The sequence below is a fragment of the Lentzea sp. NPDC051838 genome, from assembly GCF_040681245.1.
GTDB lineage: Bacteria > Actinomycetota > Actinomycetes > Mycobacteriales > Pseudonocardiaceae > Lentzea.
This window is the reverse complement of record NZ_JBFAYI010000020.1, coordinates 1-55,727: the sequence shown is the minus strand read 5'-3', so window position 1 is coordinate 55,727 and position 55,727 is coordinate 1. Positions and strand designations below refer to the sequence as shown.

General features: G+C 67.9%; 56 protein-coding genes and 1 riboswitch (1 of these 57 running past the window's edge). Of the genes, 24 read left to right on the top strand and 32 right to left on the bottom strand.

The features are described 5' to 3' along the window. The 3 genes in view from AB0M24_RS32565 to AB0M24_RS32555 are tightly spaced (at most 3 nt apart) and all read left to right on the top strand, a layout consistent with a single transcriptional unit that may run on beyond the window. A protein-coding gene (locus AB0M24_RS32565) for a GuaB1 family IMP dehydrogenase-related protein (protein WP_363776675.1) crosses the window boundary here: on the top strand, positions 1-274 show its end. The gene continues 1,166 nt to the left of window position 1, outside the view; only the last 274 of its 1,440 coding nucleotides appear in the window; its start codon lies beyond the left edge, outside the window; the stop codon is at positions 272-274. Between the two features lie 3 nt (positions 275-277). Continuing rightward, a complete protein-coding gene (locus AB0M24_RS32560; protein ID WP_363776672.1) occupies positions 278-1,231 on the top strand; it encodes an ABC transporter ATP-binding protein in 954 nt (317 codons plus the stop codon). Next, positions 1,228-1,998 carry an ABC transporter permease gene (locus AB0M24_RS32555; protein WP_363776669.1) on the top strand — a complete coding sequence of 257 codons (771 nt, stop codon included), beginning with the start codon at positions 1,228-1,230 and terminating at the stop codon, positions 1,996-1,998. Before AB0M24_RS32560 ends, AB0M24_RS32555 begins: the two co-directional genes overlap by 4 nt. 51 nt (positions 1,999-2,049) lie before the next feature. On the opposite strand, the gene AB0M24_RS32550 is transcribed toward AB0M24_RS32555, so the two are convergent. Further along, complete coding sequence (locus AB0M24_RS32550) at positions 2,050-3,342, bottom strand: PhoH family protein (RefSeq protein ID WP_363776983.1); 1,293 nt, start codon at positions 3,340-3,342, stop codon at positions 2,050-2,052. 387 nt (positions 3,343-3,729) lie between these two features. Next, positions 3,730-4,980, bottom strand: coding sequence for a DUF885 domain-containing protein (locus AB0M24_RS32545; protein ID WP_363776666.1), 1,251 nt, complete (start codon positions 4,978-4,980; stop codon positions 3,730-3,732). Positions 4,981-5,193: 213 nt separating this feature from the next. On the opposite strand from AB0M24_RS32545, the gene AB0M24_RS32540 reads away from it, so the two are divergent. Together AB0M24_RS32540 and AB0M24_RS32535 are read left to right on the top strand one after the other, a co-directional pair. Beyond that, entirely contained in the window at positions 5,194-5,466 is a 273-nt protein-coding gene (locus AB0M24_RS32540; RefSeq protein ID WP_363776663.1) for a hypothetical protein, read from the top strand. 88 nt (positions 5,467-5,554) lie between these two features. After that, a complete protein-coding gene (locus AB0M24_RS32535; RefSeq protein ID WP_363776659.1) occupies positions 5,555-5,821 on the top strand; it encodes a hypothetical protein in 267 nt (88 codons plus the stop codon). 57 nt (positions 5,822-5,878) lie between these two features. Here AB0M24_RS32535 and AB0M24_RS32530 read toward each other — a convergent pair whose 3' ends face one another. Then, on the bottom strand, positions 5,879-6,658 hold the full coding sequence (locus AB0M24_RS32530) for an isoprenyl transferase (protein WP_363776656.1): 780 nt from the start codon (positions 6,656-6,658) through the stop codon (positions 5,879-5,881). 77 nt (positions 6,659-6,735) lie between these two features. Between AB0M24_RS32530 and AB0M24_RS32525 the strand changes: the two genes are divergently transcribed. After that, positions 6,736-7,407, top strand: coding sequence for a hemolysin III family protein (locus AB0M24_RS32525; protein ID WP_363776653.1), 672 nt, complete (start codon positions 6,736-6,738; stop codon positions 7,405-7,407). Positions 7,408-7,668: 261 nt separating this feature from the next. Here the strand turns inward: AB0M24_RS32525 and AB0M24_RS32520 are convergent, their stop codons facing one another. From AB0M24_RS32520 to AB0M24_RS32505, 4 genes are all read right to left on the bottom strand, one after another. After that, positions 7,669-8,892 (bottom strand): hypothetical protein, encoded by a 1,224-nt coding sequence (locus tag AB0M24_RS32520; RefSeq protein WP_363776650.1) that lies wholly within the window; start codon positions 8,890-8,892, stop codon positions 7,669-7,671. 388 nt (positions 8,893-9,280) lie between these two features. Then, positions 9,281-9,589 (bottom strand): hypothetical protein, encoded by a 309-nt coding sequence (locus tag AB0M24_RS32515; RefSeq protein ID WP_363776647.1) that lies wholly within the window; start codon positions 9,587-9,589, stop codon positions 9,281-9,283. Positions 9,590-9,599: 10 nt separating this feature from the next. Continuing rightward, the gene (locus AB0M24_RS32510) at positions 9,600-10,163 is read right to left on the bottom strand and encodes a suppressor of fused domain protein (RefSeq protein WP_363776644.1); all 564 of its coding nucleotides are present in this window, start codon (positions 10,161-10,163) and stop codon (positions 9,600-9,602) included. A 50-nt stretch (positions 10,164-10,213) separates the two neighbouring features. Further along, on the bottom strand, positions 10,214-11,608 hold the full coding sequence (locus AB0M24_RS32505) for a class II fumarate hydratase (protein ID WP_363776641.1): 1,395 nt from the start codon (positions 11,606-11,608) through the stop codon (positions 10,214-10,216). 62 nt (positions 11,609-11,670) lie between these two features. On the opposite strand from AB0M24_RS32505, the gene AB0M24_RS32500 reads away from it, so the two are divergent. Together AB0M24_RS32500 and AB0M24_RS32495 are read left to right on the top strand one after the other, a co-directional pair. Next, positions 11,671-12,639: an NAD(P)/FAD-dependent oxidoreductase gene (locus tag AB0M24_RS32500; RefSeq protein WP_363776638.1), complete on the top strand. Its 969-nt coding sequence runs from the start codon at positions 11,671-11,673 to the stop codon at positions 12,637-12,639. A gap of 24 nt (positions 12,640-12,663) precedes the next feature. Continuing rightward, positions 12,664-13,113 carry a hypothetical protein gene (locus AB0M24_RS32495; protein ID WP_363776635.1) on the top strand — a complete coding sequence of 150 codons (450 nt, stop codon included), beginning with the start codon at positions 12,664-12,666 and terminating at the stop codon, positions 13,111-13,113. Here the strand turns inward: AB0M24_RS32495 and AB0M24_RS32490 are convergent. Then, entirely contained in the window at positions 13,103-13,564 is a 462-nt protein-coding gene (locus AB0M24_RS32490; RefSeq protein WP_363776632.1) for an Lrp/AsnC family transcriptional regulator, read from the bottom strand. The two genes, AB0M24_RS32495 and AB0M24_RS32490, sit on opposite strands and share 11 nt — an antisense overlap. 112 nt (positions 13,565-13,676) lie before the next feature. On the opposite strand from AB0M24_RS32490, the gene AB0M24_RS32485 reads away from it, so the two are divergent. Together AB0M24_RS32485 and AB0M24_RS32480 are read left to right on the top strand one after the other, a co-directional pair. Further along, the gene (locus AB0M24_RS32485) at positions 13,677-14,618 is read left to right on the top strand and encodes a Glu/Leu/Phe/Val dehydrogenase dimerization domain-containing protein (RefSeq protein WP_363776629.1); all 942 of its coding nucleotides are present in this window, start codon (positions 13,677-13,679) and stop codon (positions 14,616-14,618) included. 22 nt (positions 14,619-14,640) lie between these two features. Next, entirely contained in the window at positions 14,641-15,378 is a 738-nt protein-coding gene (locus AB0M24_RS32480; RefSeq protein WP_363776626.1) for a hypothetical protein, read from the top strand. Here the strand turns inward: AB0M24_RS32480 and AB0M24_RS32475 are convergent. From AB0M24_RS32475 to AB0M24_RS32435, 9 genes are all read right to left on the bottom strand, one after another. Continuing rightward, a complete protein-coding gene (locus AB0M24_RS32475) occupies positions 15,375-15,785 on the bottom strand; it encodes a L,D-transpeptidase (protein ID WP_363776623.1) in 411 nt (136 codons plus the stop codon). The two genes, AB0M24_RS32480 and AB0M24_RS32475, sit on opposite strands and share 4 nt — an antisense overlap. Positions 15,786-15,816: 31 nt before the next feature. Next, the gene (locus AB0M24_RS32470; RefSeq protein WP_363776620.1) at positions 15,817-16,134 is read right to left on the bottom strand and encodes a L,D-transpeptidase; all 318 of its coding nucleotides are present in this window, start codon (positions 16,132-16,134) and stop codon (positions 15,817-15,819) included. A gap of 99 nt (positions 16,135-16,233) precedes the next feature. Further along, complete coding sequence (locus tag AB0M24_RS32465; RefSeq protein ID WP_363776617.1) at positions 16,234-16,794, bottom strand: L,D-transpeptidase; 561 nt, start codon at positions 16,792-16,794, stop codon at positions 16,234-16,236. 136 nt (positions 16,795-16,930) lie between these two features. Beyond that, entirely contained in the window at positions 16,931-17,701 is a 771-nt protein-coding gene (locus AB0M24_RS32460) for a serine protease (RefSeq protein ID WP_363776614.1), read from the bottom strand. Positions 17,702-17,832: 131 nt separating this feature from the next. Further along, positions 17,833-18,873 (bottom strand): class II fructose-bisphosphatase, encoded by a 1,041-nt coding sequence (gene glpX, locus AB0M24_RS32455; protein WP_363776611.1) that lies wholly within the window; start codon positions 18,871-18,873, stop codon positions 17,833-17,835. A 68-nt stretch (positions 18,874-18,941) separates the two neighbouring features. Next, positions 18,942-19,157, bottom strand: a complete 216-nt coding sequence (locus AB0M24_RS32450) for an exodeoxyribonuclease VII small subunit (protein ID WP_045309943.1) — start codon at positions 19,155-19,157, stop codon at positions 18,942-18,944. Then, the gene (locus AB0M24_RS32445) at positions 19,154-19,498 is read right to left on the bottom strand and encodes a sugar ABC transporter substrate-binding protein (protein ID WP_363776608.1); all 345 of its coding nucleotides are present in this window, start codon (positions 19,496-19,498) and stop codon (positions 19,154-19,156) included. Before AB0M24_RS32445 ends, AB0M24_RS32450 begins: the two co-directional genes overlap by 4 nt. Further along, positions 19,488-20,726, bottom strand: a complete 1,239-nt coding sequence (gene xseA, locus AB0M24_RS32440; RefSeq protein WP_363776605.1) for an exodeoxyribonuclease VII large subunit — start codon at positions 20,724-20,726, stop codon at positions 19,488-19,490. Before xseA ends, AB0M24_RS32445 begins: the two co-directional genes overlap by 11 nt. Continuing rightward, complete coding sequence (locus AB0M24_RS32435) at positions 20,723-21,214, bottom strand: lipid droplet-associated protein (protein ID WP_363776601.1); 492 nt, start codon at positions 21,212-21,214, stop codon at positions 20,723-20,725. Before AB0M24_RS32435 ends, xseA begins: the two co-directional genes overlap by 4 nt. Positions 21,215-21,276: 62 nt before the next feature. On the opposite strand from AB0M24_RS32435, the gene AB0M24_RS32430 reads away from it, so the two are divergent. Then, complete coding sequence (locus tag AB0M24_RS32430; protein WP_363776598.1) at positions 21,277-22,221, top strand: 4-hydroxy-3-methylbut-2-enyl diphosphate reductase; 945 nt, start codon at positions 21,277-21,279, stop codon at positions 22,219-22,221. Here the strand turns inward: AB0M24_RS32430 and AB0M24_RS32425 are convergent. From AB0M24_RS32425 to AB0M24_RS32410, 4 genes are all read right to left on the bottom strand, one after another. Beyond that, positions 22,218-22,574 (bottom strand): hypothetical protein, encoded by a 357-nt coding sequence (locus tag AB0M24_RS32425; protein ID WP_363776595.1) that lies wholly within the window; start codon positions 22,572-22,574, stop codon positions 22,218-22,220. The two genes, AB0M24_RS32430 and AB0M24_RS32425, sit on opposite strands and share 4 nt — an antisense overlap. Positions 22,575-22,656: 82 nt before the next feature. Further along, on the bottom strand, positions 22,657-26,004 hold the full coding sequence (locus AB0M24_RS32420) for a hypothetical protein (RefSeq protein WP_363776592.1): 3,348 nt from the start codon (positions 26,002-26,004) through the stop codon (positions 22,657-22,659). Between the two features lie 90 nt (positions 26,005-26,094). Further along, positions 26,095-26,814, bottom strand: coding sequence for a DUF6542 domain-containing protein (locus AB0M24_RS32415; protein ID WP_363776589.1), 720 nt, complete (start codon positions 26,812-26,814; stop codon positions 26,095-26,097). Positions 26,815-26,903: 89 nt separating this feature from the next. After that, positions 26,904-27,815, bottom strand: a complete 912-nt coding sequence (locus tag AB0M24_RS32410) for a DNA recombination protein RmuC (protein WP_363776585.1) — start codon at positions 27,813-27,815, stop codon at positions 26,904-26,906. A 99-nt stretch (positions 27,816-27,914) separates the two neighbouring features. On the opposite strand from AB0M24_RS32410, the gene AB0M24_RS32405 reads away from it, so the two are divergent. After that, positions 27,915-29,054: an exonuclease SbcCD subunit D gene (locus AB0M24_RS32405; RefSeq protein ID WP_363776582.1), complete on the top strand. Its 1,140-nt coding sequence runs from the start codon at positions 27,915-27,917 to the stop codon at positions 29,052-29,054. Continuing rightward, positions 29,051-31,927: an SMC family ATPase gene (locus AB0M24_RS32400; RefSeq protein WP_363776579.1), complete on the top strand. Its 2,877-nt coding sequence runs from the start codon at positions 29,051-29,053 to the stop codon at positions 31,925-31,927. The genes AB0M24_RS32405 and AB0M24_RS32400 overlap by 4 nt, the downstream gene beginning before the upstream one ends. A 550-nt stretch (positions 31,928-32,477) precedes the next feature. Here the strand turns inward: AB0M24_RS32400 and AB0M24_RS32395 are convergent. Continuing rightward, the gene (locus AB0M24_RS32395) at positions 32,478-33,683 is read right to left on the bottom strand and encodes a DUF222 domain-containing protein (RefSeq protein WP_363776576.1); all 1,206 of its coding nucleotides are present in this window, start codon (positions 33,681-33,683) and stop codon (positions 32,478-32,480) included. Between the two features lie 505 nt (positions 33,684-34,188). On the opposite strand from AB0M24_RS32395, the gene AB0M24_RS32390 reads away from it, so the two are divergent. Then, on the top strand, positions 34,189-34,725 hold the full coding sequence (locus tag AB0M24_RS32390) for a hypothetical protein (RefSeq protein WP_363776573.1): 537 nt from the start codon (positions 34,189-34,191) through the stop codon (positions 34,723-34,725). Here AB0M24_RS32390 and AB0M24_RS32385 read toward each other — a convergent pair. Continuing rightward, a complete protein-coding gene (locus AB0M24_RS32385; protein WP_363776570.1) occupies positions 34,722-35,219 on the bottom strand; it encodes a methylated-DNA--[protein]-cysteine S-methyltransferase in 498 nt (165 codons plus the stop codon). The two genes, AB0M24_RS32390 and AB0M24_RS32385, sit on opposite strands and share 4 nt — an antisense overlap. Continuing rightward, positions 35,216-36,502: an AlkA N-terminal domain-containing protein gene (locus tag AB0M24_RS32380; RefSeq protein WP_363776567.1), complete on the bottom strand. Its 1,287-nt coding sequence runs from the start codon at positions 36,500-36,502 to the stop codon at positions 35,216-35,218. The genes AB0M24_RS32385 and AB0M24_RS32380 overlap by 4 nt, the downstream gene beginning before the upstream one ends. 80 nt (positions 36,503-36,582) lie before the next feature. Here AB0M24_RS32380 and ychF point away from each other — a divergent pair, with 80 nt between their 5' ends. After that, the gene (gene ychF / locus AB0M24_RS32375) at positions 36,583-37,662 is read left to right on the top strand and encodes a redox-regulated ATPase YchF (RefSeq protein WP_363776564.1); all 1,080 of its coding nucleotides are present in this window, start codon (positions 36,583-36,585) and stop codon (positions 37,660-37,662) included. Between the two features lie 59 nt (positions 37,663-37,721). Here the strand turns inward: ychF and AB0M24_RS32370 are convergent, their stop codons facing one another. Beyond that, positions 37,722-38,300 (bottom strand): Uma2 family endonuclease, encoded by a 579-nt coding sequence (locus tag AB0M24_RS32370; protein WP_363776561.1) that lies wholly within the window; start codon positions 38,298-38,300, stop codon positions 37,722-37,724. Between the two features lie 15 nt (positions 38,301-38,315). Between AB0M24_RS32370 and AB0M24_RS32365 the strand changes: the two genes are divergently transcribed. Beyond that, the gene (locus AB0M24_RS32365) at positions 38,316-38,546 is read left to right on the top strand and encodes a DUF933 domain-containing protein (protein WP_363776980.1); all 231 of its coding nucleotides are present in this window, start codon (positions 38,316-38,318) and stop codon (positions 38,544-38,546) included. Here the strand turns inward: AB0M24_RS32365 and AB0M24_RS32360 are convergent. After that, positions 38,498-39,733 carry a Shedu anti-phage system protein SduA domain-containing protein gene (locus tag AB0M24_RS32360; protein ID WP_363776558.1) on the bottom strand — a complete coding sequence of 412 codons (1,236 nt, stop codon included), beginning with the start codon at positions 39,731-39,733 and terminating at the stop codon, positions 38,498-38,500. The two genes, AB0M24_RS32365 and AB0M24_RS32360, sit on opposite strands and share 49 nt — an antisense overlap. Before the next feature lie 48 nt (positions 39,734-39,781). After that, positions 39,782-40,579: an SAM-dependent methyltransferase gene (locus tag AB0M24_RS32355; RefSeq protein WP_363776555.1), complete on the bottom strand. Its 798-nt coding sequence runs from the start codon at positions 40,577-40,579 to the stop codon at positions 39,782-39,784. A gap of 75 nt (positions 40,580-40,654) precedes the next feature. On the opposite strand from AB0M24_RS32355, the gene AB0M24_RS32350 reads away from it, so the two are divergent. From AB0M24_RS32350 to AB0M24_RS32335, 4 genes are all read left to right on the top strand, one after another. Continuing rightward, positions 40,655-41,869, top strand: coding sequence for a BTAD domain-containing putative transcriptional regulator (locus AB0M24_RS32350; protein WP_363776552.1), 1,215 nt, complete (start codon positions 40,655-40,657; stop codon positions 41,867-41,869). Next, positions 41,859-44,966: a BTAD domain-containing putative transcriptional regulator gene (locus AB0M24_RS32345; protein ID WP_363776549.1), complete on the top strand. Its 3,108-nt coding sequence runs from the start codon at positions 41,859-41,861 to the stop codon at positions 44,964-44,966. The genes AB0M24_RS32350 and AB0M24_RS32345 overlap by 11 nt, the downstream gene beginning before the upstream one ends. A 57-nt stretch (positions 44,967-45,023) precedes the next feature. Beyond that, complete coding sequence (locus AB0M24_RS32340; RefSeq protein WP_089949693.1) at positions 45,024-45,179, top strand: DUF6131 family protein; 156 nt, start codon at positions 45,024-45,026, stop codon at positions 45,177-45,179. Between the two features lie 254 nt (positions 45,180-45,433). Next, entirely contained in the window at positions 45,434-46,648 is a 1,215-nt protein-coding gene (locus AB0M24_RS32335; RefSeq protein ID WP_363776546.1) for a mannosyltransferase, read from the top strand. Here the strand turns inward: AB0M24_RS32335 and AB0M24_RS32330 are convergent. Then, positions 46,565-47,554: a glycoside hydrolase family 88 protein gene (locus tag AB0M24_RS32330; protein WP_363776543.1), complete on the bottom strand. Its 990-nt coding sequence runs from the start codon at positions 47,552-47,554 to the stop codon at positions 46,565-46,567. The genes AB0M24_RS32335 and AB0M24_RS32330 overlap by 84 nt on opposite strands. Before the next feature lie 53 nt (positions 47,555-47,607). Then, positions 47,608-47,901 (bottom strand): 4a-hydroxytetrahydrobiopterin dehydratase, encoded by a 294-nt coding sequence (locus tag AB0M24_RS32325; protein WP_363776540.1) that lies wholly within the window; start codon positions 47,899-47,901, stop codon positions 47,608-47,610. A gap of 32 nt (positions 47,902-47,933) precedes the next feature. Continuing rightward, positions 47,934-48,048, top strand: a riboswitch (TPP riboswitch). Between AB0M24_RS32325 and AB0M24_RS32320 the strand changes: the two genes are divergently transcribed. The 4 genes from AB0M24_RS32320 (at position 48,036) to AB0M24_RS32305 (ending at position 52,397) form a co-directional block, all read left to right on the top strand. Next, positions 48,036-49,034 carry a thiamine ABC transporter substrate-binding protein gene (locus tag AB0M24_RS32320; protein ID WP_363776537.1) on the top strand — a complete coding sequence of 333 codons (999 nt, stop codon included), beginning with the start codon at positions 48,036-48,038 and terminating at the stop codon, positions 49,032-49,034. (Overlaps the previous riboswitch by 13 nt.) A gap of 86 nt (positions 49,035-49,120) precedes the next feature. Continuing rightward, positions 49,121-50,674, top strand: a complete 1,554-nt coding sequence (locus AB0M24_RS32315; protein ID WP_363776977.1) for an iron ABC transporter permease — start codon at positions 49,121-49,123, stop codon at positions 50,672-50,674. Next, positions 50,674-51,624, top strand: a complete 951-nt coding sequence (locus AB0M24_RS32310) for an ABC transporter ATP-binding protein (protein WP_363776534.1) — start codon at positions 50,674-50,676, stop codon at positions 51,622-51,624. Before AB0M24_RS32315 ends, AB0M24_RS32310 begins: the two co-directional genes overlap by 1 nt. 11 nt (positions 51,625-51,635) lie before the next feature. Then, the gene (locus tag AB0M24_RS32305; RefSeq protein WP_363776531.1) at positions 51,636-52,397 is read left to right on the top strand and encodes an SDR family oxidoreductase; all 762 of its coding nucleotides are present in this window, start codon (positions 51,636-51,638) and stop codon (positions 52,395-52,397) included. Here the strand turns inward: AB0M24_RS32305 and AB0M24_RS32300 are convergent. From AB0M24_RS32300 to AB0M24_RS32290, 3 genes are read right to left on the bottom strand one after another with little or no spacing between them, the layout of a single operon-like run. Next, positions 52,394-53,197, bottom strand: coding sequence for an ABC transporter permease subunit (locus AB0M24_RS32300; RefSeq protein WP_363776528.1), 804 nt, complete (start codon positions 53,195-53,197; stop codon positions 52,394-52,396). The genes AB0M24_RS32305 and AB0M24_RS32300 overlap by 4 nt on opposite strands. Then, entirely contained in the window at positions 53,194-54,198 is a 1,005-nt protein-coding gene (locus AB0M24_RS32295) for an ABC transporter ATP-binding protein (protein WP_363776525.1), read from the bottom strand. The genes AB0M24_RS32300 and AB0M24_RS32295 overlap by 4 nt, the downstream gene beginning before the upstream one ends. Continuing rightward, positions 54,195-55,268, bottom strand: a complete 1,074-nt coding sequence (locus AB0M24_RS32290; protein WP_363776522.1) for a hypothetical protein — start codon at positions 55,266-55,268, stop codon at positions 54,195-54,197. The genes AB0M24_RS32295 and AB0M24_RS32290 overlap by 4 nt, the downstream gene beginning before the upstream one ends. Positions 55,269-55,727: the final 459 nt, after the last annotated feature.

Genomic DNA, 55,727 nt, shown 5'->3' with positions numbered 1-55,727 from the left:
GAAGCGCGCTGTGACGGCGAGGACGCGCAGCGACAACGCGTTCGACCGGGCCAAGAAGGGGCTGTTCGAAGAAGGCATCTCGACTTCGAAAATGCGCTTGGACCCGACCCGTCCCAGCGTGGAGGATCTGCTGGATGCGATTACCTCCGGCGTGCGCTCGGCCTGCACGTATGCCGGTGCGAACTCGCTGGAGGAATTCCACGACAAGGCGGTTCTCGGCATCCAGTCGGCGGCTGGGTTCGCGGAGGGACGGCCACTGCCAGGGGGATGGTGAGAAATGGACGAAGCGGTAGAAGTAAGAGATCTCCGCAAAGTCTATAAAACCGGACAAAAACCGGCGGTGGACGGACTGAGCTTCACCGTCCGCCGCGGCGAGGTGTTCGGGCTGCTCGGCCCGAACGGCGCGGGAAAGACCACCACGGTCGGCGTCCTGACCACGCGCGTTCGTCCCACGGAGGGGCGGGCGTTCGTGGAGGGCGTCGACGTGGTCGCCGACTCGAAGCGGGCGCGGCAGCTGCTGGCCGTCGTGCCGCAGCGCAACAACCTCGACCGCTCGCTCAACGCGAAGCAGAACCTGTTGTTCCACGCGGCGTACCACGGCATCGGGGCGAAGGAACGCGAGAAGCTCGCCGACGACATCCTCGAGCGGATGGGTCTGAAGGACCACGAGAAGGCGCTCGTCGACACGTTGTCCGGCGGTCAGGCACAACGGCTGATGATCGCCCGCGCGCTGATGCACCGCCCGAAGGTCTTGTTCCTCGACGAACCGAGCACTGGCTTGGACCCGCAGGCCAGGCTCTTCGTCCACGAACGCGTCGCGGCACTGCACGCGGACGGGGTCACGGTCGTGCTGACCACGCACGACATGGACGAGGCGACGAAGCTCTGCGACCGCGTCGGCATCGTCGACCACGGCAAGCTGCTCACGCTCGACACGCCGGACGAGCTGACGAAGAACCTGCCCGGCAGCAACACCGTCAGCGTCACGGTCGGCCTGAACGGCCACGAGCCCGCGAAGATCACCCAAGCACTGTCCGAAGTGGACGGGGCGCAGCGGGTCGAGGACGTGAACAACATGTTCCGCGTCTACACCGACGTCGACACCGCGGTCACGTTGCCCGCCGTGCTGAACGTGCTGCGGGACCTCGACGTGGTCGTCAGCGACGTCGCGATCGGCAAACCCAGCCTGGAGGACGTCTTCATCCACCTGACCGGCAGGGAGCTGCGGTGAGCCAACTCAGGACGTTCCAGGCGATCCTGTGGCGCGACGTCTTCGTCACGGGTCGCGAGCTGCCGAGCTTCCTCGCGCAGGTGATCATCCAGCCGTTCTTCATCCTCTTCATCTTCGCGAAGGTGCTGGGGGACATCGGCTACGTCCAGAACGACTTCGCCCAGGTGCTGCTGCCCGGCATCATCGCGATGAACGGGTTCCTGGGCGCGCTGCAGAACACGACGCTGCCGTTGGTGCTGGACTTCAGCTGGACGCGCGAGATCGAGGACAGGCTGCTGGCGCCGATCTCCATCCCGCTCGTCGCGGTGGAGAAGATCGTGTTCGGCGCGATCCGCGGTTTCTTCGCGGCGGTGCTGATGGTGCCGGTCGGGTTCGTGATGCTCGACGTTTCCTGGGCCTGGGAGGGGATTCCCGGTGCACTGGTCGTGATCATCCTCGGCTGTCTCGCGGGTGGCAGCGTCGGCATGGTCATCGGCACATCGGTGCCCGCGCGCCGGGTCAACGTGATGTTCGCTGTGATCCTCACGCCGTTGCTGTTCACGGGCTCGTCGCAGTTCCCGTGGCGGTCGCTGAGCGATGATCTGCTGTGGTTCAAGGTGATCTGCGCGCTCAACCCGCTGACGTACGTGAGCGAGGGCATGCGCGCGGAGCTGGTGCCGAGCGTGCCGCACATCCCGTTGCCGATCGTGCTGCTGGTGCTCGTGATCGCCATCGCGGGCTTCGGCGGGCTCGGCCTGCGCGGCTTCATGAAACGGGCCCTGGACTAGCAAAACGGCCCCGCGCAACGAAAGCTGCGCGGGGCCGTTCCACTCAGGACACTACGAGGCGTAGTCCTCCAGCATCTCGGTGACGAGAGCCGCGATCGGTGAACGCTCCGAGCGGGTCAGGGTGACGTGCGCGAAGAGCGGGTGGCCCTTCAGCTTCTCGATCACCGCCGCCACACCGTCGTGCCGGCCTACCCGAAGGTTGTCGCGCTGCGCCACGTCGTGCGTCAGCACCACCCGCGAGTTGCTGCCCAGACGCGACAGCACGGTCAGCAACACGTTGCGCTCCAACGACTGCGCCTCGTCCACGATCACGAAGGAGTCGTGCAGCGAGCGGCCGCGGATGTGGGTGAGCGGCAGGACCTCGAGCATCCCGCGGTCCAGCACCTCCTCCAGCACCGCCTGGCTCACCAGCGCGCCCAGCGTGTCGAACACCGCCTGCGCCCACGGCCCCATCTTCTCGTTCTCGCTACCCGGCAGGTAGCCGAGCTCCTGGCCACCGACCGCGTACAACGGCCGGAACACCACGACCTTGCGGTGCTGCCTGCGTTCCATCACGGCTTCGAGGCCGGCGCACAACGCCAGCGCCGACTTGCCGGTGCCCGCACGTCCGCCCAGCGAGACGATGCCGACGTCGGAATCGAGCAGCAGGTCCAGCGCGATCCGCTGTTCGGCGGACCTTCCGTGCAGTCCGAACGCCTCCCGATCTCCGCGGACCAGCCTGATCTGCTTGTCCGCGGTCACCCGGCCCAGAGCGCTCGACGTGCCCGCCAGCAACCGGAGTCCGGTGTGGCACGGCATTTCCGCGATGTGCTCCAGGTCCTCGTACTGGGTGGGGTCGACGACGTTCTCCTTGAACAGGCTGTCCACCAGGGACTGTGGAACGTCCAGATCGGACATTCCCGTCCAGCCTGACAGGGTGACGTCGTGCGCCCGATATTCCTCCGCCTGGAGTCCGACCGATCCGGCCTTGACTCGAAGCGGCATGTCCTTGGTCACCAGGGTGACGTTGCGGCCCTCAGCAGCGAGGTTGAGGGAGCACGCGAGGATTCGGGCGTCGTTGGAGTCCGTTCGGAAACCTGATGGCAACACCTCCGGGTCGGAGTGGTTGAGCTCGACGTGCAAGGTGCCTCCCACATCCCCGATGGGGATGGGCGAATCGAGGCGACCATGCCGCAAGCGCAGGTCGTCGAGCAGACGCAGTGCTTCCCTCGCGAACCAGCCCAGTTCGGGGTGATGGCGCTTGCCCTCCAGCTCGCTGATCACCACGAGCGGCAGCACGACCTCGTGCTCCGCGAACCGGGTGGGGGCGAGAGGATCGGACAGCAGTACCGACGTGTCCAGCACATATGTCGTGATGGCTGGGGCGGCGGACTTGCGCCTGGGGGAGGAACTGCGCGATGAGCCTGAGGTACGGCTCGCGGGACGTCGTGCGTTCACGGCAACTCCCTCACGAACGCGGCACCCGCGTCCGCTCCTCGCTGGGCCAGGCACAACCCTGATTGATCGTCTCGCCTTCTCAGGCGGGTCGACCACGAGGGCCGGGTGCCGGCCCCCTCGCGACGTTGTCAGCCACGATCAGGACCTCCCTGCGCGGTCCGCAGTGGTCGCGTCCCGCCACTTTTGAAGTTACCTGCGAGGACGCCCCATCTGCACGAAGCCACACAGGTGAATCCCGATTTGTCACCTGCCGGAAAACAAAACGAAACGTGACCGCAGCCGTGTTTTTGCTGGTCAGATGCTGTTTTCCTGGGTGTTGCGTGCCAGCCACGACAGACCGTCCCTGACCTGGGATTCGAGTGATTTCGGGGTCAGCGGCTCGTCGAGAAGTCTCAGATAGCGGGAGTCGAGCGACTCGCCGGGCGCGCGGACGTCCAGCCACGCCCTCACGAGACGCACTCCTTCGACGTACGTGGTCGTGTACGCGCGCCACAGCGGGTCCGCCAGAAAACGAACCATCTGCCGTGCGCGACGGTCGGGGACTAGCAGCCACCTGCGCAGATGCGCAACCACGTCATCCTGATCCGCACCACGATCGTGTAGCAGCAGAGCCGCGTCCTGCCGCACCGTGAGCAGGCCTGCCGCCGCTGACTCGACCTTTTCGGACAGTTCGCCGTCCATTCGCAACCCGAGGTCGCGGAAGATCCGCTCGGTCCACACGCCCCAGCCCGGTCCGACCGCCGCGTGCAGGCCGAGGTCCGCCATGCCCTCGGCCATCAGGCACTGGGGCGTGTTGATCAGGAAGATCGACTGCTCGGCGTGGCCGCGTTTGGCGATGAGGCCCGCGTCCTTGCGGCAGTGCTCGGTGTGGTGGCCGGGATAGGACTCGTGCGCGACCAGGTGCGGCAGGTTCGACATGCGGTGGCCGAGGTCGGCGTTGATCGCGACGCGGCTGCGGTAGCCGCCGAGGTAGTAGTTGAAGCCGCTCCACGGCTTGTTCGTGACGACCTGGTACTCGACGATCTCCTGCTCGGGCAGCGCGTACTTGGCCCGCACGCGGTCCCTCAGGGCACTGGAAATGGCCTGCACGGCGCCCTGGAGCCTGCGCGCGGGCACCTCGTCGGCCGTGCGGTAGGCCTGGAGGCGTTCGGTGAGCGTGCCGGCGCCGGGGAGCAGGGCGTCGAGGTTGCGGTGGGCCTGCGTGTACGCGTCCTCGTCACCAGGGCGGATGCGGACCTGGAAGTACTGCTGGACCTCGTCGACGAACGTGATGCGCTCGCCGGCGAGTTTGCGGGCGGTGCACTCCAGAGCCTTCAGGTGCGCTTCGAGGAACTGTTTGCGCTGGTCGGCGAGGTCTGTGGCGGGGAGTTCCTTGAGCAGCTGCCGCGCGTGGCCCGCCAGCGCCCTGGGGTCGAGGCGCGGCTCGTTGTCGACTGTGCGGCTCAGGGCGGGGTCGCCGGTGAACGAGTCGACGAACCCGGACACCAGGCGCCCGAGCCGCAGCCCGAGAACCAGATATCCGCGCACCAGCTCGTCAGCGTCCATGAGTCGAAGAGCGTACGGCCTCTACCACAGGGACTTACTCGCGACCGAATCGTGAATGGAAGGCCACCTGATCGGGGAATGTTGTTGATCTTGGTGTCACACAATGGGGTCATGAGGGCGGCCAATCGAGATCTTCACCGATAGCGTCTCCGCCCGGAGACCCCACCCTCCGGAGATCCCCGAAGACTCCGGAAATGACGGGGATAACCCGACATGAAGGAGATTGACGTGAAGAAGGCTTGTGCCGCGGTTGCCGCCGCAGCTGCGCTGTCCCTCGCGTTCGCCCCGGCCGCCATGGCCGGCGAAGGCCACGGTGGACACCACTGGAAGAACGGCCCGCTGCTGGTTGCCCTGAACGGCAACAACCTCAACGGCACCGTCGGTGCCTGCGGCAACAACGTCGGCGTCTTCGGCGGTGCCGTGCCGATCAACTCGCCGTCGATCACCGAGACCTGCGCCGCCGGCGGCATCGTCGACGAGGGCTGATCTCCCTTTAGCTCTGCCTCTGGGGGCGTCATTCATGGCGCCCCCAGATCCTTTTAGACCTGTTGTGCCCTTCATGAAGGAGAAAATCGTGCTGAAGAAGGTTGGCGCCGCCCTCGGTGTGGCCGCTGCGTTTGTTGCCGTCGGTTCCCCGGCAATGGCCGTTCAGGGCCACGAGTGGGAGAACGCGCCGCTGCTGATCGTCGGCAACGCGAACAACCTGAACGGTGTTCTGGGCGCGTGTGGCAACAACGTCGGTGTGTTCGGTGGAGCGGTTCCGGTGAACTCGCCCTCCATCACCGAGACCTGCGCGGCCGGCGGCATCGAGGACGGCGCCGAGTGGGGCCACGAGGGCTGAGCCTTCGTTCGCTGAAAAGGGGCGCCCACCTTCGCGGTGGGCGCCCCTTTTGCGTGTCTAGTTGCCGTAGCGGCGGTGGCGCTTGGCGTACTCGCGCATGGCCCGCAGGAAGTCGGTGCGCCGGAAGCCGGGCCAGTAGGCCTCGCAGAACCAGAACTCCGAGTGCGCCGACTGCCACAGCATGAAGCCGGAGAGCCGCTGCTCACCGGACGTGCGGATGATCAGATCCGGATCCGGCTGCCCGGACGTGTAGAGGTGCTCCGCGATGTGGTCGACGTCGAGCACCTCGGCGAGCTCCTCGATCGTCCCGCCGCGCTCGGCGTGGGACTGCAGGAGTTTCCTGACGGCGTCCGCGATCTCCTGACGGCCGCCGTACGCCACCGCCACGTTGACCTGGATGCCGGTTTTGTTCTTGGTCTTGTTCGACGCGTTGGTGAGCCGCTCGGCGTGCTGGGCGGGCAGCATGTCGATCGCGCCGACGTGCCGCACCCGCCAAGGGTTGCCGTCCTCGGCGAGCTCGTCGGTGATGTCGGCGATGATGTCGAGCAACGGCGCCAGCTCTTCGGTGGGCCGGTTGAGGTTGTCGGTGCTCAGCATCCAGAGCGTGACCACCTCGACCCCGGAGTCACCGCACCACTCGAGCAGCTCGAGAATCTTGCGCGCGCCCGCTCGATGCCCGTGCGCGACGTCCGTGAACCCGGCTTCCCGGGCCCACCGGCGGTTGCCGTCGAGGACCACACCGACGTGTTTGGGCACCTGTGTCCCGCTCAGCTCACGCCGGAGAATCCACTCGTAGAGGTGGATAGCGACGTCTTTCACGCGAGTGCGGAGTGCCACGTCCGAACAGCCTACGCCGTGCAAGCTTGGCCACAGAGCCGCGGTCCGAAACCTACGGTCGCGTAACCTGGTTTCCCGTGACCACTGCGACCACACCTCCACAACCCGGACTGCGGCCGCGACTTCGTGGGTGGCTGCACTTCTGGTCCTTCATCACCTCGGTGGCGACCGGCGCGACGCTGATCGCCCTGGCGGCGTCCACAGTGTCCGCGCGAGCCGCTCTGGCCACTTCGGTCTACGGCCTGACCGTCCTGGGCCTCTTCGGCGTCTCCGCGCTGTACCACCGCGTCACGTGGAAGTCAGACCGCGTGCGCACGTGGATGAAGCGCCTGGACCATTCGATGATCTTCGTGTTCATCGCGGGCACCTACACCCCGTTCGCGCTGCTGGCGATGGATCCCTCGACCGGTCGCGTCGTTTTGGCCGTCGTGTGGATCGGGGCGGTTCTGGGCGTGACGCTGAAACTCGCCTGGCCGCACGCGCCGCGGTGGCTCGGTGTGCCGATCTACATCGCCCTGGGCTGGGTGGCCGTGTTCGTGCTGCCCGAGCTGCTGCACCACGCCGGTGTGGCCGCTTTGGTGCTGCTGTTGGTGGGTGGGGCGCTTTACACCGTTGGCGCGGTGTTCTACGCGACTCGGTGGCCGAACCCCTGGCCTTCGGTGTTCGGGTATCACGAGTTCTTCCACGCGGCGACCGTGGTGGCGGCGATCTGCCACTACATCGCCATCTGGCTCGCGATGTACTCCTGACCTGGAGTTTTCGGGTTAGCTGATCTTGTCAGGCCGTCTCCAGGCCGTCAGCCCGCTTCTTCGGCTTGAAGAGCGCGTTGGCGGCCTTTCTGCTCTTGTCGCCGCTGGACGGAGACTGCTGCGGGACTAGGACCTCGGACCATGATCAAGTCCAGCCATCCGGTCGACAAACGTCGGTTGTGCTGAAACTTGCCTGACGTTGGGCTCTATGTAGCAGCGCTTGGTCGGCTAGTGCGCATGTTTCGTGAAGTTGATATTTGGTCAATATAGGTATAGATCCACTGAAACCTGGTCAGCTTCGGTGCCGGTATCTGAAACCTCCCTTCCTGTTATCCTGAGTCGATTGATGCTGATCGGTATAGTTGTACTCCATTTTGTTCGAAGCCCGCTGTCGGTCTTGTCTAATGCAAAACCGGACGGAAGCTGCTGGAGCTCGCTTGCTGCGACCATGTGTTTGAACCGGTCTGCGATGTCGCCTGAGATGTGCCAGCGGTCTTCGATTCGCTCGTAGCTGAACACTCGAAGGCTGATTGCTCCGTGGGGCTCCTTTTTCTGGCTTCTGGCTCTATATCCGCTTGAGATAGCGTTGTAGACTTCGGATGCGAATTCAATGAATGTAGCACCCTTATTGTGTCGCTCCAGTTGGTAGCGTAGAGGTGCGCCATGTGCCCAGCTGCCGCCATCGTCACTGGCCAGCGCGCCTGCTAGGTTTTTCGCTGCTTCTGTGATCGATTGCTGGTCGGAAGCGCGCCAGTCGCGGGAAGATTGAGCGATCCCGAACGTTCCTTTGAAGCCGAATCGTCCGGCTAGCTTCTCGGCTCGGCGGAACCAGTCGGGTCGCTGCTTGTCTTCAGTGATTAGGACTGCAAGCATTAAGTCTGGGTCTACTTGGTACCGTACGCATTCCTGCTCCATGTGTGCGATCAAATCGCGATCTATGTGCGCTCTGAAATCCGTTACCGCCGCTGACGCGTCAAACCGGTGTTGAGTGGCGCGTTGCATTTGGAAGACGACGGCTGCGGCTACGATGCCGGTGAGTGCAACTTCCATGTATTTGTCGGGCCCAGGTGTGTACGGGTACCACCATCTCGCTGAGAATCCGGCAAAAATGAGGGCGATGGTAGACATTGCGATGGTTGCAAGGTGGGCAATTGACGCCCTAGGGCTCATCTCTTTGGATTTAATGCCGCGAACCAACGCAGTTCCGTTTGTGGCGCTTAGGTGGATAACTCCGCAAACGGCTATCGCCCATGCGATCGAGAAAGTGAAACGGATTGCAAAACTTGCTACAAGCACGCCGATTGTGTATGGAGGGAGGAGGCGGAATAGTGCATAGCGAAGCGAGCTATGGCTAATCCCCTCGTCGACGAGCGAAGATATCGCATAATAGCTATCAGGCCACTTGGATTGAAGGACGGCGTAGAACCAGTTCAGTAATACGCCGCCCGCTATCCCGGCTATTATGGTCCTAAGGAAGTCCTGCATGTGTGACCCCTTCCGCAGTATGTAGCAGTATCGCGCTGATGGGGCGTGATGTTGCAGAGCTCTGCTACATGAAGCGAAGAAGCGCGGGTGAGTGGCTGGGCGGGAGCGAGGGCAAGGTGCCGCAGCCTGCCATGGCCCAGCCGTCACATCGTCGCCAGTGCTTGTCGGCAGTGTCGGCCATTGCTCTTGCCCTCTTCTGGTGCCTGCTGGTTCTCCTTGATCAACTTCCAGGCCGTCCACAGGCCGTCGGACGTCCGAAAAGGACGAAGACCAGCGAGAAGTGTCGAAACACGTTCTCGCTGTTAGCGCCCTGTTTCAGTGATCTGGCCGCAGGTCACGAGAAACCGGGGTTCACGACATCGCCATCTGGCTCGCGATTTACTCCTGATCAGGGAGTTTCCAGCCAGTTGATTGGTGAGGGCGCGCGCGACTCGGCGTCGAACTTGGCGTCGGCGAACGTGCGGTGCGTTCTGGAGTCCGGCAGGAACGTCCCGCCTTCGCTGATGTTGCTGTACGAGACGTAGAAGGCATGGCCCTCGTCGTCGACGACGGGCAGCTGGCCGATGTCGAGGTCGTTGGCTGCCTTGGCGTACTCGTACCAGTAGTCGTGGTCGGAGAGGACGATGGCCACCCGCCTCTGGATGGTGTCTCCCGTGTACCGGTAGGTGCCGCTGGCCACGATCTTCAGTGCCTTCACCGCGGGCCTCCTAGCGTTCCGGGTCGGTGACCAGCAGCGGGCCGAGGCCGGCGAGGACGGCGGTGGTGCTGGAGGCCTTGGCCCGGTTCAGCTCGTCCACGGTGATGCCTACGACGGTCAGGAACTGCAGGGTGCCGTGCGGTGTGTCGATCGTGCCGAGGGCCGGGTCCTCGGTGAAGGCCAGCGCTGTGAGGTTGGTGCCCGGTGCGCCGGTGATCGGGCCGCCGGGATCCATGCGGTGGCCCTCTGCGAAGACTCGGCCGCTGGAGTGGACGTAGTCGCCGAGCTTCTTCAGCAGGTTCGGTGCCCAGGTCGGCGGAGTGTCGGTCAGGGGGATGCGCATGGTCAGTTCGATGCCGAAGCCGCTCACGGCCGGGTTGTCGCTGTCTTTTGTGAACAGCTCGCTCAGGCCGAACGTCACCAGGAACCAGTGGTCGTCGCCGCGGTAGGCGCTCAGGCCGTAGACGCCTTGGCCTGGGAGATTGTTCGTGCCCCAGTGCAGCGGCTCCTGGGCGGGCACGGTGGCCTCGACCGCGGACTGGATGGCGTCCCAACCGGGCGTCTGATCTTCCACAGGCGGGGAAGCTACCGTCCGGCGCCCGTGAAGGCGCCGGACGGTAGGTGTCAACGGCCTCCGCGGGCCATGTGCAGGACGTCGAGGGCCGCGTCCAGCTGTTCCTCGGTGAGTTTCGACGGGACGTGACCGCGTTCCAGGACGACCTCGCGGATGGTTTTGCGTTCCTTGAGCGACTGCTTGGCGATCGACGCCGCCTCCTCGTAGCCGAGGTAGCGGTTCAGCGGGGTGACGATCGAGGGGGACGACTCCGCGTACTCGCGCATCTGCGAGACCTCGGCGACGGCACCGGCCAGGACCTTGTCCGCGAGCAGGCGCGCTACGGCTGCCAGCAACCGCGAGGATTCCAGGACGTTGCGGGCGATCACCGGCAGCATCACGTTGAGCTGGAAGTTGCCTTGGGAGCCGGCGAACGCGACGGTGGCGTCGTTGCCGATCACCTGGGCCACGACCATCATCGTGGCTTCGGAGATCACCGGGTTGACCTTGCCGGGCATGATCGACGAACCCGGCTGGAGGTCGGGGAGGGCCAGTTCGCCCAGGCCCGTGCGGGGGCCGGAGCCCAGCCAGCGGAGGTCGTTGGCGATCTTGAACAGGGCCACGGCGGAGGCTCGCAGCTGGCCCGAGATCTCGACCACGCCGTCCTGGGTCGCCTGGGCCTCGAAGTGGTCGCGGGCTTCCACCAACGGGAGGCCGGTGGCGGAGGCCAGTTCCGAGGCGACCAGAGCGCCGAACGAAGCCGGCGCGTTCAGGCCCGAGCCGACCGCTGTGCCGCCGATGGGCAGTTCGGCCAGGCGTGGGATCGAGGCGGAAAGGCGCTCGACGGAGTAGCGGACCTGGGACGCCCAGGCGCCCGCTTCCTGGCCCAGCGTGATGGGCACGGCGTCCATGAGGTGCGTGCGGCCGGACTTGACCAGGTCGGACCACTCGAGAGCGCGCGACTCCAGGACCGAGGCGAGGTGCTCGAAGGCTGGGATGACGTCGCCCAGAACGGCTTCGGTGGCGGCCACGCGCAGGGTCGTGGGGAAGGTGTCGTTGGACGACTGCGAGGCGTTGACGTGGTCGTTCGGGTGGACGTCGCGGCCCAGCGCACGGGAGGCCAGGGTGGCGATGACCTCGTTGGCGTTCATGTTCGACGAGGTGCCGGAACCTGTCTGGAAGACGTCGACCGGGAACTCCGCGTCCCAGGAGCCGGCGGCGACCTCGTCGGCTGCGGAAGCGATGGCGGAGGCCACGTCGGAATCCAACACGCCGAGGCGGGCGTTGGCTCGGGCCGCCGCGCCCTTGAGCAGGCCCAGGGCCCTGATCTGGGCTCGTTCCAGGCCTCGACCGGAAATCGGGAAGTTCTCGACCGCGCGTTGTGTTTGGGCGCGCCACAATGCGTCGACCGGTACCCGGACCTCACCCATCGTGTCGTGCTCGACGCGGTACTCCTGTTCAGACATACCTCCGAGTCTCTATCGTCGATCACAGCACTGCCACCCACCACTGGCAGAAGGGCCCTCTCATGGAGCGTGACGTCGACCTCCTCATCGTGGGTGCTGGTCCCACGGGGTTGTTCGCCGCTTACTACGCAGGCTTCCGGGAAATGAACGTCGCCGTCGTCGACGCGCTGCCAGAACCTGGCGGGCAGGTCACGGCGATGTATCCCGAGAAGATGATTTTCGACGTGGCCGGGTTTCCCGCGGTGCGCGGGCGCGACCTCGTCAACGGTCTGGTGGAGCAGGCAGGGCAGTTCAAGCCGACCTACCTGCTCGGCAGCCAGGCGCGCACGTTGGAGTCCACTGAGGACGGTCTCGCGATCGGTCTCGCCGACGGTTCGGCCGTCAAGACCAAGGCCGTGCTGATCACGGCCGGCATGGGCGAGTTCAACCCGCGTCCGCTGCCCGCCGGTGACGGCTGGCTGGGGCGCGGCATGGTGCACTTCGTGCCGGTGCTGGCCGAGCACGCCGGGCAGCACGTCGTGATCGTGGGTGGTGGCGACTCGGCGTTCGACTGGGCGCTGGCGCTGCACCCGATCGCCGCGAGCGTCACGATCGTCCACCGCAGGGCCAACTTCCGCGCACACGCCGCCACCGTGCGGCAGGTGCGGGAGCTCGGGGTCGAGATCATCGTCGACGCCGAGGTCCTCGCGCTGCGCGGTGAGCCTCTGTCCGAAGTGGACGTCAAGGTCAAGGGCGAGGACGTGAAGACGTTGCCCGCGCAGACAGTTGTCGCGGCGCTCGGGTTCACGGCCGACCTCGGGCCGATCGAGTCGTGGGGGCTGGAACTCGACCACCGCGCGGTGGTCGTCGACACCACGATGAAGACCAAGCTGGATCGTGTCTACGCGGCGGGCGACGTCGCGCAGTACCCCGGCAAGGTCAAGCTCATCGCCACCGGGTTCGGCGAGGCGGCGACGGCGGTCAACAACATCGCCGTCATGCTCAACCCCTCCGCGCACCTCTTTCCCGGGCATTCCAGCGACGCGAGCTGAGCAGCGCTGGCAGGATCCGCGAGCATGGGGAGACTTGTGGCCGTGCTCGCGGCCTGCCTGTTGCTGGCCGGATGTTCGCCGGCCACGACGAGAGCGATCAAGCTCAACGGTGCTGGTCAGCCGGAGATCATCGACACCTCCTGCGAGTCTCGGACGCTCACGCGGGTCGAGATCCGAGCGGTCAACGACGACGACGTGCTCGACGAGCGGGACCCGCTGGTCTGGCAGATCGACTTCGCACAACCGAGGCAGCACTACACGATCACCGTCGGCAGGGTGCCGGAAGGCGGTGAGGAGAAGGTCGCGTGGCAGCCACCGGCGGGTGGTCAGGAGCACGACGTCCTGTTCTACAACGGTGACCTGTGGGAGCCCGGCGACAGCTTCACACTCGACGAGCTGAAGGACGGCAAGGTCCGGTTCCAGTACCGGTACCTCACCGCAGGCGAGTTCGCCAAGGAGCGGGTCAGCTGTTAGGCAGCGGTGCCGGGTCGTGGTTCGCCAGGTGCTGGAAGATGATCGACGTCCGCCAGCCGACGATCTCCTTGCGCTGGCTCAGCCGGTCCACCAGGAAAGCGTGCAGATGCTCGTTGTCCTGAGCGCTCACGTGGATCACGAAGTCGTCGCTGCCCGCCATGACGAACACCGACAGCACCTCGGGCAGCCGTGCGGCGAACGTCTTGAACGCGTCGATCACCGTCCGGCTCAGCGGGCGGACCTGCACCGACACCAGGGCCTGCACGCCGCGGTTCAGCGCGGCCGGGGCGATGTCCGCGTGGTAGCCCCGGATCACGCCGCGTTCGCGCAGCAGGCGGGTGCGTTCGAGGCACGTGGACGGGGCGACGCCGACCTTGCGGGCGATGTCGCGGTTCGACTGCCGGGCATCGCGCTGCAGTTCCCGCACGATCGCCGAATCAAGTTCGTCCATCTCGCTCCCCGCCGCTCCGGATCGAATTATGTTCGGCCAAGCGATGAAACCATTGGTTCTCACCCTAACTTCGAAGTCAGATCTTGGCGGAAGTTCGGGAGGGGCAACGCTGATGTGGGAACACGAACAGCTCGTCGTGCGCACCGGGAAGCGGTCGGGGATGACCACGATGGTCGCCCTGCACTCGACCAAAGCAGGGCCGGCGGTCGGCGGGTGCCGGATGAAGTCGTACGAACAGATCACTGACGCCATCACGGACGTGCTCAGGCTGTCGAAGGCGATGACGCTCAAGTGCCGGGACGCCGGAATTCCGCACGGTGGAGCCAAAAGCGTGATCGTCGTCGACCGCGAGCTCACCCCGGAGCTCCGGCGGGAGGTCCTGCTCGACCACGCTGATCTGATCAACGAGTTCAAAGGCGCGTACCAGGCAGGACCGGACGTCGGCACAGGGCCGCAGGACATGCTCGTGCTCAGGGAACGCACCCCGCACGCCTACTGCCTGCCGGAGGAACACGGCGGCACGGGCTCGTCGAGCGGGCCCACCGCGCGAGGTGTGCTGGCCGCGCTCAAGGCCTCGGCGCAGCACGTGTTCGGGACGCCGGACCTCGCCGGGAAGAAGGTCGTGATCAGCGGGTTCGGTTCGGTGGGTGAGCTGATCGCGCAAGGGCTCGAAGGCGCCGAGGTGATCGTGTCGGACCTCGACGAAACCAAGCGGACGAACGAGTTCGGCTGGGTGGCCCCGGACCAGGCGTACAAGATCAGCGCGGACGTGCTCGTGCCGGCCGCGGTCGGCGGGGTGCTCAGTCCGGAAGTGGTGCAGGAACTCGACGTCAGGCTGATCGTCGGCCCGGCGAACAACCAGCTCACCGATGACGGCGTCGCGGATCTGTTGCGAGAGCGCGGGATCGTGTGGGTGCCCGACCACATCGCGAGCGCGGGCGGGGTGATCTACACGCTCGCCAGGGAGGACGACGGCGACGATCACGAGACCGCACTCAAGAGGGTTGATGTCATCGAGACGACGGTCCGGAGGTGGCTCACGCCCGTAAACTGAGACGCAAACCCTGGGGGGCTTTGTGATTCACGTTTACTGGGCCGATGTCGTGCCCGGCACGCCGTGGTGGGCGGGGCCGATCACGCGCGAAAGGCCGCGCACCGTGTACTGGCAGCCGTTGTCCGACCTGGTCGAGCGGCGGGTCAACGCCGCGGTCGACACCTCGGAGTGGGGATGCGACGTCCTCGTCGAGCTGACCATTCCACCCCACCTGAGTTCGGACATCGCCGTCATGCCGGGGTTCACCGTTGTGCAACTGGCGCTGCCCGAGGCGATCAACCGCAGCAGGGATGTCGAACTGGTCGTCCAAGCGCTCGAAGACGGGGTGCACGCCGCGGTCGAACGGGTCGCGCGCCGGCTGGGAGTGAGCTACCACCGCACGAACAAAGAGCCGCAGAGCCTCGAGCACCCGCTCAGGCTGAGCACGCTCGCGGGCAGGTTCGGCGGCACGATCGCGCTCGTGTCGCCGCGCACCGGGGAGTTCCTGCTCGACGCCGAGGAAGTCCGGTGGGAGGGCTACGAGGGCTGGCGGATCGTCAGGGCCACGACCGACGCCGCGGGCAGGCCGGTGTCCGATGTGGACTTCAGCGCGGTGGACGTGCCGGTGTTGCTGGACAACCTGTCCGCGAACGAGGGCACCGCTCTCGTCGTCGTGGGCAAGGAGTTGGAACGGCTCACCGGATGGCTGCCCACCGGCCTCGCCGGGCGCGTCTCGGTCATGGGACGCGACGACGGGTGCTGGTGGGCAGCAATCGGTTAGGGCAGCACCTGGACCTTCTCGCCGATCGCCAGGTTGTCGTAGAACACCAGCGAGGCGTCGGCGGGGAGCCGGATGCAGCCGTGCGACTGGACCGCGGTGTCACCCTGGTGGAACGCGATGCCGGTCGTCGTGAAGTACACGGCGTTGGGCATCGGGCCGTTGTAGGGGACACTCCAGTCGTTCTTCACCTTGCGCAGCACCGAGAACGTGCCCAGCGGCGTCTCGTAGCCGGGCTTGCCGTGGCTGATCGGAACGGGGCCGTAGCTCACCGCGCCGTTGAAGACCAGCCAGGCTCTGTTGGCGCCCTTCTCCAGGCACGCTCCGTTGTAGACGGTGCATCCCGCCGCAGCTTGGGCGGGTACCGCGAAACCGAGGATCAGGAGCACCGTCGCGACAAGTACTCGCATCTCTCATCACCCCTCGGTGACGGGGTAACCACTACGGGAGAACTTGAACCGCCTCGCCGACCGCGAGGTTGTCGTAGAACACGGCGGAGGCTTCCCAGGTGAGCCGGACGCAACCGTGCGACTGGGCGTTCAGATCGCCCTGGTGGAATGCGACGCCGTCGTAGGTGAAGTACACGGCGTTCGGCATCGGGCCGTTGTAGGGGATGCTCCAGTCGTTCTTCACCTTGCGCAGCACCGAGAACATGCCCACCGGCGTGCCGAAGCCGGGCTTGCCGTGGCTGATCTGGACCGGGCCGTAGCTCGTGACGCCGTTGGTGACGAGCCAGGCCCGGTTCGAGTGCTTCTCCACGCACGCTCCGTTGTGGACGGAGCAGCCGGAGGCTTGTGCCGGCACCGCGAAACTAAGCAGAAGAAGGGCCGTGAGGGCCAGCGATCTCATAGTTGATCATCATGAGACCACCTGAACCGTCTCGCCAATCGAGAGGTTGTTGTAGTAGTACTGCGCGGACGGCGGGTCCAGGTGGATGCAGCCGTGCGACGGGTCGGTGAGCGAGCCCTCGTGGAACGCGATGCCGCTCTCGGTGAAGTAGGTCGACCACGGCATCCAAGCGCTGTACGGCTTGCTCCAGTCGTTCCGGACCTTGCGCAGCACCGGGAACTTGCCCAGTGGCGTCTCGTAGCCCTTGCGCCCGTGGGTGATCGGCACCGGGCCGTAGACGACCTTGTCGCCGCGCACGACCCACGTCTGGTTCGTGGAGAGCTGGATGCAGGCGCCGTCGCTGATGTCGCACGGCGTCGGCTTCACCACCGGAGCGGGAGGCGGTGGCGGCGGCGGGGGAGGCGTCTCCGAGGACGACGGCGCGGCCGGCGTGGAGGACGCGGTCCCAGAGGAAGGCGCGGAAGAAGACGATGAAGAAGATGGTGGCGCTGTTGGAGTTTCGGCGTGCACCGCTCCCTGGGTACAACCCGCCACCGACATCAACGCGATCGCCGCGAGCAGCATCCGCATCGCGCACCCCCTCAGTGATTCATCCCTTGCCGAAGTAGACGACCGAAGGATCACTCAGGTTGCAAAACCGAAGGTCCGCCTCCTGTAACAGTTGGGAGACGGACCCTCGGAATGCGTTTACCGCGGAGCTAGCTGGTTACAGCCCGCCCACGTTCGTGCTGACCCAGGAGCGGTAGTAGGCCACGTCCACGTAGATGGACGGAGCGGTCGCGCAGGTCGCGCCACCACCGGAGCGGCTGGTCGCGCCGATGAGCTCCCAGCGGCCACCCACGGACTTCACCTGCGGGCCACCCGAGTCGCCGTAGCAGGCGCCCTTGTTGCCACCGGTGTTGTTCGTGCAGATCTCCGACGCGGCGCTGATGCCGGAGCAACGGCTGTCCGCGACGATCGACGTGTTGAGCTCCTGCAGGGTGATCGGAGCAGAGCCACAACCGCGGGTCGGGCAGGTCTGGCCCCAGCCGATGATGCGGGTGGCGGTGCCGACCGGGCCGGACGCCGTGGAGATGGCGATCGGAGCCTGGCTGACCGAGGTGTTGAGCTGCACCACCGCGAGGTCCGCGGACGGGTGCGTGATGATGCGCGACGCACCGGTCGTGGTGCCGCCGCTGGTGCGGTTCGTGGTGCCGATCCGGGTGCGGATCGAGGCCGCCGACGAGCCCTGGACGCAGTGCTTCGCCGTCACGACCCAGTTGGCCTTGACCAGCGAGGCGCCGCAGAAGTGGCTGCCGGAGGTGCTCTGCAGGGACACCATGAACGGGTAGACCTGTGACGCGTTGGTCCCACCGACGATCATCGTGCCCATGTCGCCGTCGCCAGTGGGGGCGGGGGCCGCGGTAGCCGCGGCGGCCGAGGCGAGCAGGGCGCCCGCGGCCACGACGACTGCGGAGAACAACGAACGTGCCCTCATCGTTGGTTTCCTTTCCTGAACCCGGCGCAGGGTTGCCGGGGTCAGATCGGAAACTATGGACGAAGGTCACACTGTCACTAGGGTCACTCGTCTGGTTACACAGCGTTCACAGTTCACAGCAAATAGGACAATCAGGGCAGCGGCTGCTGCGCGTCCTCGGGCAGGTCGAAGTCCACCGACGCGTATTCGCGCAGCTTGTGCAGGCTGTGGAAGCCGTCGATCATGCGTACGGTGCCGGATTTGGAGCGCATGACGATGGACTGCGTGGTGCAGCCACCTGCCCGATAGTGCACACCGCGCAGAAGGTCACCATCGGTCACGCCCGTGGCGCAGAAGAAGACGTTGTCGCCGGAGACGAGATCGTTCGTGGTGAGCACGCGGGAGAGGTCGTGGCCCGCGCCGATCGCCTTCTCGCGCTCCTCGTCGTCCTTGGGCCACAACCGGCCCTGGATCGCGCCACCGACGCACTTCAAAGCAGCCGCCGCGATGATGCCCTCCGGCGTGCCACCGATGCCGATGAGCATGTCCACGCCCGACGTGGGACGCGCCGCCGCGATCGCACCCGCGACGTCACCGTCGGAGATGAAGTGGATGCGGGCACCGGCGCGCCGCACCTCCTGCACGATCGACTCGTGCCGCGGGCGGTCCAGGATGCACACGTTCACGTCGGACACGTCGCTGTGCTTGGCCTTCGCGACGCGGCGGATGTTCTCCGCGATCGGCGCGGTGATGTCGATGACGTCGGCAGCTTCGGGGCCGACGGCGAGCTTTTCCATGTAGAACACGGCGGACGGGTCGAACATCGCCCCGCGCTCGGCCACGGCCAGCACGGCCAGCGCGTTCGGCATGCCCTTGGCCATCAGCGTGGTGCCGTCGATCGGGTCGACCGCGACGTCGCAGTCGGGGCCCTCGCCGTTGCCGACCTCCTCGCCGTTGAACAGCATGGGCGCCTCGTCCTTCTCGCCCTCGCCGATCACGACGACACCGCGCATCGAGACGGTGTGGATCAGCTTGCGCATCGCGTCGACCGCGGCGCCGTCACCACCGTTCTTGTCGCCGCGTCCCACCCACCGGCCGGCGGCCATGGCGGCGGCCTCGGTGACGCGCACGAGCTCCAGTGCCAGGTTCCGGTCGGGGGCTTCGCGACGTCGTTCCGCGGGGGTGTTCACCATTGCGCGCCTCCATGCGACTACTCAGCGTGCCGGATTTTGTGATCGGCAAACCGAATCCTTGCACGAGATCACGCCTCGGAGACGTCCTCCTCGACCACGGCGAGAGCTGCATCGATTCGCTCGCGCGCACCGGCGAGATGCTGCTCACAAGTCTTGGCGAGCACCTCACCGCGTTCCCACAGGGCGAGTGAGTCCTCCAGCGACAGGCCACCGGCCTCCAGCTTGCGGACCACCTCGACCAGCTCGTCGCGGGCGGCTTCGTAACCGAGTGTTTCCGAACTCACGCGGACTGGCTCCTCAGACGGCTCAGCACTGTCGCGACGGCCAGGTCGTAGCCGACCAGCGCCTCCGCGAACTCCTCGCCGTCACCCTCTCGCACGGCCTCGTCGATGAGCGCCTCGGCCTCCGTGACACGCCGGTACTGGACCGTGCCCGCGGTGGCTTCGCTCAGGTCGTGCAACGTGAGGATCAGCGTGCGGCGGCTCGGGGTGTCGCAGTCGCCCACCAACGCCGTCCAGCACTCCGCCGCGGCGCGGTTCGCCGCCTCCGCCTTCGACCGCAGTCCCGACCCGCACGAGCCGGCCGCCTCCATGGTCAGGGGCAGGAACACGGCATCACGCATCATCGGTACCTCCCCCTTCCACGCTGGTGACCACTGCTCCCACTGCTCCGTCAACGACGCGTACCCGCAGCTGTGTTCCGCTCGGCGCGTCCGTGACAGAACGCAACACGCCGTCGGGCCCGTCAGGTGTGACGAGTTGCACAACGGCGTATCCGCGGGCAAGCGTGGCTGCTGGTCCGAGGGTCGTCAAGCGGGCTTTCGTCCCTGACAGGTGGACGTCTTCCCGATCGAGACGTTGCGTGACGGCCCTACGGCTTTGGTCGCGAAAACGTTTCACTTCCTCGGCACGGCGTTCCAACGGACCGTAAGGGTCCGAAAGTACTGGTCGGGAGCGCAGAGCGTCGAGCAGTTTCCGTTCGCGGTCGACCCAGCCGTGCAGCGCGCGCCGGCCGCGATCGCGCATCTGGCGAACGCGTTCACTCTCTTCAGCGACATCGGGAACCACCCGTTTGCCTGCATCGGTCGGCGTCGAACAACGCAGGTCCGCGACGTGGTCGAGCAGTGGAGTGTCCGGTTCGTGGCCGATCGCGGACAGCACCGGCGTGCGGCACTGGGACACCGCGCGGCACAGCGCCTCGTCGGAGAACGGCAGCAGGTCCTCCACGCTGCCGCCGCCCCGGGCGATGATGATCACGTCGCACTCGGGGTCCCGTTCCAGAGTGGACAGCGCGGTCATCACCTGGGTGACGGCCATCGGACCCTGCACGGCGACGTTGATGACGCGGAAGTGCGCTGCGGGCCAACGGTTCCGCGCGTTCGTGAGCACGTCTCGTTCGGCCGCCGAGGCGCGACCGGTGATGAGACCGATCTTCTGCGGCAGGAACGGCGGACGGCGCTTGCGGCGCGGGTCGAACAGGCCCTCGGCGTGCAGCAGCTTGCGCAGCCGTTCGATGCGCGCGAGCAGCTCACCGATGCCGACCGCGCGGATCTCGTCCGCCCTGAGGCTGAGCGTGCCGCGGTTCGGGTAGAAGCTGATCTTGCCGTGGACGATCACGCGGCTGCCCTCGGTGAGCTGCAGCTCGCGGATCAGACCGGCGTTGGCCGTGATCGACATCGACATGTCGACGCTCGGGTCGCGCAGCGTCAGGAACGCCGTGGAGCTCCGCGCGTTGAGCTGCGTGACCTGGCCCTCGACCCAGACGTCGCCGAGCCGGTTGATCCAGTCGAGCAGCTTGCGGGCGACCGTCCGCACCGGCCAGGGGTTCTCCGGCGTGGACTTTCCTTCACTCACTGAGATTTGACCGTCGCGATCCTGCGGTTGAGCATGCCCACGAACTCGGGCCTTCCCTCGTGCGCCTTCTCGTAGCTCAGAAGCTCGTCCAGCTGCTCGACGCTCAGGTTGCGCAGGCGGGCGCGCAGCTGGGCGATCGACAGCTCGTCGTACATCGGGAGGAACTCGGGAACCTCGGCGATCGCCCGTTCCTCCTCTTCCCACGGGTCGTCGGCGAGCGTCTCGGCGGGAGTGGCGACCGGCGTCTCGTCCTCGTCGAACGTCGCCCACTCCGGCTCTTCCTCGGCAGGCCTCAGCCCGGAGAGCGCGTCGTCTCCTTTGATGGCGAGTTCGGTCACATGCTGCTGCACGCGCATGGACAACTGCATTGCCTCGCTGACCACCGTGAGGGGGAGTCCGGCGAGCTGCTGCGGCAGCTTGCGCGCCTGTTCGAGGGCGGTCACCGCGAGTCCAGCGGCGACGCGGACACCCAGGGGCAGTGGCTTCATGCCGCCTAGCCTGCCGTAACACGGCTGAGAATGCGACGGAACTCCCTGGGTACCCTGTCGGTATGCCCAAGCGAGTCCTGTTGGCGAAGCCGCGTGGTTACTGCGCGGGCGTTGATCGTGCCGTGGAGACGGTCGAGCTCGCCCTCGAGAAGTACGGCGCGCCCGTCTACGTGCGCAAGGAGATCGTCCACAACAAGTACGTCGTGGAGACGCTGTCCGACCGCGGCGCCATCTTCGTCAACGAGACCGACGAGGTTCCCGAGGGCGCGCTCGTGGTGTTCTCGGCGCACGGCGTGTCGCCGGCCGTCCACGAGGAGGCGGCGCAGCGCTCGTTGCGCACCATCGACGCCACCTGCCCGTTGGTGACGAAGGTGCACAAGGAAGCCGTGCGGTTCGCCAAGGAGGACTACGACATCCTCCTGATCGGACACGAGGGCCACGAAGAGGTCGAGGGCACCGCCGGTGAGGCGCCGGACCACGTCAAGCTCGTGGACACCGCCGAGGACGCCGCCAACGTCGAGGTCCGCGACCCTTCGAAGGTCATCTGGCTGTCCCAGACCACGCTCTCGGTCGACGAGACCATGGTGCGCGTCCGGCAGCTCAAGGACCGCTTCCCCGAGCTGCAGGACCCGCCGTCCGACGACATCTGCTACGCCACCTCGAACCGCCAGACCGCGGTGAAGACGATGGCGCCGTCGTGCGACCTGGTGCTCGTCGTGGGCTCGAAGAACTCCTCCAACTCGGTCCGGCTGGTCGAGGTCGCGCTGCAGCACGGCGCCAAGGCCTCGTACCTGATCGACTACGCCAAGGAGGTCGACCTGGCGTGGCTCGAGGGCGTCGAGACCGTCGGCGTCACGTCGGGCGCGTCGGTGCCGGACCTGCTGGTGGTGGAGCTGCTGAAGTTCCTCGAGACGCACGGCTTCGACGAGGTCGAGGAGATCACCACGGCGAACGAGCGGATCACCTTCTCGTTGCCGCGCGAGCTCCGCAAGGACCTCGTCCGCTAACCGAGGACGTCGAGAGCCTTCTCGACGTCGAGTGGCCAGACGGTCATCGCGTCCGCCCCGGCGGACACCACAGCGGTGCCGTCCGGCCGCCACGCGAGGTGCGTGATCGGCTGACTGTGGCCGCGCAACGCCGCCCAGAGCGCGTGGGTGCCCACGTCCCACACGATCACGTCGCTGTCCCGGCCGCCGCTCGCGAGCCGGGACGTGCTGGCCGAGAAGTGCGCGCGCCGCGACAGCTCCCGGTAACTCGGCTGTCCCGCATTGGTCCGCAGTCGTCGCAGGTCCGCGGCGAACACCAGCAGCGGGCTGTCGCCGTCGTCCAGTGGACGTTCTCCCCTGGGCATCGAACTCATGCTGGCAGAGTGCGTGCTGGTCAGAGGGTTGTTGTCCGGGATCCGTTGTACGACGTTCGAGGGTCCGACCACGAACAACGGATCAACTGAGTGCTCGCAGCGCGGATTCGACGTCGAGCGGCCACACGAGCACCGAGTCCTGCCCCGCGGACACCACCGAACGGCCGTCGGGCATCCACGCGAGGTGCGTGACGCCCTGGGCATGGCCGCGCAGGGTCGCCCACGTCTGCTGGGTGCTCATGTCCCAGACGACGACGGTCTTGTCGTTGCCGCCGCTCGCGAGCCTCGTCGAGTCCGGGCTGAACTCCAGTGCGGCCACCGCGCCCGTGTGGCCGCGCAACTCGCCCTTCTTCCGCCACGTCGAGGTGTCCCAGAGCGTGATGAGGCCGTCGTCGCCACCGGTCGCGAGCGTGCGCTTGTCCGGTGAGGTCGCGAGCACGCGCACCGGGCCCTGGTGGATCACCCCGAGGTTCGAGGTCTTCCAGGTCGTGGTGTCGCGGACGACCAGCAGACCCCACTGGGATCCGAGCACGACCTCGTGGTCGTTCCTGCCGAACGTGGCGGCGGTCGGTTCCCCGTCGGAGGAGCTGTCGATCAGCGTCGGTGCCCCGGACGGCGTCCACACCGTGGAGGACCTGTCGCCGCCGGCGGCCAGCACGTCGTGGCCGGCCGAGAACGCGACGGTGACGGGAGGCTTGTCCTTGTTCGGCGTGGTGAGGGTGGCCGTGCGGCGGCCGGTGGCGGTCTCCCTGACCTCGATCGGCTGGTCCTGGCCCGCGCTGACGAGCGTCCTGCCGTCCTGGCTGAACCGGGCGAGGGTGCGGCCGGGGGCGCCGGTGTCCAGGCGGCCGAGGCTGCGCAGAGCCGCGTCGTGGCGTTCGACCGTGCCGCGGTCGTCGAACGTGAGGATCGTGCCGTCCGGGTCGACCGCGAGCGCGCGCACCGGGTACGCGGACGACACGGGCACCGCGGCGCGCGGCAGGAGGCGCATCGTCGACTCGCCCAGCCACACCAGCCTGCCGTCGTCGGTGAACGCCATGTCGCGGGTGCCGGGCTCGACGGTGACCGGTGGCAGAGCGGTGCTGTGCACGACGTCCCACATGTGCAGTTCGGACTCGTTGTAGGTCGCTGACGCCAGCACCGTGCGGTCGGCGCTCGCGGCCAGGGCGACGGGACCTGCCTTGTGCGACGGGAGGGTCCTGACCACGGTGCCGGTGACGGTGCTCCACAGCCGGATCTGGCCGTCGAACGTGCCGACGGCGACCAGGTCCCCGCTCAACATCTGCACGGCGCTGACCGGGACGTCGAGGTCGAACCCGCCCGTGCGCTGCCCGGTGCCGGGGTTCCAGAACGAGACGGAGGTCTGGGTGACGGCGGCGAGGGTGCCGTCGACGAAGTCGAGCGAGACCCAGCCGGCGCCGACGGGCAGTTCGCCGCGCATCCGGCGGGTCTCCAGGTCCCAGATCTGGGTGCCGACGAGGAGCGCGCGGCCGCCCTCGATGAAGCCGATGTTCGCCATGGTGCCCGACTCGCGCACCACGACGGGTTCGGCGTCGGAGTCGGCCTGGACCGTCACGCGCCCTTTCTCGTCCATGATCGCGATGCGGCCGTCCGGCGCGATGTCCAGTGCGATCACCTGCTCGTTCTCGCGCAGGGTGCGCACGTTCGCGAGCGTCGTGCCGTCGAACATCCGCGCGCCGGAGTCCTGCAGCAACGCGATCACGCCGTGGCCGGCCCTCAGACCGTGGCCCTGGATCGGCCGCACCTCGCGCGGATGTCCGACCTGGACGCTCAGCACCTGGCTGCGCGCTTCCGTCGTCGGTGAGATCCGGTACGCCTCGGCGGCCTTGCGCGCGGCCTCGTCCGGGTTGCTGTGCAGGAGCGCGGCGGACAGTGCGGCGAGCTGCTGCGACTGCGTGACGAGCCCGAGGCGTTCCACCTCGCGGCGTTGCTGGGTGGCGGTGACGGCGCTGATGGTCGTCGCGAGGACGAGGGCGATCAGGCCTGCCGCGGCCCAGCGCAGACGTCGTGTGCGCCTGCGAGAGAGGTTCTTCGACGCGGTCAGGAACGCGTCCTCGGTCTTGGTGAGGGTGGGTTCGGTCCGGGCGGCCCACTCAGTGGCTTCCGTGAGCCTCACGGTCCGGTAGAGCGCGCCTGAGTCGTGGTGCAGCTCTTCCCACAGGCGGGCGGCCTCGGTGAGCCTGCGGTGGGTCTTGAGGCCTTCGCGGTCCTCGTCGAGCCAGGTCGCGAGGCGTGGCCAGGCCCGGAAGAGCGCCTCGTGGGTGACCTCGACGGTGTCCTCGCCGACCGTGACCAGCCTTGCGTTGGCCAGCACGTCCAGGACCTCGTCGCCGATCACCTCGCTGCGGGGGACCGGGCGTTTCGTGCCGTCCGCGGCGAGCCTCAGGAGGAGCTGACGGGCGAGGTGCTGCTGATCTTCGGTCAGCTCGGCGTAGGCGGCCTCGGCGCTCTGCGCGAGTGCGCCGTCGATGCCGCCCGCCGCCTGGTACGCGCCGGCGGTGAGGATGTTGCCGCGCTTGCGGTGCCAGGTCTCCAGCAGAGCGTGGCTGACCAGCGGGAGAACGCCGCTGCGCCCCGTCGCCTCGGCGATCAGGGTGGTGAGCAGGGAGTTTTCCACCGTGCAGTTCACCGTGGCTGCGGGCTGGGTGATCGCGCGGCGCAGCTCGTCCGGCGTCATCGTGCCGATCAGGACCTGGGCGTCGGTGAGCGCTTCGGCCAGGTCGGGGTGCTGCGAGCAGTGCGGGTAGAAGTCGGAGCGGACCGCGATCGCCGTCTTGCACGGCGCGTTGAGGAGCATGTCGAGGAACGCCTGGCGCTGGACCGGGTCCTCGCACAGGGTGAAGAGCTCCTCGAACTGGTCGACGATCAGCAGGTCGGGGTTCTTCGCGAGCGCGTCGGCGATGGAGGCGTCCGGATCGGTGCCGGGTGTGCAGCTGACCGGGTTGCCGAAGTGCTGGGCCAAACCGGCTTTGAGCAGCGACGACTTGCCCTCGCCCGATGCGCCGAACACCGCGAGGAAGCGCTGCGTCTCCAGGCGTTCTTTGAGCACGTTGGTGAGCTTTTCGCGGCCGAAGAAGCGGTGCGCGTCCTCTCTCGTGAACGCGCTCAGGCCCACGTACGGCGACGGGCTGACCCTGGACTGGAAGAGGCTCTCGTCGACCTCGTGCCAGCGTTGGGACCACGTCTGTTCGTCGCCGCCGCACGCTCTGACGTACGCCAACGTGACGTCGAGGCTCGGCAGCTTTCTTCCGCCGGCGGCCTCGGACAGCGTGGCGACCGAGAAGTGCGCGCGCTGGGCGAGCTCCCGGTACGTCGGGCTGCCGGCGTCGGCACGGATCTGGCGCAGATCTCCGGCGAACCGCAACAGCGGGCTGTCGCCGTCGTCGAGTGGACGTTCTCCCCTGGGCATCGGACTCACTCTCGCAGAGTGCTGCCGTTTTCCCTGGTTGTTGTTCCGACCTCGTTGTTCGCGGTTCGGGGAGTGGCCGCGAACAACCTCTTAGCGGTCTTCGCGGGGCGGACGGGGCCTGCGCTGGCCCGCCGGACGCTCTCCCCGTGCCGCACCTTCCGGACGCGGACGGCGGGCGGGAGCGCCTTCAGGACGCGGGCGACGGGCCGGGGCACCCTCGGGACGCGGGCGGCGCGGGCGTTCCTCGGCCGCGTCGTCGTCGCGCGCGGGCTTGCGGGGCGCCGGCTTGCTACGGGACTTCAGCTCGGCCTTGGCCTCGCGGACCTCGTCCTTGGACGGCCGGTTCGGGTCCTTCTGGATGACGATCCGCACGATGCCGAGCACGACCGTGACGGCGGTGGTGACGGCCATGACCGGGAAGCTGTCGATCAGCGGCTTGCCCAGGCCGAGCGCCATGGCGGACAGGCCGCCCTTCGAGACGCCGCCGGTGAGCAGCACCAGCGTCGGCACGGTGGCGGCCAGGATCAGCGGCGGCTGCACCATCGGCGCGAACAGGCTGCGGCGCTGCACGAGCAGGATGCCGGCCAACGCACCGAGGAAGAACACGGCGTTGAACGTCCAGCCGACCGTCTTGCTGGAGTTGATGTCGATGAACGCGCCGATGAAGGCCGGGACCAGGGCAGACAGGATCGCCGCCCACCAGGGGATGCCCCTGAAGGATCCGAAGATGGCCCGGTAGTTCCACGGAACGGCGTCGTAGTCCTCGACGTCGTCGTCGAAGGCAGCCGAACGGTCGCGCAGCTCACTCACGCCGCACACGGTAGCCGTTCGGCCAATCGGTGTTCGTGAGTCCGCTGCTTTCTCACCCACAAGCAACCTGTTGGCACGCTCCGTGCGTTTTATGCGGACTGTTCGTCCGCCCGACGGACGAGCGGCAGTGGCGTTGGGGTGGCGGAGGCTTCCGTGAGTGGTTCCACGCTCGCGCGGAATCCTTCGAGGGCGTCGAGCTCGCGGCGGCGCGCTGAGAGGAATCGCTGCAGGTGGGTGGTGGAGAGGTTCACGGCGTCGATGGCGGTGTCGGCGGCCCTGTTGGCGCGGCCTGCCTGGAGCCTGACCTGCTCGACGTCGTCCGCGAGGGCTCGTTCGGTGACGGCGAACATGGCTGACGACGCGATCACGGCGAACCCGGTCGGGCCGCAGAGGAAGACCCGGCGGTCGAGCAGCCAGCGGAGGAGCTCGGGGTCGGTGTCCAGAGCCGCGACGACCGCGCCGTCGTTGGGGACGAACATGATCGTGCCGTAGATCGCGTCGGCCCAGCGCTGGTAGCCCTTGCCGGCCAGTTCGGCGGCCCGTGAGCGGATGTTGCGGACGTGGACCCGCAGCGCGTCCTGGCGTTCCTGCGGGTCGTCCGTCTCGACCGCTTCGGCCCAGGTCGCCATGGACATCTTCGAGTCGACCGGGACCATGCGGCCGCCGCCGACGTTGAGCACCATGTCCGGCCGGACCGCGCCGCCGCCGGCGACGTCCGTCTGGAGCGTGTAGTGGAGGTTTTCCCTCAGACCGAGTGCGCGCGCCGTTTCGACGAGGACCTGTTCGCCGAGCTCACCGCGACCGCTGACGCTGGAGAACGCCACCTCGTAGCGCTGCAGGGCCTGCTGCTGGGAGTCGTAGCGCGCGCGTTCCTTGCTGATGGCCTGGAGTGCCTCATCGGTGCGACGGACGCTGTCCTGGTAGAGGCGGTAGACGAACACCAGCGCCCCGGCACAGACGAGTGCCAGGACGAGCGAGGCGGTGATGATCACTGCGGTCACGGCACAGATGATGCTCCCCCAGAGATGTTGAACTCGATCGGGTGACACGCCGGGAACCCTCCCGGAGATTTGTCAGACCTCGTCTCTACGGTTGGTGCCATGCGGATCCTGCACACCTCCGACTGGCACGTGGGGCGCACCTTCCACGGCCGCGACCTGCTCGTGGAGCAGGAGTCGGTGCTGAGCGGCCTCGCTGACCTGGTGTCTTCCGAGAAGGTCGACGTCGTGGTCATCTCCGGCGACCTCTACGACCGCGCGGTGCCGTCCGCCGACGCGGTGTCGTTGTGCGCGCGGGTGCTGATGCGGATCCGCGCGGCCGGGGCGCAGATCGTGATCACGCCTGGCAACCACGACTCGGCGGCGCGGATCGGGGTGTTCGGGGAGTTCGCCGCTGCCGGTGGACTGTTCCTGCGCACGCAGATCTCGTTGCTGGACAAGCCGGTCGAACTGGCGGACGAGCACGGGCCCGTTGCGGTGTACGGGATTCCGTTCCTGGAGCCGGAGCCCGCGCGGCACGTACTGGGCATTGCGGACAAGGGGCACGCTCCTGTGCTGGGCGAGGCGATGCGGCGTATTCGCGCCGACCTGGCTTCGCGTGAGGCGCGTTCGGTGGTGCTGGCGCACGCCTTCGTGACGGGTGGGGCGCCGTCGGAGTCCGAGCGCACCATCGCGGTGGGTGGCGTGCAGGACGTGTCGATGCAGGTGTTCTCGGGCGTCGACTACGTGGCTCTTGGGCACCTGCACGGTCCGCAGACTCTGGCGGAGAACCTGCGTTATTCGGGCAGTCCGCTGGCGTACTCGTTCTCCGAGGCGCGGCACCGCAAGTCGGTGTGGCTGGTGGAGCTCGACGCGGGTGGCCTTGTTGGTGTGGAGCGGCGTGAGCTGCCGGTTCCGCGTCAGCTCGCGACCGTGACGGGGACGTTGGCCGAGATCCTGGAGGACCCGGCGCACGTCGTTGTCGAGGACCACTTCCTGTCCGTCGTGCTGACGGACCAGGTGCGGCCGATGGATGCGTTGCGGCAGCTGCAAACCCGCTTCGAGCACGCGGTGCACGTCGAGTGGCGGCCGGAACAGGGCCTGCAGCACAACATGACGTACGCGGAACGGGTGCGCGGCCGCACGGACGAGGAAGTAGCGTGCTGCTTCGTGTCCGACGCGCGCGGGTCCGAACCTTCCGCTGCCGAGATGTCCTTGCTGCGTGAGGCTTTCTCCGCTGTCGCGAGGGAGCAGGAGCAATGAGGTTGCACCGCCTGGAGCTCACCGCCTTCGGCCCTTATCCGCGGCCTGAGGTCGTCGACTTCGACTCGTTGGGTGCCGACGGGTTGTTCTTGTTGCACGGCGACACGGGCGCGGGCAAGACGACGTTGCTGGACGCGGTGGCTTTCGCGTTGTTCGGGCGGGTTCCTGGTGCTCGTGGTGACGTGAAGAAGCTCCGTTGTGAGTACGCGGATCCGGAGATTCCGACCGAGGTGTCGTTGGAGCTGACGGTGCAGGCGCGGCGGTTCCGGATCGTGCGCTCGCCGGAGTTCGATCGCCCGAAGAAGCGGGGTGGCGGCTTCACCACCCAGCCCGCGAAGTGCTCGCTGACCTGGCTGGAAGGCTGGGACGGCGAGGGAATCACGCGCATCGACGACGTGGCGCGCGCGGTGGAGGACATGCTGGGCATGTCGTACGAGCAGTTCTTCCAGGTGGTTCTGCTGCCGCAGGGCGAGTTCGCGAAGTTCTTGCGCTCGGACACGGCCGAGCGGGAAGTGTTGCTGGAGAAGCTCTTCGGCACCGAGCGGTTCCTCGACGTCGAGAAGTGGTTCCGCGACAAGCGAGTCGTGGCGGGTCGTGTGCTCGAGGAACGTCGTCAGGGCGCCTCCGAGCTTCTGCACCGCGTGGCGGAAGCGGCGGGTGAGGAACCGTCGTTCGAGCAGGGCTGGCTGGACTCGGTGCTGGAACGCCTGTCGGGCGCTGTTCTTTCGGCCTCCGCTGCCTCGGAGGAGACGGCGGGCGTGGCCGACGGCGCGGACGCCCTGCTCGCTCAGGCCCGCGTGCAGGCCGACCAGATCCGTCGTGTGCGCGAGGCCCGCGACATGCTGACCCGCGTGGAAGCCGCCGACTCGGCCTCCTGGTTCGCCGAACGCGACGCCGCCCGCCGCGCGATCCCGGTCGTGCCGGCGTTCGGTGAGATCGCGAAGCTCCGGCAGTCGTACGAGTTCGCGGTCCGCGACGAGGCTCGGGCCGCGGAAGCGTTGGCGCGCTTGGGTTACACCGGCTCCTCGTTACGAGAGGACGCGGAGCGCCACCGCGAGGAGGCCGGTGGCCTGGGCGAGCTGGCCGCCGAAGCCGAACGCCAGCAGGCCGACGTCCGCAGGTTGTCGGTGCTGAAGGACTCCTCGTACAAGGTGGAACGCCGCCTCCTCGCCCTGAACGCCGAGCTGGAGGTGCTGCCCGAACGCCTGGCCGCTTGCCGTGCCCAACTGGACGCGGCCGCGGAAGCCTCAGCCCGTCTGGAGGGCCTCAAGGCGCGCTTTGATGCCGCCGAGGCGTTGCCAGGCGCCGGTGTTGCCCTGGAGCGCACCAAGAAGGAGCTGCACGAGGCGATCGACGTCCACCAGAAGGCGAAGGACGTCCTCCAGCAGGTCCGCCACCAACGCCTGGAGAACATGGCCATCGAGCTGGCCGCGGCCCTGAAGCGCGGCAAGCCCTGCGCCGTCTGCGGCTCGCCGTCCCACCCGGCCCCGGCCCAACCGATGCTGGGCGGCGTGGACGCGGCCGACGAGGAAGACGCGGCAGCCGACGAGCAGACCGCCCTCGACCGCCGCAACGAGGCCGAACGAGCCGCGCACGCCGCCGAGCTCCGCATCCAGGCGTGCTGGGAAGCCCTGGGCTCGGAGGAACCCGCGGTGGCGTTGGCGGAGTACCGCGCGGCCCTCGACCTGGCCCGCACCCGTTCGCAACGCCAGAACGAGTTCGTGGGCCTGGAAGGCAGGCTTGGTGCCCTGCGCGCCGAGAAGGAACAGGTCGACCAGGACCTCGTAGGACTGCGCACCGAGCACGCGTCCCTGGCCGTCGCCGTGGAGGAACGCGGCGCCCGCCTGGACAAGGCCCGCGGCGAGCACGAGGACGTCCTGACCCGCCGCGACCACCTCCTCCGCCTCGCCAAGGCGTTGGTGGAACTGGACGAGCGCCGCAACGCCCGCGACAACGCCCTCGCCCGCGTAGAGGAACAGCAGGCGACGGTGGCCTCGTTGTCCGCCGAAGCAGGCTTCCCCGACGTGGAAGCAGCCCTGGCCGCCCACCGCCCGCCGGCCAAGCTCGAAGCCCTGGACGACCGCATCGCCGCCTGGGAACGCGCCCGCGCCACCGCCATGGCCACCCTGGAAGAGCTCGCCGAGGTCGACCCCGCCACCGCCGTGGACCTGAACGAGGTGACGGCCCAAGCCTCCTCAGCCCGCGCCGCCGCCTCACAAGCCGCCACCAGCCTGGCCCGAGCCCGCGCGGCACTGGACCGAGTCGGCCAACTGGCAGCCCGCCTGCGCGCCGAGTGGAAGTCGCTGGAGCCGCTGGAAGCTTCTTACGCGGAACTGGACGCGCTCACCGACGTGATCAACGGCCGCGGCCAGAACTCCAAGAAGATGACGTTGCGCTCGTACGTGCTGGCCGCGCGGCTGGAAGAAGTCGCCGTAGCCGCCTCCGCCCGCCTGCACAGGATGAGCCAGGGCCGCTACAGCTTCGTGCACTCCGACTCCGCCGGCGCCCGAGGCACCCGCGGCGGCCTGAGCCTCGACGTGCTGGACGACTACTCGGGCCGCTCCCGCCCAGCGAAGACCCTGTCCGGCGGCGAGTCCTTCCTGGCCTCGCTGTCCCTGGCACTGGGCTTGGCCGACGTCGTGGCCAACGAGACCGGCGGCGCGCTGCTGGACACGCTGTTCGTGGACGAAGGCTTCGGCACGCTGGACTCGGACACGCTGGACATCGTCATGAACACGCTCGACGAGCTGCGCGCGGGCGGCCGGGTCGTCGGGCTGGTGTCGCACGTGGAGGAGCTGCGGCAACGGATCCCGACTCGGCTGCGGGTACGCAAGGCTCGAACGGGGTCGACGCTGGAGGTTTCGCTCGGCTGAGCGACCTGTTTCGGGTGTTGGGGCGCTGACGCGCCGTGCGGTGGTGCTGTTTGGTGGTTGGGCGGCGGTTCCAGCGGGGTTGGTCGCGTTTTGTGGTTGGGTCGCCTTGCGTTGGCGGGCGCGTGGGTTGGGACGAGCTTTGGTTTCGTCATCGCCGCTTCGCGACGATTGCGATTGGGGCTTGACTTCGGGTCCCTTGCGAGGCGCTTGTTCGGGCGGAAAAGGTCGGATGCTCCGCACCCGCCCGATCCGAAAAGGGTAGCACCTCGCACCCAAAGTCAAGCCCCAATCGCTTTGCGTGCGTGGTTGCGTTTGTGCTTTTGGGCGGCGGTTATTACCGGTGTTCCGCGTTGTTGTGCTCTCGTTCGGCTCGGCTTCGCCATCGCCGCTTGCCTTCGGCTTTGCGGGATGGCCGCGCGTGCCGCGCGGGACGTTGTCTGCTCGTGGCTGACTTCCGGCTAGGCGCACAACGGCCCGGCTGACAATGGCCCGGCTGAAAACGGACCGGCGCCAAATAATCCCGACTCCCAATGGCCGTTCGTCTGGCGGTTTAGGCGGCGGTGTGGAGCTGGTTGCGTCTGGGTTTTCGTTCCGGGTCCAGCCATGGCGGCGGATAGAACGTCGGGATGCCGTGGACGAGCTTCACTTCCCACTCGCTTTGGTGGATCAGCGTGTGGTGGTGGCGGCAGAGCAGGACTGCGTTGTCGACTGAGGTGTCGCCGCCGTTGGCCCAGTACTGGATGTGGTGGGCATCGCAGTGCCGTGGCGGTCTCGTGCAGCCCGGGAAGGCGCAGCCTCGGTCCCTGGCGACCAGGATCCTGCGGATTCCGGCCGGGAAGGTGCGGGTCTTGCGGCCGATGTCCATCGGCTGCGACTGGCCGCCCAGCACCAGCGGGATCACACCTGCGTTGCAGGCCAGCTGGCGGACCTGGTCTGCCGGGATGCGCTCGCCGTTGTCCAGCAGGGCGTCGCCGGTCTTCGTGGCCAGGTCGTCGTAGCTCATCGTCAGCGTGAGGGTGACCGGTTCGCCGCCGTGCTCCGGGAGCTGGTCGGCGCGCACCATCAGGTTGACCAGCTCCGCGAAAGCCTCGCCCTCACGCTCCGAGCGGTCGCGCTGGTCCGGGCCTTCGCCGGTGTCCGGGCGAGGTTTGGCCAGCGGCGACAGGGCGGCCTCGTAGGCCGCGCCGGTGACCTTGTCCAGCAGCGCCTTGATCTCCAGCATGCCGTCCTTGCGCCAGCGGCTGTGGTGCTGGTTGACCTGGCGCTCCGGCTGGGGCTCGCCCGGCTCGGGGTCGTCCTGGTAGAGGCCGTAGGCCAGGCCCTTGCCGAAGTCACGCACGGCAAAAGGCTCGTGCTCGCGGGCGAACTCCACCACGAGGGTCTCGACCTCGGCGGGCAGGTGCTTCATCGCCTTGGCGATCTCCGCGACGTGCGCGATCGACAGCGCACCCTCGGCGGCAGCCTCAGCGGTCAACGGAAGCTCGGGAGCGAGTTCGCTGCCGGTCGGCGTGATCGTGCTGCTCAACAACGCGGCATTCGACACCATCTGCCTGGCGGTGTTGCGATCGCAGCGAATCGAATGCTGCAACACATACGCCACATCTTTATAACCAAGCTCAGGCCCAGCCCCACGCCGTTCCAACTCGGCGATTTCCTGCATCTGCTCGAAAAGCTCCGCCCGCATCCTCTTCTCCCGGCTGACGATGCTGGCCAGCAGCGCGTCAGTCGAGAGGAGTTGGACGGGAGTTTCGCTCACGTGTTCGACTATACCGCAAGATCACGACCAGATAACGCAAAAAAGAAAACACCATCGTGTGAACCGACCCGCACAACGACGACAAGGGGCGAAGCGAAGCGAGCCCGAACGCGGGTATTGCCAACGCGGGACACCGGTAATGACCGCCGCCCGAACAACCAAACGCAACCACGCACGCGAAGCGATTGGGGCTTGACTTTGGGTGCGAGGTGCTACCCTTTTCGGATCGGGCGGGTGCGGAGCATCCGACCTTTTCCGCCCGAACAAGCGCCTCGCAAGGGACCCGAAGTCAAGCCCCAATCGCAATCGTCGCGAAGCGGCGATGACGAAACCAAAGCCCGTCATGTCTTTGACCCGCGCGCCCACGCTGGAACCGCAACCAACCGCATCGGTGACCAACCCCGCTGGAACAGCAGCCCAACCACAAACAGCACCACCGCGCGGCACCACCAACCACGGCGCGTCAGCGCCAGCCCAAGCCGTGCCCGCCTCTACCCTCACCCGCGTGCTGTCCCACGTGGAAGTCACCGCCCGAGTAGAAGTCACCCCGGCCGCCCACTTCGTGTGGTCGAACAGACTCGAGTACTCCCACGACTGCTTCGTCTGCCGCCGGGTAGGCCGCACAGTCGCCCTGCACCACGGGGCCGCACACGGTTTGTGCCACTCCTCGCGACGGCAGCTGGAGTGGCAGGACGAGCTGGATGAGCTGGGCAAGCACCCGGCGCCGATCCGTATCACAGGTTTCGACACCGCGGGAGATGGGCTTACGCAGGTGCTGCGGTGCCGGTTGTCGTTCTGGTGGTCACCGTTCACCGACCTCAAGCGCCCGGACGAGCGGGCGAGCGAGCTGTCGGCGAGTCCGTGGGCCCGGCTGCACTACCGCGTCGGTTGTCACACCTGCCGCGACGCCGGGCAGGACGACTGGTTCGGTGAGCAGAAGTCCTTGCAGAGCAACATGGTCTGGCCGGTCACCAGCTCCTGTGCGAGGTGTGGCGCGGAGCTGGTGACCGCGGACGGGCCGCCGGAGATCAACCTCGTCTAGGCCTCGTGGGCCAGCAGCCAGCGCTTGACGTCGAGGCCCCAGCGGAAGCCGCCCAGGTTGCCGCCGATCCGGATCACGCGGTGGCACGGCACGAACAGCGCCACCGAGTTGCGTGCGCAGGCTGAAGCGGCGGCGCGGACCGCTGTCGGACGTCCGGACAGTTCCGCGTACTCGGTGTACGTGACGGGCTCGCCGGCGCGGACGGTGCGCAGGACGTCCCACGCGTGCTGCAGGAACGGGCCGGACTTCTGCCGGACCTCCACCGTGTCGATCGAGGTCAGGTCGCCTTCGTGGTAGGCGATCACGGCCTTCGTGACGTCGCCCAGGTCCGCGCGAGACGTGATCTCCGACGGCATCAGGGAGTCGTGGATCTGGGGCGTCAGCAGGGCGATGTCGGCGGTCCAGCCGCTGGCCAGCACCGCTCCGTCCGACGCGACGATCGCGGTGAACGGCCCCGCCGGGGTGTCCACAGTGGACGTGTGTGCGACGCTCATGATGTTGCTGCCTTCCTCGTCAGGTGTGCTCCGGCGTAGGAGCGCCACGGCCGCCACTCGGGGCCGTGGGAAGCCAGGGACTCGCAGTCGGGCGGGAGCACCAGCACGTCCGGTGCGCCCAGCACTCGCATCGCCACCTCGTCGGCCACGGACGGGCCGACCAGGGGTGCGAGCTCTTCGGTCAGGTCTTCGATCGAGCGGCCCACGTCCACGACGAGTCTGCCGCTCGCCACCGCCTCGGTGACGGGGTGGTCCCCGGCCGAGTAGAGGTGGGTCAACCCCTCGTCCGGGACCTGCAGCGGGACGCCGACGTAGGGCGCCACGAGTCGCAGCAACGTCTCGGTGCCGTCGACGCTGCCCGCCACGCGGATGCCGGGGGTCGCGCGGACCAGCGGGCCGATCACCGGGTCGTTGCCCAGGAACGAGTCGACGGCGACGGGGTCGGCGTCGAGGTCCAGCAGGCGGCGGACCCGGGAGACGGCCGCGCCCAGGTCGCGCATGTCGGCGAGCCGCAGCGAGCACAGGACGTGGTCCGTCGGGAACGTCAGCCGGACCGTCGCCTCGCCGTGGGGGAGCGACAACGTCCGCCCGTAGGAGTCAGCGGTGACCTCCTCGACGCCCGGCAACGCGTGCAGCCGGAAGTGCGCCAGGAGTCCGGCGGCGTCGAACGGCGGCCGGTAGGGCAGGCGCAGGACGATCCGGCCCGGCGTGCCCACCGGTGCCTTGCCGCGGCCGCGCATGTCGGACGGCGTCGAGGCGAAGACCATGCGGATGGTGTCGTTGAACTGGCGGACCGAGGCGAACCCCGCGGCGAACGCGATGTCGGCGAACGACAGTTCGGTCGTCTCGATCAGCAGGCGGGCGGCGTGGGCGCGGTGGGCGCGGGCCAGTGCGAGCGGTCCGGCGCCCAGTTCTGAGGTCAGGACGCGGGTGAGGTGGCGTTCCGAGTAGCCGAGCTTCGACGCGAGGCCGGTGACGCCGTCGCGTTCGACCACGCCGTCGCTGATCAGGCGCATCGCGCGGGCGGCGAGGTCGGCGCGCAGGTTCCACTCTGGGGAGCCGGGGACGGCGTCCGGCAGGCAGCGGCGGCAGGCCCGGAAGCCCGCCGACTGCGCGGCGGCGGCCGTCAGGAAGAACTGGCTGTTGCGGCGCTTCGGGGTCACCGCGGGGCACGACGGCCGGCAGTAGATGCCGGTCGTGCGGACCGCGTGGATGAAGCACCCGTCGAACCGGGCGTCACGCGCGGCGCAGACCCGATACGCGTGTTCTTCGTCAATGACCATGGCATCGATCCTGCCAGCGGGAACGTGCAATGGCTCGCGGGAATCGGACACGACCGTCGCCTGCCGTAGACTCGTCGCTCGTGAGTTTGACCCTCGGTATCGTCGGCCTGCCCAACGTCGGCAAGTCCACCCTGTTCAACGCGCTCACGCGCAACGACGTGCTCGCCGCGAACTACCCGTTCGCGACCATCGAGCCGAACGTCGGCGTCGTGCCGTTGCCGGACGCGCGCCTGACCAAGCTCGCCGAGATCTTCGGCTCCGAGCGCGAGGTGCCCGCCGTGGTGTCGTTCGTCGACATCGCGGGCATCGTCAAGGGCGCGTCGGAGGGCGAGGGCCTGGGCAACAAGTTCCTCGCGAACATCCGCGAGGCCAACGCGATCTGCCAGGTCATCCGCGTCTTCGACGACCCGGACGTCGTGCACGTCGACGGCCGCGTGGACCCGGCCTCCGACATGGAGACGATCAACACCGAGCTGATCCTCGCCGACCTCCAGACCCTGGAGAAGGCCATCCCGCGCATCGAGAAGGAGGCGCGGATGCAGAAGGACCGCCGCCCCGCTCTCGAGGCCGCGCAGAAGGCCAAGGACATCCTCGACTCGGGCCGCACGCTCTTCTCGGCACAGTCCGAAGTGGACAACGCGCTGATCCGCGAGCTGTCGCTGCTGACGACGAAGCCGTTCCTCTACGTCTTCAACGCCGACGAGGGCGTGCTGGGCGACGAGGCCCGCCAGAAGGAGCTGCGCGAGCTGGTCGCCCCTGCCGACGCGGTGTTCCTCGACGCCAAGGTCGAGTCCGAGCTCCTCGAGCTGGACGAGTCGGAAGCTCTGGAGCTGCTGGAGTCGATCGGCCAGGCCGAGCCGGGCCTGCACTCCCTGGCCCGCGCCGGCTTCCACACCCTCGGCCTGCAGACCTACCTCACCGCGGGCCCGAAGGAAGCGCGCGCCTGGACCATCCCGCAGGGCGCGACCGCCCCGCAGGCGGCCGGCGTGATCCACACGGACTTCGAGAAGGGCTTCATCAAGGCCGAGGTCGTGTCGTTCGACGACCTGGTGGCGGCCGGGTCGAAGGCTGATGCGAAGGCGGCGGGCAAGGTCCGCATGGAGGGCAAGGACTACGTGATGGCCGACGGCGACGTGGTGGAGTTCCGCTTCAACGTCTGACCTGAACCGGACATGGTGAAGGCCCCTCCGCGGAGGGGCCTTCACCATGTCCGGAACTGTCAGCGCTTGCCGCGGAAGAGGCTGTCGAGGGCGATCGTGATCGCGAACGGCACCGACAACTCGAGCTTGCCGCGGAAGATGCCGGTGGAGACATAGGTCTTGGTCGGCTCGTCCAGCTCGTACACGTGGGCGATGGTCTGGCCGCCTTCGTCCTCGACCAGCCAATAGTGCTTGATACCGGCCTCTGCGTATTTGCGCAGCTTGACCGTGGTGTCGCGATGCTCGGACTCAGGCGAGATCACCTCGACGACGAGCATGACGTCCTCGGGAGCAAACCAGGTGCGGTCGGGATCGAACGACGCGGTGGTGACCAGAAGATCGGGCTCCGGGCGGTTGCGCCGGTCGAGCCTGATGGTCATTTCCCGTTCGACCTCGACGCCGTCAGGCGCCTGATCTGCGAGGCCGACGGTGAGGTTGGTGACGACACGGCCGTGCCACGACCGCTGCGGCGACATCATGAAAACGAGAGCTCCGTCGATCAGCTCGGTGTGGCGAGGCGCCTCTGGGAGGCGGTCGAGGTCCTCCGCGAACCACCCTTCCGCGCGAGGAGGGCGCATCCAGTCAGGCAGAGCGGTCATACCTTCACGATAGTGATGTGCGTGCGCGCACGCACGCGCACGCACATCACTTGCTTGCGCGTAAATCGTGCACGTCGGAGGCCGTGTGGACCCGGCTTCCGACATGGAGACGATCACCACCGAGCTGATCCCCGCCCCACGGCGGGGTCGAAGGCTGATGCGAAGGTGGCGGGCAAGGTCCGCATGGAGGGCAAGGACTACGTGATGGCCGACGGGGACGTGGTGGAGTTCCGCTTCAACGTCTGACCGTCTGAGGACAGCGAGCGCTCTGCGGCATCCAGCAACTCCTTGTACGTCAGCACCTCGACTCGGGTGAGGTGCGCGTTCTGGATTCGCAGAGCCTCGTTGATCGTGGGCTCCGGTACCTCGGGCTGGAACTTCGGGTGCCCGATCAGCACAATCGCATTCGCACGTCGCGCGTCGATCGAGAACTCCGAGATGACCCGACTTCTGTTCTCGTCGAGACCGCAGAGGTAGTTCAACGCTTGGCTCACACCTGCGTGGACGACGGCAGTTGCCACCCACGCGCCGCGGTGTCGCTTGACCACACGCTCGTCCGCACGCTTGAGCTCGACGAGACACAACGTGCCGTCCGGACGAAGCAGCGGTATGTCCAGCTCGTCGCCCTCGACGAGGCGGCGGTTTCGCGCTTCACCGACGAAGCGACCACCGAAGATCCACAGCTGGTCGCGCAGTGCGCGGTGGATGTCGTGCTCGGACGAGTTCGGGTCTTCGACCACTGCGCGGAGGTTCGTCAAGCCGCTCTGTCGACGCTTCAACTCCATCGCCTGCAGGATCACTTCTCCGCCCTCGTCGGCTGCCAGTGCGGCCAGCGCGGCGGGATTTGTGACGATCTTGCGCGCTGCTTCGTCGACGTCCTCGACGTCGAGGCGATCTGTCAGAACAGCGGCGATCCACGCCGCGCTCTCGGCTCGACCGCGCACGAGTCGATATCGGCCCGGCCGTTCCGCCGGCGCGTCGATGAAAGGGACGTCCAGCTCGAAGTTCCGAAGGTGGTCCACCAGTTCCGCACCAGTCGCGGAGGGGTGTTCTCTCAGGAACTCCTCGCAGATGGCCGTGCTGTAGCCCAGCGTCGCGGTGAGCATGTCACGGAGGAAGCCGAGGTTGAGGTCGCTGCGTTGTTCTCGGAACATTGGATAGCGATCATCCATGTCCTGCTTGAACTTGCGTCCCTCGGCGTAGTCGATGCCGTCGCGCAGGCGTTCGACCACTGCGCTGTCCTCAGTTCGTTCGGCGAGGTTCAGCGCGGCTTGGATGAGCTCGACCAGGTGCCGGCCGCCGCGGCGGCTGCTCTTTCCGCTGTTCATGTGCTTGAGAGCGTCTATGACGGAGTCGCGCGCGTCGTCGTTGACGCAAGCGTCTCGCGCCTGCTCCAGCATGATTTCCAACGTCCAGTCGGACCTGATCGGCATGTTCCCCAGTGTGGTCGAGCTCCGCCTCGTCCTCGACGCGTACGAAGGTCAGGGCAGCGTGGCCGTGCACAGCGCCGTCGCGTTCGACGCTGCCGGATCCATGAAGTCCGGCAGCGGCCGCCCGTACTCCACCGCCAGCGCCGGAACGCGATCGACCGCAACGCTCCACCCGTGCGCGGTGAGCCAGCCGGCGGGGTCGGAGACGGTCGCCACGAACTCCGCGCCCATGCTGCGGATCCGGTCCAGCGCGTCGGCCACGGACTCGCGGTCGTCAGCCGAGGTGTCCATGTGGTCGAACGCGAACCGGCTGCCGGGCGCGGACAGGCCGGAGATCGTGTCGAGCAGACGTTTCTTGTCCGGCTCGCTCAGGTACTGGAGCAGGCCCTCGGCGATCCACGCGGTCGGCGACGAGGACGAGAAGCCGGCAGCCACGAGTGCGGTTGCCCAGTCGTCGCGGAGGTCGATCGGGACCACGACACGCGAGCAGCCGGCCTCCAGACCGACGCTGTCGATCAGCGATGCCTTGTAGGCCAGCAGTTCGGGCAGGTCCAGCTCGAACAGGCGCGTGCCGGACGGCCAGGGCAGGCGGAAGGCGCGAGCGTCGAGGCCCGCGGCGAGCACGACCACCTGGAGCGGGCCCGAACCCAGGAAGTCGTCGTAGAAGCGGGTGCGGACCGCCATGAACTCGGCCGCGCCCGGTGGGGCCGGCGGGATCGACTGTTCGGAGGCCATCGCGGACGCGACCACTGCGGCGGCCAGCGGGTCGTCGTGCAGCCGGTCGGGGCGTGACGCCTCGGTCGCGCGCATCGAGGCGACCCACAGGGCTGTTCTGCTCACTGCCTGCATGGTGCAGAAGGCTGACAGCAAGAGGGCCCGCAGTCGACCACGCGTCTCATGTCGTCGCACCTAGACTCGCCTGCTGTGATCGTCGAGTACCGGGTGCTGGGGCCGTTGGAGGTGCTCCTCGACGGCGAGCCGGTCGCGGTTCCCGGGGGTCGCGGGCGGGTGCTCTTGGCCACGCTTTTGTTGCGCGCCAACGAGTTTGTGACTGTCGACGAGCTGGTCGACCGGGTTTGGGAAGGTGAGCCGCCGGCGATCGAGCGGGCGCACAAGACGTTGCAGATGGTCGTGGTGCGGCTGCGGCAGTCGCTCGGCGAGGCCAACTGCGTGCGCACGACGTCGCGCGGTTACACGGCCGAGGTGATGCCCGGGCAGCTCGACCTCAGCCGGTTCCGGAGCCTCACCGCGCTCGGTGAACACCGTGCGGCACTGGAACTCTGGCGCGGGCCGGTGCTGAGCGACGTCGACTCGGCGTCGCTGCACCGCGACGACGTGCCGCGGCTGGTCGAGGAGCAGGTCGTCGCGCTGGAGCAGCGGATCGACCAAGACCTCTCCCGCGGCACCGAGGTCCTCGTGCCGGAGTTGCGGGCGCTGGTGGAGAAGCACCCGTTGCGCGAGACGTTCTGGGCGCAGCTGGTGCTCGCGCTGCACCGCTCGAACCGGCGGGCGGAGGCGCTCGCCGCGTACCGGGAGATCAGCGGGCGCCTGGCCGACAAGCTGGGCGTCGACCCCGGTCATCGGCTGCGGCAGGCCCACCGGCAGGTGCTCAGCGCGCCGGACGTCCCGAGGCAGCTTCCGGCGGACGTCCCGCGCCTCGTCGGCAGGGACGCGGAGCTCGGCGCGCTCACCACCCGGCAGATCACCGTCTTCAACGGAGTCGGTGGCGTCGGCAAGACAGCGCTCGCGGTCCACTGGGCCCACCGGATCGCCGACGGCTACCCGGACGGCCAGCTCTTCGTGGACCTCGGCGGCGTCGACGCCCGGACCGCGGCGCGGGGTTTCCTCGTCGCGCTCGGCGTGGACGCGGCCGAGATCCCGGGCGGCGACGACGCGTTGTTCGCTCTGTACCGGTCGGTGCTCGCCGAGCGCCGCGTGCTGCTGCTGCTCGACAACGCACGTGATGTCGCGCAGGTTCGTCCGCTATTGCCCGGTGGTGGCGCCAACCTCGTCCTCGTCACCAGCCGCGACCGGCTCAGCGGACTCGTGGCGCGGGAGGGCGCGCATCCTGTGACACTCGACGTGTTTACTGCAGAACGAGCGTTGAACATTCCTGCGGAGGCGCGGCGTGACCGTTGAGTACCGCGTGCTGGGGCCGTTGGAGGTCCTGGTCGACGGCGAGCCGATCGCGCTGCCGGCCGGCCGCGGACGGGTGCTGCTCGCGACGTTGTTGTTGCGCGCCAACCAGTTCGTGTCGGTGGATCAGCTGGTGGAGCGGGTCTGGGAGGGCGAGCCGCCGGATCTCGACCGGGCGCACAAGACCCTGCAGACGGTGGTCCTGCGGATGCGGCAGGCACTCGGCAAGGCGAACTGCGTGCGGACCGAGGTCGGTGGGTACCGGGCCGAGGTCGCACCGGAGCAGCTCGACCTCGCGAGGTTCCGCACGCTGGTCGAGCAGCAGGAGTTCGACAACGCGCTGGCGTTGTGGCGCGGCCCGGCGCTGGGCAACGTCGTCTCGGATTCGCTGCAGCTCGACGACGTGCCGCCGTTGATGGAAGAACGGCTCGTCGCGCTGGAGAAGCGGATCGAGGCGGACCTCACCGCGGGGCGATCGGCGGAGCTGGTCCCGGAGCTCCAGGACCTCACGCGCCGGCATCCGTTGCGCGACCGCTTCTGGGCGCAGCTGATGCTGGCGCTGTACAGGTCGGGTCAGCAGGCGGGCGCCCTCACGGCGTATCGGCAGGTCAGCGAGATGCTGGCGGAGGAGCTGGGGATCGATCCGACGCCCGCACTGCGCGAGCTGCACGAGCAGATCCTGCGCGGCGACGTGCCGCCCGTGAAGGACAAGGCGCCCACACCACGGCAGCTGCCGCCGGATCTCGCCACGTTCGCCGGACGGGAGAGCGATGTGCGCCGGCTTGCCGCGAGCACCGCGCAGGTGCTGGTCATCACGGGCACCGGCGGGGTCGGCAAGACCTCCCTCGCCGTGCACTGGGCGCACCGGATCGCGGAGAAGTTCGACGACGGCCAGATCTTCGTGAACCTGCGCGGCCAGGACCCGGTGCGGGCGATGTCACCGCAGGAAGCGCTGACCCTCGTCCTCAAAGGACTGCGCGTCGACCCGGTGCCGGTCGGTCTGGACGAGCAGCTGGGGCTCTACCGCTCGCTGGTCGCGGACCGGAAGTTGTTGCTGGTGCTGGACAACGCCGCGAACGCCGCGCAGGTGCGGCCGCTGCTGCCGTCCTCCGCCGGTGCGCTGGCGATCGTCACCAGCCGTGGTGACCTGCGCGGACTGACCCTGAACGACGCGGACCTCGTGCGGCTGCCGACGCTGAGCGACGAGGGCGGCACCCGCCTGCTCGAACGCGTGCTCGGTGAGGATCAAGTGCGTGCGGAGGCGGACGCGGCCGCCGCGCTGGTGCGGTTGTGCGGCGGCTTGCCGCTGGCGTTGCGGATCGCGGCCGCGGACCTGCGCGCGCAGGACTCGATGACGATCGCGGACAAGGTCGCACAGCTGGACCGCGACCGGCTCGGGGAGCTCGCGGTGCCCGACGACCCGGCGGCCGCGGTCAGCGTCGTGTTCGACGAGAGCTACTCCGCGCTGCCGCAGGATCTCCAACTGGTGCTGCGGCGCTTGGGCGTGTTGCCAGGCGAGGACTTCACCGCCCACGACGCCGCCGTGATCGTCGGCCTGCCCGACGCCCGGCGGCACCTCGACCGGCTCGTCAACGTGCACCTCGTCGAACGGCGCGGCACCCGCTTCGCCCTGCACGACCTGCTGCGGGTGTACGCGCGTGAGAGGTGCACGAACGAGGAGATCGACGAGGCCCTCGGCCGGCTGTACGACTTCTACCGCCGAATGTCCGACGACGCCGCCGAACTGATGTTCCCCGACCAGCGGCGGTTCCCGCTCTCCACCACCACGGTCCAGCTGCCCGACGTGGTGCTGAGCACCGCGGAGGAGGCGTACGCGTGGATGGGCGCCGAGTACCAGAACCTGTTCGCGACGGTCGTGGTCGCGACCGAACGCCGCGACTACTGGCCCGCCAACGAGATCGCAGCAGTGCTCAACGGCTACTGCTATGAGACCCGTGACGGCTCGCGCTGGTCGGCGTTGGTGGAGATCCGCAACCGCGCCGCCCGCGAGTCCGGTGAGGACCGCCTGATCGTCAACGCCGACCTCTCCCACGCGGTCTACCTCTTCACCCAGCGCGAGTTCGCCCGGATGAAGGAGATCGCGGAGTCCGCGCTCGAGACGGGCATCAGGATCGGGGACCTGCGGGTCCAGTCGAGCGCACACAGCCTCCTGTCGGGGGTGGGCCGCATGAACGGCGACACGTCGGCCGCGCTCTACCACCAGAAGCAGACGCTTGCGATCAACGAGCAGCGAGGCTCGGTCGAGGGCCAGGCCCTGGCCCACTTCAACATGGCCGCGACGCTGTACAACGTGCCGGACCTGCTCGCGGCGGAGGAGTCGCTGCTCAGGGCGCTGGAGCTCACCAAGTCGCCTGCCGTCCTCGGTCACGTGCACGCCTCGCTGAACGGCGTCTACACGGAGCTGGGCAGGTTGCCCGAGGTGCTCGCGAACCAGGAGGCGTACGTCGCGCTGCAGGCGCAGCTCGGGAACCCCCGGCAGCTCACGATCGGCACCATCGCCGCTGTCCGGGCGAAGCTCGCGCTCCGCGAGGTCGACGAGGCGTTCGACCTCATGATCGACGTGCTCGGCGAGGTGCGGCTCAGGTCCGGCTTCGAGGAGGAGCTCGACGCCTGGCACGCGCTGTCCGACCTGTTCGACGACTGCGGCGCGCACGAGGACGCGCTGGCCGCCGCGCAGCTGCAGCTGAAGATCACGGACAACGAGGCGATGCTGGAACACCGGATCACCGCCCACCTGTCGGCGGCTCGGTCCTTCCGCAACCTCGGCGACTACGAGCAGGCGGTGCAGCACCTGGACGAGGTGCGGGCGCGCCTCGACAACGACCACCTCCTGAACAAGGGCGGTGAGCTCAAGGAACGCGCGCTGCTGCACCTCGCGCTGGGCGAGACGGAGGAGGCGCTGCGGTGCGCCGAGGAGGCGGTCGCCACCCACGGCCGGTACCACCAGCGGCACTTGGAGGGGCAGTCACTCAAAGCGCTCGCGGAAGTACGCCGCGCGACGGGTGACTCCGAAGGCGCGGAAGCCGCGGAAGAATTGGCGGCCAATGCGTTCCGGGACTGCGGCATCTCGGTGTCGTGAGGTTTGTAGCGACCTCTGTGGGGTAGCCCAGAAAAGGATTCCCCACCTGGAGGTGTCATGATCGTTCTCGGTCTGATCCTGCTCGTCGTCGGATGGCTGGCCGGTATCAGCATTCTGACGACTCTCGGCGTCGTGCTTCTCGTGATCGGCGCGATCCTCGCCGTCCTCGGCGCAGTCGGAAAGCCGGTCGGCGGTCGTGCGCACTACTTCTGAGTCATGATGCGAAGAAGGGGAGCCTCCACTGTGGAGGCTCCCCCCTTTGTGTTGGCGGGCAGTGGTTTTACACGTTGCCCTTGGTACGGGCGGCTACGGCGAACACTCCGAACGCGACCCCCAGCATGGCCAGAGCGGCGACGGCGGCAACAACAAGATCAACTGACATGACTGGTGAAACTCCCTCTTGCGATCTCTCCCGTCCTAGTGACGCCGGGGTACCCCCGAAAGTTGCCTCAGGTAACGTTTTCGGGGTGAAACTCCGTGCTGTGGAAGCGCGTGTGCTCTCCGTAGCACCGTGGTTGCTCGCGTTGTCGGTGGTCGGGCACCTGATGCTGGTCAAGTTCCAGGTCAAGATGACCATGGTCGACCTGGCGGTGTACCGCGAGGGATCGCCGCATTTGTGGACCGGCGATCTTTACGAATACCGGTTCGGGGCGGCGACGGACATCTTCCCGCTGCCGTTCACGTACCCGCCGTTCGCAGCCGCGATCTTCACGCCGATGAGCTGGATCCCGTGGGAGGCGGCACGCTGGGTGTGGCAGCTCGCGTGCCTGGCCTGCCTCTACTACATCGTGCGCACGTCGCTGAAGCTCCTCAGGCTCGAGGACCCGCGGCGCGTGATGTTCTGGACCGCGCTGATGCTGTGGATCGAGCCGGTGCGCACCACGCTCAACTACGGCCAGATCAACCTGGTGCTCTGCGCGATCCTGATCGGCACGCTCGCGAGCGCGCGCAACTGGGTCAGCGGCGCCGGTGTGGGTTTCACGGCGGGCATCAAGCTGACGCCCGCTATCTCCGGGCTGTACTTCCTGATCCAACGTCGCTGGATGGCCGCTGTCTGGTCGTTCGTCGCGTTCGTGGCCGTGTACGGGGTCGGCTGGGCGCTCTCGCCGTCCCAGTCGAACAAGTTCTGGTTCGAGCTGCTCGGCGACGCGAGCCGGGTCGGGCCGGTCGGCAGCGCGATCAACCAGTCGATGCGCGGCGCTCTGAGCCGCACGGTCGGTTACGACGTCAAGACCGGGCCGCTGTACCTCATCGGCGTGCTCGTGGCGGCCGCGCTGACGTGGTACGCCGTGAGCAAGACCAAGGACGTGCTGGCGTTGATCGTCAGCGTCCAGATGCTCGGTCTGCTGGTCTCGCCGATCTCGTGGAGCCACCACTGGGTGTGGATGGTGCCCGCCCTCCTGTGGCTGACCTACGAGGGCGGACACCTCCTGTGCAAGATCACCGCCGGCCTCTGGGTGCTGCTGACCGGCGGTTATCTCGTCTCGTTCCTGCTCAACGCCCAGCCGAACATCTGGGACTTCCCGCGTCCCTGGTACTACGCGGCGCTCGGCTGGGGCTACCCGGCGGCCGGGATGCTCACGCTGGTCGCCATCGGCCTAGCAGCCCGGCGTAAGAGGGACGAGCTGCTGCCCCGCGACGAGGAAGCTGCCGACAGCGAACCCAGCCCTGTCGCCGGCTGAGGCCTGCTTCCAGGAGTTGCGGGCCGCGACCCAGCCGAGGTTGCCGTCGGTGTCCAGCGCGGTCTGCAGCGCCTGCCAGCCCTTCTGCACGTACGGCAGGTAGGTGTCCTTGTCGAGCACGCCCGCGTTGATGCCCGCCGCGAACGCGTAAGTGATCATCGAGGTGGCCGCCGAGTCCTTGCCGGTGGCGCCCCAGAAGCCGTCGTGGCGCTGCAGGTACCGCAGCGTCTGGGCGGACTTGCGCAGCGTCCTGGCGTAGTCGGCGCGGTACGGGTTGTCCTTCGGCAGCATCAGGATCGCTTTGGCGAGACCCTGCACGGCCCAGCCGTTGGTCTGCACGTTCAGGCCCCACAGGCCCGTGGCCTCGTTGAACGTGCGGTGCTTCAACGAGCGGTACGACTTGTACGAGTAGTCGAGCAGGTCCTGGTCGAGGTCGCGCACGGCGACCTCGGTGAAGGACGGCAGCGACATCGTCAGCGCGTCCGGGGACTTCCAGTAGTCGTAGCGCCCGGTCTTCGCCTGGGCCCGCAGGTTGTCCCGCAGCGGCTGGAGCACCTCCGGCTCCGGGTGGAAGAACGAGACCGCCAGGTAGGCCTCACCGCTCGCCTGCGCGTCCGGGGCGTAGGGGTTCGCCGGGTCGACCGGCAGCAGGTACTTGTTCGCCTGCACCCAAGGCCACGTCTTGTGGTTGCTGATCCCGGTCGTCCGGACCTGCGCGATGTTCCCGGTGTGGAAGTTCGCGTTGGACCAGTTGTTCGCCTTGAGGTCGGCGCCGTTGGTGACCCACGCCGCACTGGCCTTGATCATCACGTCCGTCACGGCGCAGGGCACGGCTTGTGCAGCCGCGGGCGCGATCAAAAGGCTGCCAGCCAGCGCTACAACGAACAAAGATGTGCGCAACCGCATGAGGGTGTTCCCTCTCATATCCGCTGGCGGCGGCAGCGCACATCTTGACCGAATCAGGCCAGCGCGTCCAGGACTCCGTCGATTTCCTCGGCGAGAGATACGTCCAGCGCGGTGATTCCTCCCTTGACGTGGGTCCACAGGCGAAATGTCAGGGTCTTGTAGCGGATGTCGATGTCCGGGTGGTGGTTGTCGTTCTCCGCGATCTCCGCGACCCGGTTCACGACCATGATCGCCTGCGGGAAGCTCGCCAGCTCCACGGTCCTGACCAGCGCCGCGTCCTGCGCGGTCCAGTCGGGCAGCTTGGGCAGCACGTCGTTCAACTGATCGTCGCTCAACAGCTCGGCCATGTCCTGATCGTCCCACCACGTCACGTAAGCTGCGCGTTTGCCACGGGAGTCCGGTGAAGCGCCGGGCTGAGAGGAGGGCTCGCAAGCCCTCGACCGTCCACCTGATCCGGGTCATACCGGCGTAGGGAGATGTGATGAGAAGGATTTGGGCTGTTCTCGCTGCTTTCGCGTTGACCGGTTGTTCCGCCGGTACTTCGACCGGGCCTCAGACGCACGAGGTCACATTGGTGACGCACGACTCGTTCGTGGTGAAGGAAGGCCTGCTGGACGAGTTCCAGAAGGCCACCGGGATCACCGTGAAGCAGATCGCGTCGGGCGATGCCGGTGAGCTCACGAACAAGCTCGTGCTCACCAAGGCGAACCCGATCGGCGACATCGCGTACGGCGTCGACTCGACGTTCGCCTCGCGGGCGCTGTCCGAGGGCGTGTTCGCGGAGTACGCGTCGCCGGAGGCCTCGAAGGGTGCTCAGCGCTACCAGGTCGACTCGACCGGGCGCCTGCACGCGGTGGACGTCGGCGACGTGTGCCTGAACATCGACCCGGCCAAGCTCGGCGGCGTCGAGCCCACCTCGTACGAGGACCTGACCGACCCGAAGTTCAAGGACATGCTGGTCGTCGAGAACCCGGCCACGTCGTCGCCCGGTCTCGCGTTCCTGCTGGGCACGGTCGCGAAGTTCGGCGAGAACGGCTGGCAGGAGTACTGGAGCAAGCTCAAGGCCAACGGCGTCAAGGTCGTGAGCGGCTGGGAAGAGGCTTACAACCAGGAGTTCTCGGCCACGAAGGGCACGCGCCCGATCGTCGTGTCGTACGCGTCGTCGCCGTCCGCGGAGGGCGGGAAGACCAAGGCCGTGCTCGGGACCTGCTACCGGCAGGTCGAGTACGCGGGTGTGCTCGCCGGCGCGAAGAACGCCCCGGACGCGCAGAAGGTGCTCGACTTCCTGCTGGGCGAGAAGTTCCAGGCACAGGTGGCCGAGCAGATGTACGTCTACCCGTCGCGTGAGGGTGTCGCGCTGCCCGAGTCGTGGGCGAAGGACGCGCCGCTGCCGTCCTCGCCGCAGTCGCTGCCCGCGGACAAGGTGAAGGACAACCGCGAAGCGTGGGTCGAGCAGTGGCGCAAGCTCGTGCAGGGCTGAGCCGTCTCGATCACGGGCCGGGGTCGGCTTCGGCGAGGGCTCGGGCCGGCCTGACCTCGGCTCGTTTCGGCTGGTCGGCGGCGGCTTTGTTGCCGCTGGCCTTCCTGGCGCTCTTCTTCGCGTGGCCTGTCCTCGCGATCATCACCCTCGGCCTGCGCGAGGGCGGTGTCGTCTCGGCGCTCGTCGACGGTGAGACGTGGGAGCTCGTCGGGTTCACCCTCGGCCAGGCCGCCGCGTCGACCCTGTTCGCGGTGCTCGCCGGGATGCCGCTGGCGTTCGTGCTGGCCCGGTGCCGTCTTCGCGGGCTCGGGGTGATCCGCGCCGCGGTGATGGTGCCGTTCGTGCTGCCGACCGTCGTGGTGGGCCTGGCGTTCCGGACGTTCTGGCCGGACGGCGGAGTGCTCCCGATCGTGCTGGCGAACGCGTTCTTCAACGTTGCCGTGGTCGCGCGGACCGTAGGCGGGCTGTGGGCGCACACGGATCGCCGAGCGGAGGACGCGGCCCGCGCTTTGGGTGCGTCTCGTCCGCGGGCGTTCCTGTCCGTGGTGCTACCGGCGTTGGCGCCTGCGATCGGGTCGGCGGCTGCGGTCGTGTTTCTCTTTTGTGCCACGAGCTTTGGCGTCGTGCTGGTGCTCGGCGGGTCGCGGTACCGGACGCTGGAGACCGAGATCTACCTGCGGACCGTCGAGCTGTTCGACCTGTCCGGGGCGGCGGCGTTGTCGTTGCTGCAGTTCGCCGCCGTGCTGGCGGTGTTGGTCCTGGGAGCGCTGGCCCGGCGGCGGCGCGAGACGGCGTTGTCGTTGCGCGGCAGGGAAGAGCTGGCGCGACGGCCGTCCGGTGGCGAGTGGTACGTCGTCGGAGTCGCTTTCGCTGTTGTGGCGTTGTTGTTGACCCCGGTGGTCGGGCTGGTTGTTCGCTCACTGTCCACTCGGGACGGTTGGAGCTTCGCCGGGTACGCCGCGCTGGCCACGCGCGGCGATCGTGGCACGTTGGCGGTGACGGGGTTCGACGCGGCGTTGAACTCGGTGCGCACGGCGTTCGACGCGACGCTCGTGGCACTGGTGGTCGGGGTGTTCTCGGCTGTGGTGCTGGTCGGGTTGCGGAGGTCCGGAGGGCGGATCGCCGAGGTGCTCGACACCGCGTTGATGTTGCCGCTCGGGGTGTCCGCGGTGACCGTCGGCTTCGGGTACCTGGTGACGATGGACGCGCTGCCGGGGGACTTCCGGACTTCGCCGTTGCTCGTTCCGCTGGCGCAGGCGCTCGTGGTGACGCCGTTGATCGTGCGGATGGTGCTGCCGGTGCTGCGGGCTGTGGACGAACGGCTGCGGCAGGCGGCGGCGACGTTGGGCGCCTCGCCTTTCCGGGTGTGGCGCGAGGTGGACCTGCCGCTGGTCGGGCGGTCGCTGGTGGCCGCCGCCGGGTTCGGGTACGTGGTGGCGCTGGGGGAGTTCGGGGCGACGAGCTTTCTCGCGCGGCCGGACGCGCCGACGTTGCCGGTGGTGATCGCGCGGCTGATGTCGCGGCCGGGGGAGTTGAACAGCCAGATGGCCTACGCGTCGTGCGCGTTGCTGATGGTCGTCACGGTCGGGTGCGTGCTGCTGATCGAGCGGTTGCGCGTGCCGAGCAGCGGGGAGTTCTGATGGCGCTGGAACTTGACTCTGTGAGCGTCCGTTATGGACAGACGATTGCGGTGTCGGACGTGTCGTTGTCCGTTGGTGACGGCGAAGTCGTGGCGTTGCTCGGGCCTTCCGGGTGCGGGAAGTCGACGCTGCTGCGCACGGTCGCCGGGCTGGAGAAGCCTTCTTCCGGCTCTGTGCGGTGGGATTCCGCGGATCTGGCCGGGGTACCAGTGCACCGGCGGGAGTTCGGGCTGGTCTTCCAGGACGGGCAGCTGTTCCCGCACCGGTCGGTGGCGGGCAACGTGGCTTTCGGGCTGCGGATGCATCGCGTGGATCGGGACGAGCGCGACAAGCGGGTGCGCGAACTGCTGGAGCTCGTCGGCCTCGAGGGGTATGCGGATCGGCGCGTGACGCAGCTGTCCGGCGGTGAGCAGCAACGGGTGGCGCTGGCGCGTGCGTTGGCCCCGTCGCCGCGGTTGTTGCTGCTGGACGAGCCGTTGTCGGCGCTGGACCGGGCGTTGCGCGAACAGCTCGCGGTCGACCTGGCCCGGCTGCTGCGGGAGGCTGCCACCACGGCCTTGGTCGTCACGCACGACCACGACGAGGCGTTCACGCTGGCCGACCGGGTGGCGATCATGTCGCACGGCTCTGTGCGCCAGGTGGGGCCGCCTGCCGAGGTGTGGTCGTCGCCGGTCGACGTCGAGACCGCGAAGTTCCTGGGCTGCAACAAGTTCGTGCCGGGCTCGTTCGTGGGGCTGTCGGCTGGACGGGTCGGGCTGCGCGCCACGGCGTTGCGGGTGGACCCGTCCGGTGCGCTGGAGGGCACGGTGCTGGAGCGCGTGCACCGGCGTGACCACGTGCGGTTGCTGGTGGAGATCGACGGCGAGGAGTACGAGGCCGTGGGACCGGTGTCCGTGGGTGACCGCGTGCGGCTCGCAATTGATCTCGACGGGGTCGCCAGGATCGGCTAGGAATGGTCCTCATGGGACCTCTGGGGGGACGAGTCGCGCTGGTCACGGGCGTGAGCAGGCGGCAGGGCATCGGGTACGCGATCGCCTCTCGGTTGGCCGGCCTGGGCGCGGATCTGTTCGTGCAGCACCACGTGCCGCACGACGCGGCGCAGGAGTGGGGCGCCGACTCGATCGACGAGGTGATCGCGGGTCTGGGTGGCCGGGTCGAGCACGCGGGCGTCGACCTCGCCGATCCGGACGCACCGGAACCGCTGGTCGACGCGGTGTTCGAGGCGTACCGGCGGGTCGACATCCTGGTCTGCAACCACGCCCGCAGCGGCTTCGACGGCGCTTTGGGCTCGTTGGACGCGGCGATGCTCGACGCGCACTACGCCGTGAACACACGGTCGTCCATCCTGCTCGCGCAAGCGTTTGCTCGACACTGGAAGGGTTCGAGCGGTGGGCGGATCGTGTTCATGACGTCCGGCCAGGACCTCGGCCCGATGCCTGGTGAGATCGCCTACGCGGCGTCGAAGGGCGCGCTGTCGTCGATCGTGGCCACGCTGTCGCACCAACTCGCGGACCAGGGCATCACCGTGAACGCGGTGAACCCCGGCCCCACCGACACGGGGTGGGCGGGGCCGGAGCTCACCGAGTTCGTGAACGAGCGGATGCCGTTGAAGCGCTGGGGTCAGCCGGACGACGCGGCCCGGCTGATCTCCTGGCTCTGCACCGACGACGCGGAGTGGATCACCGGTCAGGTGATCAACAGCGAAGGCGGCTTCCGGCGTTAGCTGTCCTTCGTGATCAGGCGGATGGCCGCGAGGCCCGTGCCGATCAGCAGGTAGCAGCCCGCCAGCAGCGTGCTGTCCCAGATCTGACCGGTCGGAATCGGGTCTCGCATCACGTCGACCAGCCCCGGGAAGCCCGTCGTGATCAGGAACGGGTGCAGCCAGTCCAGCGACGAGAACTGCCCCAGCACCTGGAACACGATGATCGTCGTCATCGTCGCCGCCTGCACCACCAGCGGGTGCTCGGTGGTCGACGAGACGGCGAGGGCGACCGCGCCGATCGACACCATCTGGAACGTGATCAGCACGATGAACAACGCGATGCGCAGCAGGCCTTCGCCCGTGCTCAACGTCGTGCCCGAGAGCGTCGCCATGCCGTCGGTGCCCAGGAACGCGGTGCCGGCGACGATGCCCACGACCGCCATCAGCGTGACGGCGAACAGCGACATCGCGGCGAGGCCGAACAGCTTCACGAACAGCAGGCGCACGCGGGACACCGGTGCGACCAGCAGGCCGCGCAACGTCCCGTGCTGCGCCTCGCCCGCGAGCCCGTCCGCCGCCCAGATCGACGCCACCAGCGGCAGCAGCAGGTTGATCGACAGGAACAACGTGAAGATCGGTACGACCAGGCCGTTGCCCTTGAGGATCGCGGCGAGGCCGGGGCCGCCGCCGCCGTCGTCGCCGGCGGTCCAGATGCCGAAGCTGATGATGATCGGAACGAGGATCAGGCCGAACAGTCCGATCAGGGTCCGCGGCCGGCGCAGCATCCACCGCACCTCGGAACCCAGCTGACGCGTGATCATCGCGGTCCCCCGTCCAGCGTGTCCACGGCGGACATCCCGCGCTCGGCTTCCTCGGCCTCGGTGAGCCGTGCGAACAGCTCCTCCAGTCCGGTCTTCCAGCGCGTCGCCTCGTAGACCCCGACGCCGGCCTTCACCAGCGTCTCGATCACGGCAGGCGCGGACGTCCCGGCGAGCTCGACCCGCAGGCCCTCGCCGAGCGGCCGTGCGGAGATCTTGGCGCTGCGCAACGCACTCAGAGCCGTCTCGACGTCCGGCGTGATGACCTGGAGCGCCGAACCGCCCGCCTGCAGCAGTTCGGTGAGTTCGCCTTGTGCCACAACGGTTCCGCGGTGCAGCACGGCGACGTGCGTGCAGGTCGCCTCGACCTCGCTCAGCAGGTGGCTGGAGACCAGCACCGTGCTGCCCGCCGCGTGCAGCTCCGCGATGATCTTGCGGATTTCTCGCGTCCCCGCGGGGTCGAGGCCGTTGGTCGGCTCGTCCAGCACGACCAGCTTGCGCGGCACGAGCAACGCCGCGGCCAGGCCGAGACGTTGCTTCATGCCGAGCGAGTACCCCCGGTACCTGCGGTGGGCCGCCTGGGCGAGCCCGACGCGTTCGAGCGCGTCCTCGACGGACTGCTTGATGTCGCGCTTGTCGAGGAGCGGCTCGAACGCGGCACAGCGGATGAGGTTCTCCCGGCCGCTCAGGAACGGGTGGAACCCCGGGCCCTCGACCAGCGCGCCCACGTGCGGCAGCGTCTGCTCGGCCCCGTCCGGCAGGGGTTTCCCGAGCAGCTCGATCTCCCCCTGCGTGGGCCGCACCAACCCGAGCAGCATGCGGATGGTCGTGGTCTTGCCCGACCCGTTGGGGCCGAGCATGCCGAGCACGGCCCCCTCCGGCAGCTCCAGGTCGACGCGGTCGACAGCGACCGTGCTCCCGTACTCCTTGCGCAGGTTTTTCGTTCGCGCGGCGACAGCGGTGTGCGTGGGTGCTGTCACCGGCGCGCTGGTCGAGGTGGTCACTTCACCTGTCCGATCGTGTCGAACAGCACCTGCTCGGGAACGGCACCCGCGACCACGCGGCCGTCGTCCGTGATCAGGATCGTCGCGACCTTCGTGTTGAACAGCTGGCCGCTGCCCCACGAGCCGCTGACCTTCTTCGTGAACCTGTCGACCAGACCCTGCGCCTCGGCCGGAACCTGCGTCATGGCGTCAGCCGGGATCCTGGCACCGATCACGGTGTCCCAGCCCGTGCCGAAGACCTGCGGGTCCTCACCCTGCAGCGCCTGCTCGATGCCGCGCTCCGGGTGTTGCTGCTGCTCGGCTTCCTTCGCTTCCGGCGTGGTGACCTTGGCGTTGGACGGCGGCGTGAACTCGAAGAGCTTCGCGTCCTGCGGGCCGACGTTGATCTCCGAGAAGCCGACGGTGCCGGCCGGTTCGGAGGCGCCGTTGGTCAGGACCGCCACCCGCAGCGGCATCTTCAGCTCCGAGTCGACGGCGATCCGCACCTCGCGGATCAGCGTCTTCTCACTGGGCTTCGGGCTCAGGACCAGCTCGTAGGCGGCGCGGTTGGCGACTCGCGCGGTGCCGTCGACGCTGATGTCGCTGAACTCCTTGGTCAGCGCGACGATCTCCTTGGCCGCGGTGGCCGGGTCGATCGCCTTCTGCTCCTTCGTGTCCTCCGGCTTGGCCTCGTCCGCCTTGTGCTCGGACTTGGTGACCTCGTTGTCCTTCGAGTTCCAGGACCACGTGGTCTTGCCGTCGTCGACGATGGTCTGCTCGGACTGGCCGTTGGGCAGGGCGAGCCGCAGCTTGCCGTTGCCGTCCGTCCAGATCCGGGCGCTGTGCTTGCCGTCGGCCAGCTGCGGGATCTCGGCGATCTGCGGGAGCCCGAGCTTGTTGTCGACCTCCACGGTGCCGCCGAACGCGCCGGGCTTGGCGGTCAGGACCTGCTCCACCAGGGTCTCCGCGGAGACCGTCGGCAGAGACGGTGGCTGGCCTGCTCCTGCTGGCATCGCGAGCAGGCTGAGGCCTGCCGCTCCGGTGACCACGGTGGCCGCTGCCGCGGTCAGGGTCACCTTTCGGTTGATCATCTTGTCCCCTCCTCCAAGGGCTTGTGACTACAGCTTGGATCGGGGTTGCTGAGATGGTGCTGAGACTACTTCTAGCTGGGGTTTTGTGCTTGGGGTGGACTGGTTTGGGGCTGCGGGTCGCGGCTTTGTGGGTGGTCGGCTTGCGTTGGGCGTGTTCCTGTTCCGGGCGCGTTCCGGGTGGGTGGTCGGCTTGCGTAGGGCGTGTTCCTGTTCCGTACGCGTTCCGGGTGGGTGGTCACCTTGCGGGCGGCGCGTTCCTGTTGCGTGCTTCCCCTTGGGAGCTCTGCCCCAAACCCCGCCAATCTGATCAGGGGGCCAGCGCTGTGGGTGGGTTGATGGCACGCCTGTTGCTTACAGCGGCTGCCTGTTGCGTAGGTGGTGCGGTCCGGCGGGCCCCGTCACGAGCCGCGCATGAGCGAGCCACACCAGAGGGGTTGGGTCAAGTCGACGAAAAGCGTG

Excerpts from the sequence above, each read along its gene's own strand:
- AB0M24_RS32560 (WP_363776672.1), top strand. The coding sequence starts at position 278 with ATGGACGAAGCGGTAGAAGTAAGAGATCTCCGCAAAGTCTATAAAACC.
- AB0M24_RS32545 (WP_363776666.1), bottom strand. The coding sequence starts at position 4,980 with ATGGACGCTGACGAGCTGGTGCGCGGATATCTGGTTCTCGGGCTGCGG.
- AB0M24_RS32540 (WP_363776663.1), top strand. The coding sequence starts at position 5,194 with ATGAAGGAGATTGACGTGAAGAAGGCTTGTGCCGCGGTTGCCGCCGCA.
- AB0M24_RS32520 (WP_363776650.1), bottom strand. The coding sequence starts at position 8,892 with ATGCAGGACTTCCTTAGGACCATAATAGCCGGGATAGCGGGCGGCGTA.
- AB0M24_RS32505 (WP_363776641.1), bottom strand. The coding sequence starts at position 11,608 with ATGTCTGAACAGGAGTACCGCGTCGAGCACGACACGATGGGTGAGGTC.
- AB0M24_RS32500 (WP_363776638.1), top strand. The coding sequence starts at position 11,671 with ATGGAGCGTGACGTCGACCTCCTCATCGTGGGTGCTGGTCCCACGGGG.
- AB0M24_RS32495 (WP_363776635.1), top strand. The coding sequence starts at position 12,664 with ATGGGGAGACTTGTGGCCGTGCTCGCGGCCTGCCTGTTGCTGGCCGGA.
- AB0M24_RS32490 (WP_363776632.1), bottom strand. The coding sequence starts at position 13,564 with ATGGACGAACTTGATTCGGCGATCGTGCGGGAACTGCAGCGCGATGCC.
- AB0M24_RS32485 (WP_363776629.1), top strand. The coding sequence starts at position 13,677 with ATGTGGGAACACGAACAGCTCGTCGTGCGCACCGGGAAGCGGTCGGGG.
- AB0M24_RS32475 (WP_363776623.1), bottom strand. The coding sequence starts at position 15,785 with ATGCGAGTACTTGTCGCGACGGTGCTCCTGATCCTCGGTTTCGCGGTA.
- AB0M24_RS32465 (WP_363776617.1), bottom strand. The coding sequence starts at position 16,794 with ATGCGGATGCTGCTCGCGGCGATCGCGTTGATGTCGGTGGCGGGTTGT.
- AB0M24_RS32460 (WP_363776614.1), bottom strand. The coding sequence starts at position 17,701 with ATGAGGGCACGTTCGTTGTTCTCCGCAGTCGTCGTGGCCGCGGGCGCC.
- glpX (WP_363776611.1), bottom strand. The coding sequence starts at position 18,873 with ATGGTGAACACCCCCGCGGAACGACGTCGCGAAGCCCCCGACCGGAAC.
- AB0M24_RS32445 (WP_363776608.1), bottom strand. The coding sequence starts at position 19,498 with ATGATGCGTGATGCCGTGTTCCTGCCCCTGACCATGGAGGCGGCCGGC.
- AB0M24_RS32435 (WP_363776601.1), bottom strand. The coding sequence starts at position 21,214 with ATGAAGCCACTGCCCCTGGGTGTCCGCGTCGCCGCTGGACTCGCGGTG.
- AB0M24_RS32430 (WP_363776598.1), top strand. The coding sequence starts at position 21,277 with ATGCCCAAGCGAGTCCTGTTGGCGAAGCCGCGTGGTTACTGCGCGGGC.
- AB0M24_RS32425 (WP_363776595.1), bottom strand. The coding sequence starts at position 22,574 with ATGAGTTCGATGCCCAGGGGAGAACGTCCACTGGACGACGGCGACAGC.
- AB0M24_RS32420 (WP_363776592.1), bottom strand. The coding sequence starts at position 26,004 with ATGCCCAGGGGAGAACGTCCACTCGACGACGGCGACAGCCCGCTGTTG.
- AB0M24_RS32405 (WP_363776582.1), top strand. The coding sequence starts at position 27,915 with ATGCGGATCCTGCACACCTCCGACTGGCACGTGGGGCGCACCTTCCAC.
- AB0M24_RS32400 (WP_363776579.1), top strand. The coding sequence starts at position 29,051 with ATGAGGTTGCACCGCCTGGAGCTCACCGCCTTCGGCCCTTATCCGCGG.
- AB0M24_RS32385 (WP_363776570.1), bottom strand. The coding sequence starts at position 35,219 with ATGAGCGTCGCACACACGTCCACTGTGGACACCCCGGCGGGGCCGTTC.
- AB0M24_RS32380 (WP_363776567.1), bottom strand. The coding sequence starts at position 36,502 with ATGGTCATTGACGAAGAACACGCGTATCGGGTCTGCGCCGCGCGTGAC.
- AB0M24_RS32370 (WP_363776561.1), bottom strand. The coding sequence starts at position 38,300 with ATGACCGCTCTGCCTGACTGGATGCGCCCTCCTCGCGCGGAAGGGTGG.
- AB0M24_RS32365 (WP_363776980.1), top strand. The coding sequence starts at position 38,316 with ATGTGCGTGCGCGCACGCACGCGCACGCACATCACTTGCTTGCGCGTA.
- AB0M24_RS32360 (WP_363776558.1), bottom strand. The coding sequence starts at position 39,733 with ATGCCGATCAGGTCCGACTGGACGTTGGAAATCATGCTGGAGCAGGCG.
- AB0M24_RS32355 (WP_363776555.1), bottom strand. The coding sequence starts at position 40,579 with ATGCAGGCAGTGAGCAGAACAGCCCTGTGGGTCGCCTCGATGCGCGCG.
- AB0M24_RS32340 (WP_089949693.1), top strand. The coding sequence starts at position 45,024 with ATGATCGTTCTCGGTCTGATCCTGCTCGTCGTCGGATGGCTGGCCGGT.
- AB0M24_RS32330 (WP_363776543.1), bottom strand. The coding sequence starts at position 47,554 with ATGCGGTTGCGCACATCTTTGTTCGTTGTAGCGCTGGCTGGCAGCCTT.
- AB0M24_RS32325 (WP_363776540.1), bottom strand. The coding sequence starts at position 47,901 with ATGGCCGAGCTGTTGAGCGACGATCAGTTGAACGACGTGCTGCCCAAG.
- AB0M24_RS32320 (WP_363776537.1), top strand. The coding sequence starts at position 48,036 with ATGAGAAGGATTTGGGCTGTTCTCGCTGCTTTCGCGTTGACCGGTTGT.
- AB0M24_RS32310 (WP_363776534.1), top strand. The coding sequence starts at position 50,674 with ATGGCGCTGGAACTTGACTCTGTGAGCGTCCGTTATGGACAGACGATT.
- AB0M24_RS32305 (WP_363776531.1), top strand. The coding sequence starts at position 51,636 with ATGGGACCTCTGGGGGGACGAGTCGCGCTGGTCACGGGCGTGAGCAGG.
- AB0M24_RS32300 (WP_363776528.1), bottom strand. The coding sequence starts at position 53,197 with ATGATCACGCGTCAGCTGGGTTCCGAGGTGCGGTGGATGCTGCGCCGG.
- AB0M24_RS32290 (WP_363776522.1), bottom strand. The coding sequence starts at position 55,268 with ATGATCAACCGAAAGGTGACCCTGACCGCGGCAGCGGCCACCGTGGTC.